At 43.3% G+C, this 57,671-nt stretch carries 55 protein-coding genes and 1 tRNA gene (1 of these 56 cut by a window edge); 30 read left to right on the top strand and 26 right to left on the bottom strand.

The window, feature by feature from the left end; genetic code table 11:
- The 3 genes in view from KIV41_RS12350 to KIV41_RS12340 are tightly spaced (at most 17 nt apart) and all read left to right on the top strand, a layout consistent with a single transcriptional unit that may run on beyond the window.
- A protein-coding gene (locus tag KIV41_RS12350) for a carboxyl transferase domain-containing protein (protein WP_285336567.1) crosses the window boundary here: on the top strand, positions 1–84 show its 3' end. 1,521 nt of this gene lie to the left of the window's left edge; only the last 84 of its 1,605 coding nucleotides appear in the window; the start codon falls outside the window, past its left edge; it ends in the stop codon at positions 82–84.
- A 17-nt stretch (positions 85–101) separates the two neighbouring features.
- Entirely contained in the window at positions 102–947 is an 846-nt protein-coding gene (locus KIV41_RS12345; protein WP_038886884.1) for an enoyl-CoA hydratase-related protein, read from the top strand.
- Positions 944–1,840 (top strand): hydroxymethylglutaryl-CoA lyase, encoded by an 897-nt coding sequence (locus tag KIV41_RS12340; protein WP_285336564.1) that lies wholly within the window; start codon positions 944–946, stop codon positions 1,838–1,840. Before KIV41_RS12345 ends, KIV41_RS12340 begins: the two co-directional genes overlap by 4 nt.
- Here KIV41_RS12340 and KIV41_RS12335 read toward each other — a convergent pair.
- Together KIV41_RS12335 and KIV41_RS12330 are read right to left on the bottom strand one after the other, a co-directional pair.
- Positions 1,837–2,388 carry a DUF2301 domain-containing membrane protein gene (locus KIV41_RS12335; protein WP_045386832.1) on the bottom strand — a complete coding sequence of 184 codons (552 nt, stop codon included), beginning with the start codon at positions 2,386–2,388 and terminating at the stop codon, positions 1,837–1,839. The two genes, KIV41_RS12340 and KIV41_RS12335, sit on opposite strands and share 4 nt — an antisense overlap.
- A 79-nt stretch (positions 2,389–2,467) precedes the next feature.
- Positions 2,468–3,346 (bottom strand): DMT family transporter, encoded by an 879-nt coding sequence (locus KIV41_RS12330; RefSeq protein WP_285336562.1) that lies wholly within the window; start codon positions 3,344–3,346, stop codon positions 2,468–2,470.
- Between the two features lie 343 nt (positions 3,347–3,689).
- Here KIV41_RS12330 and KIV41_RS12325 point away from each other — a divergent pair, with 343 nt between their 5' ends.
- The 5 genes from KIV41_RS12325 (at position 3,690) to KIV41_RS12305 (ending at position 8,821) form a co-directional block, all read left to right on the top strand.
- A complete protein-coding gene (locus KIV41_RS12325) occupies positions 3,690–3,860 on the top strand; it encodes a hypothetical protein (protein WP_285336561.1) in 171 nt (56 codons plus the stop codon).
- Between the two features lie 380 nt (positions 3,861–4,240).
- Positions 4,241–4,630, top strand: coding sequence for a cytochrome c (locus KIV41_RS12320; protein ID WP_285336560.1), 390 nt, complete (start codon positions 4,241–4,243; stop codon positions 4,628–4,630).
- Between the two features lie 15 nt (positions 4,631–4,645).
- Positions 4,646–6,055 carry a cytochrome-c oxidase, cbb3-type subunit I gene (gene ccoN, locus KIV41_RS12315; RefSeq protein WP_252042979.1) on the top strand — a complete coding sequence of 470 codons (1,410 nt, stop codon included), beginning with the start codon at positions 4,646–4,648 and terminating at the stop codon, positions 6,053–6,055.
- A gap of 1 nt (position 6,056) precedes the next feature.
- Positions 6,057–6,668, top strand: coding sequence for a cbb3-type cytochrome c oxidase subunit II (locus tag KIV41_RS12310; RefSeq protein ID WP_010451493.1), 612 nt, complete (start codon positions 6,057–6,059; stop codon positions 6,666–6,668).
- Positions 6,665–8,821 carry a cytochrome c gene (locus KIV41_RS12305; RefSeq protein ID WP_285336557.1) on the top strand — a complete coding sequence of 719 codons (2,157 nt, stop codon included), beginning with the start codon at positions 6,665–6,667 and terminating at the stop codon, positions 8,819–8,821. The genes KIV41_RS12310 and KIV41_RS12305 overlap by 4 nt, the downstream gene beginning before the upstream one ends.
- A gap of 79 nt (positions 8,822–8,900) precedes the next feature.
- On the opposite strand, the gene KIV41_RS12300 is transcribed toward KIV41_RS12305, so the two are convergent.
- Both KIV41_RS12300 and KIV41_RS12295 read right to left on the bottom strand, forming a co-directional pair.
- Complete coding sequence (locus tag KIV41_RS12300; protein WP_010451490.1) at positions 8,901–10,094, bottom strand: acetate/propionate family kinase; 1,194 nt, start codon at positions 10,092–10,094, stop codon at positions 8,901–8,903.
- 360 nt (positions 10,095–10,454) lie between these two features.
- Positions 10,455–12,374, bottom strand: coding sequence for a DEAD/DEAH box helicase (locus tag KIV41_RS12295; protein ID WP_252042981.1), 1,920 nt, complete (start codon positions 12,372–12,374; stop codon positions 10,455–10,457).
- 379 nt (positions 12,375–12,753) lie between these two features.
- Between KIV41_RS12295 and rnb the strand changes: the two genes are divergently transcribed.
- Positions 12,754–14,757: an exoribonuclease II gene (rnb, locus tag KIV41_RS12290; protein ID WP_045386823.1), complete on the top strand. Its 2,004-nt coding sequence runs from the start codon at positions 12,754–12,756 to the stop codon at positions 14,755–14,757.
- Positions 14,758–14,824: 67 nt separating this feature from the next.
- Positions 14,825–15,622, top strand: coding sequence for a helix-turn-helix transcriptional regulator (locus KIV41_RS12285; protein ID WP_252042982.1), 798 nt, complete (start codon positions 14,825–14,827; stop codon positions 15,620–15,622).
- Here KIV41_RS12285 and KIV41_RS12280 read toward each other — a convergent pair whose 3' ends face one another.
- Entirely contained in the window at positions 15,623–15,979 is a 357-nt protein-coding gene (locus tag KIV41_RS12280) for a DUF3024 domain-containing protein (protein ID WP_010451483.1), read from the bottom strand. It lies immediately after the preceding gene.
- A gap of 156 nt (positions 15,980–16,135) precedes the next feature.
- On the opposite strand from KIV41_RS12280, the gene KIV41_RS12275 reads away from it, so the two are divergent.
- Positions 16,136–16,963 carry a phosphate ABC transporter substrate-binding protein gene (locus tag KIV41_RS12275; protein ID WP_010451480.1) on the top strand — a complete coding sequence of 276 codons (828 nt, stop codon included), beginning with the start codon at positions 16,136–16,138 and terminating at the stop codon, positions 16,961–16,963.
- 50 nt (positions 16,964–17,013) lie between these two features.
- Here the strand turns inward: KIV41_RS12275 and KIV41_RS12270 are convergent, their stop codons facing one another.
- Positions 17,014–17,694 (bottom strand): MaoC family dehydratase, encoded by a 681-nt coding sequence (locus KIV41_RS12270; protein ID WP_010451478.1) that lies wholly within the window; start codon positions 17,692–17,694, stop codon positions 17,014–17,016.
- A gap of 329 nt (positions 17,695–18,023) precedes the next feature.
- Here KIV41_RS12270 and KIV41_RS12265 point away from each other — a divergent pair.
- Together KIV41_RS12265 and KIV41_RS12260 are read left to right on the top strand one after the other, a co-directional pair.
- A tRNA-Ser gene (locus KIV41_RS12265) sits at positions 18,024–18,114 on the top strand.
- A 79-nt stretch (positions 18,115–18,193) separates the two neighbouring features.
- Positions 18,194–19,492 carry a tyrosine-type recombinase/integrase gene (locus tag KIV41_RS12260; RefSeq protein WP_285336553.1) on the top strand — a complete coding sequence of 433 codons (1,299 nt, stop codon included), beginning with the start codon at positions 18,194–18,196 and terminating at the stop codon, positions 19,490–19,492.
- 320 nt (positions 19,493–19,812) lie between these two features.
- Here the strand turns inward: KIV41_RS12260 and KIV41_RS12255 are convergent, their stop codons facing one another.
- From KIV41_RS12255 to abiEi, 4 genes are all read right to left on the bottom strand, one after another.
- Entirely contained in the window at positions 19,813–20,580 is a 768-nt protein-coding gene (locus KIV41_RS12255; protein WP_053050670.1) for a hypothetical protein, read from the bottom strand.
- A gap of 2 nt (positions 20,581–20,582) precedes the next feature.
- The gene (locus KIV41_RS12250) at positions 20,583–21,635 is read right to left on the bottom strand and encodes an AAA family ATPase (protein WP_053050669.1); all 1,053 of its coding nucleotides are present in this window, start codon (positions 21,633–21,635) and stop codon (positions 20,583–20,585) included.
- A complete protein-coding gene (locus tag KIV41_RS12245; RefSeq protein WP_053050668.1) occupies positions 21,628–22,743 on the bottom strand; it encodes a DUF262 domain-containing protein in 1,116 nt (371 codons plus the stop codon). The genes KIV41_RS12250 and KIV41_RS12245 overlap by 8 nt, the downstream gene beginning before the upstream one ends.
- An 80-nt stretch (positions 22,744–22,823) precedes the next feature.
- Positions 22,824–23,348: a type IV toxin-antitoxin system AbiEi family antitoxin gene (gene abiEi / locus KIV41_RS12240; RefSeq protein WP_053050667.1), complete on the bottom strand. Its 525-nt coding sequence runs from the start codon at positions 23,346–23,348 to the stop codon at positions 22,824–22,826.
- A 390-nt stretch (positions 23,349–23,738) separates the two neighbouring features.
- On the opposite strand from abiEi, the gene KIV41_RS12235 reads away from it, so the two are divergent.
- The 7 genes from KIV41_RS12235 to KIV41_RS12205 all read left to right on the top strand — a co-directional run bounded on the left by KIV41_RS12235 (position 23,739) and on the right by KIV41_RS12205 (position 29,716).
- Positions 23,739–24,830: a tyrosine-type recombinase/integrase gene (locus KIV41_RS12235; protein ID WP_285336552.1), complete on the top strand. Its 1,092-nt coding sequence runs from the start codon at positions 23,739–23,741 to the stop codon at positions 24,828–24,830.
- Positions 24,831–24,999: 169 nt separating this feature from the next.
- Positions 25,000–26,496, top strand: a complete 1,497-nt coding sequence (locus tag KIV41_RS12230) for a hypothetical protein (protein ID WP_285336550.1) — start codon at positions 25,000–25,002, stop codon at positions 26,494–26,496.
- A gap of 156 nt (positions 26,497–26,652) precedes the next feature.
- Positions 26,653–27,591 carry a hypothetical protein gene (locus KIV41_RS12225; protein WP_285336547.1) on the top strand — a complete coding sequence of 313 codons (939 nt, stop codon included), beginning with the start codon at positions 26,653–26,655 and terminating at the stop codon, positions 27,589–27,591.
- 30 nt (positions 27,592–27,621) lie between these two features.
- Positions 27,622–27,879 carry a helix-turn-helix domain-containing protein gene (locus tag KIV41_RS12220; protein ID WP_285336546.1) on the top strand — a complete coding sequence of 86 codons (258 nt, stop codon included), beginning with the start codon at positions 27,622–27,624 and terminating at the stop codon, positions 27,877–27,879.
- 302 nt (positions 27,880–28,181) lie between these two features.
- Entirely contained in the window at positions 28,182–28,706 is a 525-nt protein-coding gene (locus KIV41_RS12215; RefSeq protein WP_285336544.1) for a hypothetical protein, read from the top strand.
- A 5-nt stretch (positions 28,707–28,711) separates the two neighbouring features.
- Complete coding sequence (locus tag KIV41_RS12210; RefSeq protein WP_285336542.1) at positions 28,712–29,044, top strand: hypothetical protein; 333 nt, start codon at positions 28,712–28,714, stop codon at positions 29,042–29,044.
- A 9-nt stretch (positions 29,045–29,053) separates the two neighbouring features.
- Positions 29,054–29,716: a hypothetical protein gene (locus KIV41_RS12205; protein WP_285336540.1), complete on the top strand. Its 663-nt coding sequence runs from the start codon at positions 29,054–29,056 to the stop codon at positions 29,714–29,716.
- A gap of 595 nt (positions 29,717–30,311) precedes the next feature.
- Here the strand turns inward: KIV41_RS12205 and KIV41_RS12200 are convergent.
- The gene (locus tag KIV41_RS12200) at positions 30,312–30,509 is read right to left on the bottom strand and encodes an MbcA/ParS/Xre antitoxin family protein (RefSeq protein WP_285336538.1); all 198 of its coding nucleotides are present in this window, start codon (positions 30,507–30,509) and stop codon (positions 30,312–30,314) included.
- Positions 30,510–30,842: 333 nt separating this feature from the next.
- The gene (locus KIV41_RS12195; protein ID WP_285336536.1) at positions 30,843–31,340 is read right to left on the bottom strand and encodes a hypothetical protein; all 498 of its coding nucleotides are present in this window, start codon (positions 31,338–31,340) and stop codon (positions 30,843–30,845) included.
- Between the two features lie 997 nt (positions 31,341–32,337).
- Between KIV41_RS12195 and modF the strand changes: the two genes are divergently transcribed.
- Positions 32,338–33,801, top strand: a complete 1,464-nt coding sequence (modF, locus tag KIV41_RS12190; RefSeq protein ID WP_285336534.1) for a molybdate ABC transporter ATP-binding protein ModF — start codon at positions 32,338–32,340, stop codon at positions 33,799–33,801.
- 82 nt (positions 33,802–33,883) lie between these two features.
- Here the strand turns inward: modF and KIV41_RS12185 are convergent, their stop codons facing one another.
- Positions 33,884–35,353, bottom strand: a complete 1,470-nt coding sequence (locus KIV41_RS12185; RefSeq protein WP_285336532.1) for an EAL domain-containing protein — start codon at positions 35,351–35,353, stop codon at positions 33,884–33,886.
- Positions 35,354–35,764: 411 nt separating this feature from the next.
- Between KIV41_RS12185 and KIV41_RS12180 the strand changes: the two genes are divergently transcribed.
- The 3 genes from KIV41_RS12180 (at position 35,765) to KIV41_RS12170 (ending at position 40,629) form a co-directional block, all read left to right on the top strand.
- Entirely contained in the window at positions 35,765–36,499 is a 735-nt protein-coding gene (locus KIV41_RS12180) for an IclR family transcriptional regulator (RefSeq protein ID WP_010451423.1), read from the top strand.
- Positions 36,500–36,505: 6 nt separating this feature from the next.
- Positions 36,506–37,342: an arginase family protein gene (locus tag KIV41_RS12175; protein WP_010451421.1), complete on the top strand. Its 837-nt coding sequence runs from the start codon at positions 36,506–36,508 to the stop codon at positions 37,340–37,342.
- Positions 37,343–37,617: 275 nt separating this feature from the next.
- Positions 37,618–40,629: a DUF6701 domain-containing protein gene (locus KIV41_RS12170; protein WP_285336529.1), complete on the top strand. Its 3,012-nt coding sequence runs from the start codon at positions 37,618–37,620 to the stop codon at positions 40,627–40,629.
- Between the two features lie 63 nt (positions 40,630–40,692).
- Here the strand turns inward: KIV41_RS12170 and KIV41_RS12165 are convergent, their stop codons facing one another.
- The 4 genes from KIV41_RS12165 to pcp form a co-directional block, all read right to left on the bottom strand.
- Positions 40,693–41,985 carry a DEAD/DEAH box helicase gene (locus KIV41_RS12165; protein WP_010451415.1) on the bottom strand — a complete coding sequence of 431 codons (1,293 nt, stop codon included), beginning with the start codon at positions 41,983–41,985 and terminating at the stop codon, positions 40,693–40,695.
- Between the two features lie 113 nt (positions 41,986–42,098).
- Positions 42,099–43,085, bottom strand: a complete 987-nt coding sequence (locus KIV41_RS12160; RefSeq protein WP_038884441.1) for a GTP-binding protein — start codon at positions 43,083–43,085, stop codon at positions 42,099–42,101.
- A 64-nt stretch (positions 43,086–43,149) separates the two neighbouring features.
- Positions 43,150–43,413, bottom strand: coding sequence for a hypothetical protein (locus KIV41_RS12155; RefSeq protein WP_285336527.1), 264 nt, complete (start codon positions 43,411–43,413; stop codon positions 43,150–43,152).
- Between the two features lie 178 nt (positions 43,414–43,591).
- On the bottom strand, positions 43,592–44,230 hold the full coding sequence (gene pcp, locus KIV41_RS12150; RefSeq protein ID WP_010451405.1) for a pyroglutamyl-peptidase I: 639 nt from the start codon (positions 44,228–44,230) through the stop codon (positions 43,592–43,594).
- 259 nt (positions 44,231–44,489) lie between these two features.
- Between pcp and KIV41_RS12145 the strand changes: the two genes are divergently transcribed.
- On the top strand, positions 44,490–44,738 hold the full coding sequence (locus KIV41_RS12145) for a hypothetical protein (protein WP_010451403.1): 249 nt from the start codon (positions 44,490–44,492) through the stop codon (positions 44,736–44,738).
- A 424-nt stretch (positions 44,739–45,162) separates the two neighbouring features.
- Here the strand turns inward: KIV41_RS12145 and KIV41_RS12140 are convergent, their stop codons facing one another.
- The 5 genes from KIV41_RS12140 to KIV41_RS12120 all read right to left on the bottom strand — a co-directional run bounded on the left by KIV41_RS12140 (position 45,163) and on the right by KIV41_RS12120 (position 47,502).
- Positions 45,163–45,924, bottom strand: a complete 762-nt coding sequence (locus KIV41_RS12140; protein ID WP_071234310.1) for a DUF2076 family protein — start codon at positions 45,922–45,924, stop codon at positions 45,163–45,165.
- Between the two features lie 180 nt (positions 45,925–46,104).
- Positions 46,105–46,236: a putative quorum-sensing-regulated virulence factor gene (locus tag KIV41_RS12135; protein WP_373417606.1), complete on the bottom strand. Its 132-nt coding sequence runs from the start codon at positions 46,234–46,236 to the stop codon at positions 46,105–46,107.
- 67 nt (positions 46,237–46,303) lie between these two features.
- Positions 46,304–46,546, bottom strand: a complete 243-nt coding sequence (locus KIV41_RS12130; protein ID WP_285336524.1) for a hypothetical protein — start codon at positions 46,544–46,546, stop codon at positions 46,304–46,306.
- A 38-nt stretch (positions 46,547–46,584) separates the two neighbouring features.
- On the bottom strand, positions 46,585–46,800 hold the full coding sequence (locus KIV41_RS12125; protein ID WP_005433583.1) for a DUF3820 family protein: 216 nt from the start codon (positions 46,798–46,800) through the stop codon (positions 46,585–46,587).
- Positions 46,801–46,803: 3 nt separating this feature from the next.
- A complete protein-coding gene (locus tag KIV41_RS12120) occupies positions 46,804–47,502 on the bottom strand; it encodes a DUF3313 domain-containing protein (RefSeq protein WP_285336523.1) in 699 nt (232 codons plus the stop codon).
- 161 nt (positions 47,503–47,663) lie between these two features.
- On the opposite strand from KIV41_RS12120, the gene KIV41_RS12115 reads away from it, so the two are divergent.
- On the top strand, positions 47,664–47,972 hold the full coding sequence (locus tag KIV41_RS12115) for a cysteine-rich CWC family protein (RefSeq protein ID WP_017188880.1): 309 nt from the start codon (positions 47,664–47,666) through the stop codon (positions 47,970–47,972).
- Positions 47,973–48,031: 59 nt separating this feature from the next.
- Here the strand turns inward: KIV41_RS12115 and KIV41_RS12110 are convergent, their stop codons facing one another.
- Entirely contained in the window at positions 48,032–48,376 is a 345-nt protein-coding gene (locus KIV41_RS12110; RefSeq protein ID WP_285336519.1) for a HopJ type III effector protein, read from the bottom strand.
- A gap of 524 nt (positions 48,377–48,900) precedes the next feature.
- Here KIV41_RS12110 and KIV41_RS12105 point away from each other — a divergent pair.
- On the top strand, positions 48,901–50,670 hold the full coding sequence (locus tag KIV41_RS12105) for a choice-of-anchor I family protein (RefSeq protein WP_285336517.1): 1,770 nt from the start codon (positions 48,901–48,903) through the stop codon (positions 50,668–50,670).
- Between the two features lie 95 nt (positions 50,671–50,765).
- Here the strand turns inward: KIV41_RS12105 and KIV41_RS12100 are convergent, their stop codons facing one another.
- Together KIV41_RS12100 and phhA are read right to left on the bottom strand one after the other, a co-directional pair.
- Positions 50,766–51,104 (bottom strand): 4a-hydroxytetrahydrobiopterin dehydratase, encoded by a 339-nt coding sequence (locus KIV41_RS12100; RefSeq protein ID WP_005433587.1) that lies wholly within the window; start codon positions 51,102–51,104, stop codon positions 50,766–50,768.
- Complete coding sequence (gene phhA / locus KIV41_RS12095; RefSeq protein ID WP_285336514.1) at positions 51,094–51,888, bottom strand: phenylalanine 4-monooxygenase; 795 nt, start codon at positions 51,886–51,888, stop codon at positions 51,094–51,096. The genes KIV41_RS12100 and phhA overlap by 11 nt, the downstream gene beginning before the upstream one ends.
- A 221-nt stretch (positions 51,889–52,109) precedes the next feature.
- Here phhA and KIV41_RS12090 point away from each other — a divergent pair, with 221 nt between their 5' ends.
- On the top strand, positions 52,110–54,080 hold the full coding sequence (locus KIV41_RS12090) for an acetoacetate--CoA ligase (protein ID WP_285336512.1): 1,971 nt from the start codon (positions 52,110–52,112) through the stop codon (positions 54,078–54,080).
- Positions 54,081–54,143: 63 nt separating this feature from the next.
- On the opposite strand, the gene KIV41_RS12085 is transcribed toward KIV41_RS12090, so the two are convergent.
- Positions 54,144–54,842 carry a class I SAM-dependent methyltransferase gene (locus KIV41_RS12085; RefSeq protein WP_285336510.1) on the bottom strand — a complete coding sequence of 233 codons (699 nt, stop codon included), beginning with the start codon at positions 54,840–54,842 and terminating at the stop codon, positions 54,144–54,146.
- A gap of 49 nt (positions 54,843–54,891) precedes the next feature.
- On the opposite strand from KIV41_RS12085, the gene KIV41_RS12080 reads away from it, so the two are divergent.
- The gene (locus KIV41_RS12080) at positions 54,892–55,770 is read left to right on the top strand and encodes a LysR family transcriptional regulator (protein WP_010451387.1); all 879 of its coding nucleotides are present in this window, start codon (positions 54,892–54,894) and stop codon (positions 55,768–55,770) included.
- Positions 55,771–55,945: 175 nt separating this feature from the next.
- Entirely contained in the window at positions 55,946–56,839 is an 894-nt protein-coding gene (locus KIV41_RS12075) for a cation diffusion facilitator family transporter (RefSeq protein WP_010451386.1), read from the top strand.
- The last annotated feature ends 832 nt before the right edge of the window (positions 56,840–57,671 follow it).

The following is a 57,671-nucleotide window of genomic DNA, read 5'->3' as shown; positions in this document are numbered from 1 at the left end:
ACACGTCAGGTGCTAGCTCAAGCGTTAAGAGCATCGCTCAACGCACCAATTCCTGATAGCAACTTTGGCATATTCAGAATGTAGAGAAGAAAGGACGTCACATGCAGGATCATCAACCAAGTATCATCCCCAATACAAAGCGACAAGACGAAGTACTTTGGAACGTCGATGAATTCGGCGTCGCAACGCTTACGCTCAATCGCACAGAGAAGCACAATGCGTTTGATGCCTGCATGATTGATCTGCTGATCCACAGGCTGGACTACCTCGCTTTGCGCACCGACGTTCGCTGCTTGGTTTTACGCAGCAATGGCAAACACTTCTCTTCAGGTGCTGATTTAAACTGGATGAAATCCATGGCAAACAGCACTAGAAAACAAAATCTTGAGGACGCACAGAACCTCGCACGCTTGATGCACACCTTAGATGGCTTCCCTCAACCCACGATTGCGGTTGTGCAAGGTTCTGCCTTTGGTGGCGCATTAGGTTTGATTTGTTGCTGTGATATTGCCATCGCTGCGGACAATGCCAACTTCTGCTTGAGTGAGGTAAAACTGGGGTTGGTACCCGCTACCATCTCTCCTTATGTCATGCGAGCAATGGGCAACCGACAAGCTCGTCGTTACATACTCAGCGCCGAAGTGATTAACGCAGCTAAAGCAGAAAAGTTTGGCATTGTGCATGAGGTTCATAAGCTGGACAACATCGAAACCGTGGTAGAAAGCTTGATTGATTCGTTGCTGCTCAATAGCCCTGATGCAATGCGTAAAGCGAAAGACTTGTGCCATCAGTGTCATCAAAATCCAATTGATGGTCAGCTTATCCAATACACTAGCCAACTGATCGCCGACATCCGCGTATCGCCACATGGACAAGATGGCTTACAAGCCTTTCTGGAAAAACGCACACCCGATTGGGCACTCAAGCCAAATAAGGATAAAGAATGAAATTGCCAAGTAAGGTAAATATTGTTGAAGTTGGCGCGAGAGACGGTTTGCAAAACGAATCACCTGTCTCCACACATGCCAAAATCCGCTTAATCGATTTACTTTCGGATACCGGACTCACCCACATTGAGGCAGGCTCTTTTGTCTCTCCCAAATGGGTGCCACAAATGGCTGATTCGCTGGAGGTAATGAAAAATATTACTCACCGCCACAACGTCATCTATTCAGCGTTAACACCTAATGTGCAAGGTTTTGAGAAGGCGTTAGAAGCCGGTGCTACACAAGTCACTATTTTTACTTCTTCATCTGAAGGATTCTGTCAGTACAACATTAATTGCTCCATTGCTGAGAGTCTCACTCGCTTTGGACCAGTGATTGAATTGGCTGCAAAACATGGTATTCCGGTTCGTGGTTACCTATCTTGCGTTGTTGATTGCCCCTATGATGGGCCAACCAAACCAGAACAAGTCGCTAGAATCGCCAATCTTTTGCAAGAACTGGGCTGCTATGAGGTTTCTCTGGGAGATACCATAGGCACAGGTACGCCCATTCGCATCGCTGAAATGCTTGAAGCAGTGCAAGTAAAAGTCCCAACCGACAAGCTCGCTGTGCATTTCCACGACACATGGGGACAAGCGTTGGCGAATATCTACCAAGCCTTAACGATGGGCATCAATACCATCGATAGTAGTGTGGCAGGGCTTGGGGGCTGCCCTTATGCTCATGGCGCATCAGGCAATGTAGCCACCGAAGATGTGCTCTACCTTTGCCAAGGTTTAGGAATAGAAACAGGCGTGGACTTGGAACTGCTCGCCAAAGCCGGATGGATGATCAGTGAAGAATTAAACCGCCAGCCGACCTCTAAAGTCTCTCTGGCGTTAAAGCAGCGTTAGATCTCGTAATTCGCTTTGATACCAATATCGAAATGCAGCGGCATACGCCATTTAGCAAAAGACAGGAAGCCCATGACCAATCCAGCCAACAACATAGTGATAGCTGCAAGAATTGGAAGGTTAAACCACAATGCAAACGTTGCGACTGCGAGAAATACAGGCACCATCTTTAAGCCTGGCACTTTAAAGCAAAAAGACTCTTTAAGTGCAATGCCCGAAAAGGTCACAAAGATAAAGCCTAGCCCTAACCAAGTGCGCTGAAACTCCAAGTCACTCACCATCAGTACCAAGCCAATCCAAGATGCCCAACTGATAGCAGCACGCACATGTTTGTTATAAACGTGGATATTTGCCGCAGACAGAGCACTTGCAACACAGAGTGCAATTAAAGAGGCTTGGTAAACGAATAGCGAGCTAGTGATAGCCCCAGAAACGATTATCGAAAAACAAAGTAGTGCGACAGCAAACAAGGTGATGCCAAGGCGATAAAGGCAGACACTAAGTTTATCGAGTAAATCGAGCGTTTCTTGATATTCTGTATTTGCCATCAATAAGCGTCCTGCCAGAGGGAAAGTAAGAGAGCCCGTAAGCCAGCAATAACGTTATCACTGGCTTTATAAGTTTAGTTTAAGCGCGTTTGAGAAAACGGAGTTTGCCACCAGTTCGGTAGATGACCAACGAAAATAAGATAAGCGCACAACCAACCAGTTTATTGGAAGTTAGCACTTCACCGTACCAAATCACACTCAAAACTACCGTCCATACCGGCTCAAGGATCATAATCAGTGCTGCATTGCCAGCCTGAACAAACTTCTGTCCCATGGTTTGCATCACATATCGCAAACTGGTTGCCAAGAGCGTGCTCAGAGCAAACCAAATCCAGATAGACGTAGACACTTCAGTTGGCACCGTCTCCACCAAAGATGAAATAAGTAAACCAATCAAGCCTGTCACAAACAGCTGAATACACGTTAGCAACAATACCGGCAATTTCTGCGAGTACTTACTGTTTACGTTGAAGTGTAAAGCCAGCATGAGAGCGGCTCCCAAGAACCAAAGCTGACTAGAAGATTGTTGCCAACCACCAGCCAGCGATAAGCATCCTAGACCAATGATAGCAATGGGCAGAGAGATCCAGAAAATGCGTTGCGGCCTTTGACGAAACATCACCCAAGCAACGATTGGCACAAACAGCATCGATAAACTCATGATGAATGCGCCCTCGCCTAGGGTGTCGCTGATTGAAATAGCATGAATCCAGCACATCAGCGCGCCTCCCAAAAGCACACCAACGCCTGCCGCGGCAAAAATATCTCTCTTATTGGCAGCACGAAGCGGCTTGATACACAGCGGTAACAAGCACAAAGAAGCGATGGTAAATCGCAGCCCAATAAATCCAAATGGTGGAAGACCTTGAATGGTTTCTTTAGAGAAGATCCACCCTAGTGCCGCGATCATCGTAGTTGCGACGAGCACGAATGCAGCTTTGCGTTCAGAGTTAAGCATAATTACTCACAAAAAAGACCCAGCGAAGCAATCGTCAGGGTTCGCACATCATTAATTTTAATGTGTATTAGATAGTTATATTTACATCGCAAATGCTGAACTAAATGTGTACTTAGACTGAGGAGTGCTAACGTTTGCGAAACGCGCACAGTATACAGTGTGACTTAGTTATCATCGAGTAAATTACTATGAAATCCAATCATTGTTTCGTGACTTGATGTCATCAAAATCGGCGCTGAAATCTTAGGCAAAAACTCAAATAGATTAAGGAATAACCTGACTCTAAACTAGGCACGAAATGTTAAAATAACAACGAAGTAAAACAGTCGTCAGGAGGTGCTTTATGAGACATTCAACCGTACTCTTTTTCATTCTGATTGCCCTGCTTATTATTGCGCCTATCGCACTGGGCTCACTGTTTAGTCTTGTTAGCTCCCTTCACTTAAGTTACATCGAAGCCGACCCAATTTCTGTCACGCGCGTCTATGACATGATGGTCTATCGCGGTCGATAGTTTTCTTTCGAAGAGCTCTCATTCTCCAACCGCTCTGGCTAAAGCCAGAGCGGTTTTCAACTTCCTTAATCCTTTTAAAACAGCGCAAAACCCACTCAAATCAAACAAAACTCACCAACTTTCAAACATCAAAAGCTAACCGCCTATTTTCACTTTAGTTGTATTGGTAATGATTTTGTCCATTCCACTTAATTGGTGCGTATTAGTAATTAAATCTACAACTAATTTGTCTCGTACATAGCGATAAAGCCAGTACGCGCTACCCTTTACCGTACAACAATAAAGACGTGCCCGACTATCACCTTACCAATATGAGCAAAGTGCTGGCATAAAACGCCCAAGTTAGTGAAACACGCATTCAATTTACTAGGGAAACAGTGATGAGATTAAAGAACACGCATTTCATGAGCACAGGTATAAAGGCGGCTTTCCTCGCCACGATGTGCTTCTCTCCTTTCACTTTCGCATCTGACGCCAAAGTCGATGAGCAATTTGAGGTTGGTAAAGAGAAAGCGAAAGTATGTATGACATGTCACGGTGCTGACGGCATCTCTACCATCGACGCCTATCCAAACCTACGCGGTCAGAAAAAAAGCTACCTGATCTCTTCTTTGAAAGATTACAAAGCGCGGGAGCGGACCAGTGGTTTGGCGGTACTCATGCAGCAGCAAGCCGACGCCCTGTCTGACCAAGATATAGAAGACATTGCGCACTATTATTCGCAGTTAGGGAACGAGCATTCACCGTCAGATAACGAGCCCCAGCCTTAAACGAGGAGCGTTCTTATGGAACAAACAACTACACAATACAACACTCAAGTTGTGAAGTATTTTGTGTTGGCATCGTTGGTTTGGGCGATTGCGGGGATGATCATCGGTGTCATTCTAGCTGCGCAGTTGTACTGGCCCATTCTGAACTTTGATTCGCAATATTTCCAATTCGGTCGTCTGAGACCTCTACACACATCTGGTGTGATATACGGCTTTGTCGTCAACATTTTAATGGGTACTTCGCTCTACATTGCCCAGCGCACTGGCCGTTGTAATTTGTTCAACCAGAGCTTGTCTTGGATGGTATTCTGGGGATGGCAACTCGTTCTGCTCTTGGCGCTTATTACCCTACCCGCTGGCTACACGACATCAAAAGAATATGCGGAGTTGGAATGGCCAATCGACGTCTTAATCGTCTTGGTATGGGTGCTTTATGCCGTGCTGTTCTTTGGCACGATTGCCAAGCGCAAAGTAGACCATATCTTTGTAGCAAACTGGTTCTTTGCCGCCTTCATTATCGTGATTGCGATGATCTTCGTCGTGAACAATCTCGCAATGCCCGTCTCACTGATGAAATCCTATTCCGTCTTTGCTGGTGCACAAGATGCCATTGTCCAATGGTGGTGGGGTCATAACGCCGTAGGCTTTTTGCTGACTGCGGGTGTGATTGGGATGAACTATTACTTCATTCCTAAAGCCGCTGATCGCCCTATCTACTCTTATCGTTTGTCTGTGATCCATTTTTGGGGCTTAGTTGGCTTTTACACCTGGGCGGGTACGCACCACTTGGTTTACTCGTCGGTACCGGTTTGGGTGCAAAACATCGGCATCATTATGTCACTCATTCTATGGCTTCCGTCTTGGGCAGGTGCTTTCAACAGTGCGATGACACTCCTGCAAAACAAAGAGAAGCTCAAATCTGACTATATTTGCTTGTTCTTCTTTTCGGCCATTCTGTACTACTGCTTAGCCACTTTTGAAGGGCCTCTGCTTGCCATTCGCTGGTTCAATATGCTGGCGCACAACACCGAATGGGTGATCGGGCACGTTCATTCTGGCGCATTAGGCTGGGTGGGCATGTCTGGAATTGCGGTGTTCTACTACTTCATCCCACGTCTGTGCAACAAGACAGAACTGTGGTCGAAGCGACTGATCAAATGGCACTTCTGGCTTGCCCATGCAGGTGTTGCCATTTATGCCATCGCACTTTGGGTGGCCGGTATTGGTGAAGGCTACATGTGGCTCACTCAGAACGAGAATGGTGAGCTGGTATACAGCTTTATCGAAGCCATGAACTTTAAAGCACCATGGTTGTTCTTGCGCTTCTTTGGTGGTGCGCTCTTTGTGCTCGGCTTGTTCCTGATGGCATTCAACTTGTACAAGACCGTACGCTCTCCGTCCGTACTGGTAGCGAAGGAGGCATAAGATGAGCAAAGACTTTACGCATTCAGTGATCATCTTGATCATCACCACTGTTGTTGTGGCTTCCTTCTCTCTTGCAGTTTGGGTGGTGCCTAACATCCTGCGTACTGACGACATCGCCAAAGGCAGTTTAGCGAAGCCGTTAACTGCGTTGGAGCTTGCTGGTCGCGATATCTACATCAGCGAAGGTTGCCATGTGTGCCACACGCAGATGGTTCGCCCGCTAGAACCCGAAATCAAACGTAACGGACGCGCGAACCAAGAGTCCGATGATATTTACGAGTTCCCTAACTTGTGGGGTTCCAAACGTACCGGGCCAGATCTGACCAATCTTGGGCGTAAGTATTCGGACCAATGGCATGTGTTGCATCTTATCGACCCACGCCAAGTCGTTCCGACATCCATCATGCCAGCTTATCCTTGGTTGTTTGAGCAGACTTTGTCTGGCAACGCCATTGGTAACAAGATGGAAACGCTGCGTACGTTGGGCGTGCCCTACACCGACCAAGAGATCTCAGACGCGAGATTACAAATACGCGGTAAAACCAAAGCGGAAGCTCTGATTCGTTATCTTCAAAGCCTTGGTCAAGACACAGCACAGGAGGTGGCACAATGAGCACATTCTGGAACTGGTGGGCAATTGCCGCCACAATTGTCTTCTTCATATTAATGGTATCTGTCATCGTCAAATATTGGCGTAGCAACCATAAAGCAGACCAAGAACACACCATTGCCTCCTTTGATGGCATTGACGAAAAAGACGCACCACCACCCAAGTTACTGTTTGCCAGTTACGCAGTCGCCTTTCTGTTGTCAGCAGGATACCTAGTGTTATATCCGGGTTTAGGCGAATGGAAAGGTTTGGCGAATTACGATCAAAGTGACGATAAACTCAGCGCACCGTCAACGACGCTTGATGAACAATTTAGCCAAGTTACGGACTCGTCGCTCGACGCATTGGCACAAAACGACGATATCGTCCGTACTGGTCGCATGCTGTTCCAAACCCATTGTGCCGCTTGTCATCGAGACAACGCCCAGGGCCAAAAGCACTTCCCTAACCTGATCGATAAGGAATGGATGTATGGTGGCGATGACGATGCTTTGATTCACTCCATCGCCAAAGGTCGTAACGGTGCCATGCCAGGCTGGGTAGAGGTCATGAGGAAAGACGAAGTCGACAAAGTCGCCTATTACCTTGCATCCCTTAATCAGCGCCACAGTGACGTGCCAGAAGTGAAAGTTGAATTAGGTAAGAGTTTGTTCGTCGAATATTGCTCGTCATGTCATGGTGACGGCTCGATAGCAAATCAACAAACGGGGGTGCCTGATCTATCAGACAGTGTCTGGCTACACGGCGGGAGTATCGAGGAGATTCAACACACCATCAATTACGGTTTAAACAACTTAATGCCTGCGTTTGAAAACCAACTTTCTGAGCACGAAATCCTCGCGCTTGGTGCTTACATCCGTAAAGCGGGTGAAGAGCAAGAGCAGAAACTCGCAGCGCTGAATGCTGAGTCGGTTAAACGCGGTGAGTACCTAGCCCATGCCGGGGACTGTGTGGCTTGTCATAGTGCAGAAGGCGGCGAACCTTTTGCCGGCGGTCTGCCATTCGTTACCCCATTTGGCACCATCTACTCCACTAACATCACGCCCCATGCTAGTGCAGGTATCGGTGAGTATGATTATGATGACTTCCGAGATGCGCTTGTGAAAGGGAAAGGTAAACATGGTTACCTGTATCCTGCTATGCCCTACACGTCTTATCAATACCTCACGGAACAAGATATGACGGATTTGTGGGAGTTCATGCAATCTATCCCCGCGGTGGCTCGTCGTAACGATGAAAACCATATGATGTTCCCGTCTAACATCCGTCTTGGTTTGCTTGGTTGGAATATCGTCTTTATGGATACTGACCCAATTGACTACAGCTTGCCGCAAGAACTTGAAGGGCACGTGGAAGATGTTGAGAAGTGGCAGAAAGGCAAATATTGGGTAGCAGGCTTAGGACACTGCTCAGAATGCCACACGCCGCGTAACATTGCTCAAGCCCTAATTCCTGAGCGCATCTTCCAAGGTAACTTGATAGACGGCTGGAATGCGCCTGATATTACCTCAACAGAGTTGTACGTTGGTGGTTGGGATGAAAAGACGTTGACCGACTTCTTACACACTGGCCATTCAGACAAAGGCACCGCGTTTGCCGGGATGGCGGATGTCGTGAAGAACAGCTTGAGTTTAATGACGCGTGAAGACATTGAATCCATGTCCTACTACTTGCTCAGTGGCGATGTGAACAATTTTATTGCCGCCGACGCTGTACCACTAGAGCCTAAAGGATTCGATGACGCCGCCTATCAAGCTCCAATCTACACCGTCTATAAACAGACTTGTGGCGCTTGTCACGGCAACGATGGTAAAGGACGTAACCCAATTGCACCAACATTGCTAAACAATGGCATTATCATGCACAGCGACCCATTCAACACCATTGCTGTAACAGTGCGTGGCTTACAACCCACCTACATCGACCCAGAGCGCAACTTTATGCCGATGGCGAGTTTTGAGGATATCCTCTCTGACGCCAGTTTAGCCGAGCTAATTACCTTTGTACGTAAACACCTCGGAGACCAACAACAAGAGGTTACCGCTGAGGATGTTCGAGAAGTGAGAGAAACACTGGAAGCGGCAGGGTACGCTGGAGGGCTTCATACCACGCCAGACATGTATGACAGGCGTGATAATAACATCAATATTCGGTAATAGCTTGTAGAATCCAACCACAAAAAAAGCCCTTTCCAACCGGAAAGGGCTTTAACTTAGTTCCCAAAATTTTGCCGTTTTACAGCAGTTCTACCGACTGTTGAGCGATTACCCACTCTTCGTTGGTAGGAATAACTAGTGCTTTCGCACCTAGCAACTCAGATGTAGCAACAACACCTGCGTTACCAAATCGAGCATCTTCGTTACCTTTCACATCTTCAACAAAACCTAGCAGTTTTAGGTTCTTCAGGATTTCACTACGGATTGGCATTGAGTTTTCGCCGATGCCGCCTGTGAAGATGATGCCGTCGAATGAATCTAAAGCAGCAAGGTAAGACGCGATGTATTTAGACACACGGTAAGTGAATACTTGGAATGCTAGAGTTGCACCTTCGTGACCCTCTTCCATCGCTTCCAAAATACCGCGAGCATCGCTTGTTAGGCCAGACACGCCTAAGAAGCCAGAAGCTTTGTTCAGTGAGTTGAATACTTTCTCTTGAGACCAACCTTTCTTAAGTAGGTACTCAATGATGCCTGGGTCAAGGTCACCACAACGTGTACCCATCATTAGACCAGACAGTGGCGTGAAGCCCATAGACGTATCAACAGATTCGCCGTTGTTAATTGCACAAACAGAAGCACCGTTACCTAAGTGAACAGAGATGAAGCTAGACTCTTCAACTGGCTTGTTGATCATCTTCGCAGCTTCACGGCTTACGAAGTAGTGGCTCGTACCGTGGAAACCGTAACGACGAATACCGAAGTCTGTGTAAAGTTCTTTCGCGATTGCACCAGTGTAAGCTTTTGCAGGCATTGTTTGGTGGAAAGCAGTATCAAATACAGCAAACTGAGGTAGCTCAGGGAATGCCGCCATTGAAGCACGCATACCAATCGCATGAGCAAGGTTATGTAGAGGAGCTAAATCACTTAGCGCTTCTACGTCTGCAATAACAGACTCATCTAAACGGACTGTTTTAGTAAACTTCTCACCGCCGTGAACCACTCGGTGGCCAACAGCAACAACATCTTCAATTAATTTGTACTCTTTTACTAACTCAACTAACTTTGCTACTGCAAGTTGATGGTGATTCTCATCGCCCTGAATAGCGTACTCAAATTTCTCACCGTTGAATTTCCAGCTCATACGAGCGTCTGAAAGACCAAAGCACTCGCCCAAACCACTCAATACAGCATCGCCAGATTGAGAGTCGATTACCGCAAATTTTAGTGATGAGCTACCAGAGTTGATCACCAGTACAAACGAATTAGACATGAAATAGTTTCCTGTTGTGGAGCAAAGGTTGTAATTGCGCAGTTGCGCTGTGTACTTCTTGTTTGTAAGACCTATTATTCAATAATTTTTTAATCTTTCAACTATCTTTTAGAGTTAGTTGTTCGTTTGCGTGATTTTTGTTGATCTAACGCAATTTTAAAATTTATTTTAGCCGTGAAATATATTGCCTCACTCAACTAAAGTGGAATCAGACACTTAAAAACGTCAATAAATGAAGAATAAAGCAAAAATATTACGAATTTTTTTGAATGGGTGAGATAGATAAGCAGAGACAAAAAAGCCGAGCTAAGTGCTCGGCTTTCAAGTTCAACTATTTTTTAATGCAATAGTATGCAGATATTATGCGTCTTGCGTACGACGGCCACGGCCGTGACCACGTTCACCACGGTGTGCACCACGGTGATCACCACCACGGTTACGATCGAAACGACGTTCGCCACCTTCACGATTACCATCGCGGTTGCCGTCACGGTTACCACGGAAGCCACCTTCGCGACGACCGCCTTCACGACGACCACCTTCACGGTTGCCATCGCGGTTACCACGGTAACCACCGCCATCACGACGACCGCCATCGCGACGACCACCGTCACGGCGACCACCACGAGACTCACGGAAGTCATCGAAGTCACATACTACAGCACCAACATCTTGTTGACGGATACGTAGCTTGCTTAGCTTGTTCGCAGCGTCTGAAGTCATTGCTTTAGGTAGCTGTACGAATGTGTGACCTTGCGCTAGCTTGATCGCACCGATAGAACCTTTACCTAGACCTAGTTCGTTTGCTAGAGCGCCAACGATGTCTTTAACTTGAACACCTTGCTCGCGACCAACTTGAAGTTGGTAAGTATCCCAGTCTTGGTTGTTGAAGTTACGACCGCCATCACGACGCTCTTTACGACGTTGCTTGTCACGTTCAATCGCTTCTACCATTGGGTCTTCGCCAATGTAGAATAGAGGACGTTTACCTTGCTGACGCTTAAGAAGCATTGCTGCAAGCATCGCAGGTTCAATTTCTAGAGACGTTTGTAGCTTCTCAACAAGCTCAGCGAACTTGTCTAGTGCTTTGTGCTCTTTTTCAGCTTCCAGTTCAGCCGCTAGCTTGCTTAGACGAGCTTCTGCAACTTGGTCACGTAGAGGAAGTTGGATTTCTTCCATAGATGACTTAGTTACACGCTCGATAGTACGAAGCATACGGATTTGGTTAGTACGAACTAGAAGGATCGCTTTACCTTTACGTCCTGCACGGCCAGTACGACCGATGCGGTGGATGTAAGACTCAACATCGAATGGGATGTCGTAGTTAAATACGTGAGTAATACGTGGAACGTCTAGGCCACGAGCAACAACGTCAGTTGCAACTAGGATGTCGATAACACCTTGTTTGATGTGATCAACAGTACGCTCACGTAGAGACTGAGGAATATCACCGTGCAGTGCTGCAGCTTTAAAGCCACGTGCAGATAGCCAATCAGCTAGACGCTCAGTGTCTTGACGAGTACGTACGAATACGATTGACGCGTCAGTTTCTTCAGTTTCAAGAAGACGAGACATAGCTTCATCTTTCTCTACACCCTTCACTACCCAGAACTGTTGTTGAACTTTGTCTACAGTGTGGTTTTTACCAGCAACGTCAACAGTTACAGGATCACGTAGGAAGCGCTCAACAATGTTTTTCAGCATTGGTGGCATAGTTGCAGAGAATAGAACGCGTTGAGCTGATTCAGGAGCGTGCTCCATGATCGCAGTTACGTCGTCCACGAAACCCATGTTTAGCATTTCGTCCGCTTCATCAAGTACGAAAGTATTAACTTCGTCTAGATGTAGACGTTCACGGTTGATAAGGTCTTGAACACGGCCAGGAGTACCAACAACAACGTGTGCACCGTTTTTAAGAGCACGCATTTGATCTACGATAGATGCACCACCGTAGATTTCTAGAACTTTAAGACCCTTGATGTTTTTACCAAGGTTCTTCATTTCAGCCGCAACCTGAATCGCTAGCTCACGAGTTGGAGCAAGAACGATTGCTTGTGGTTTACGTTGGTTTAGATCTAGTTTGTTTAGAAGAGGCAGAGAGAATGCTGCCGTTTTACCTGTACCCGTCTGTGCTTTACCCAGCGCGTCAGCACCTTCCAATAGGTGTGGGATTGCCGCAGCCTGAATTGGAGTTGGTGACACGAAACCCATTCCGTCTAGAGCAGAAAGGATAGAATCATTCAGAGATAAATCGCTGAATTGAATAACAGAATCTTGCATTGGGATCCTACTTAATTAAACAAAAAAACAGTCCCATATGCTCTTCCAATTCGATACTGATTCATCCAGTTACTAAATCCATTCAGAAAGGGAATTAGTACAGTACACAACCGCGATAAGCCATTAGGGACGACTAAGGGAGGCGGATTATTCCTTAAATGCATAAAAAAAGCCAGAAAAAATTGAATTACATCACAATTTATTCTCACTAATGGTATTATTCGCGTAAATTTCCACCTATCCCCTATTTTTAAGGGCTGTCGATGATGAATATTCAACAAAACAGTCAATAAACAGGGGCGAATTTGCGCGCTTTCAGTAGTAATAATAGCGCGCAATGATTATAGTGTGCCCAACTCCATTGGTAAGTTAAAAAAAGATGTTTCAAGATAACCCACTATTAGCTCAGCTTAAGCAGCAAATCCAAGAAAATCTGCCTAAAAAAGAAGGCTCAGTCAAAGCAACTGATAAAGGCTTTGGCTTCCTGGAAGTGGATAGCAAAACCAGCTTCTTCATCCCACCAGCGTACATGAAGAAGTGCATGCACGGCGACAAAGTGGTTGCCATCATCCGCACGGAAAACGAACGTGAAGTTGCAGAACCACAAGAGCTGCTAGAACAAGCCGTAACTCGCTTTATTGGCCGAGTAAAAATGTTCAAAGGCAAGCTAAACGTTGCACCTGATCACCCACAGCTTAAAAAGCTCTCTCTTAAAGCGAAGTTAAAGAAAGGTCTAAAGCCTGACGAATTCGCAGAAGGTGACTGGGTTGTCGCACATCTTATTCGCCACCCTCTTAAAGGCGATAACACTTTCTTCGTAGAAATTTCTGAGAAGATTACTGATTCAAACGACAAGATTGCTCCTTGGTGGGTAACGCTTGCTCAAAACGATCTACCAAACTCTGAGCCAGCAGGCATCGAAAACTGGGAACTGAAAGACGACGCAGATCTAGAACGCGTCGACATGACTCACGTTCCTTTCGTAACTATCGATGGTGAATCAACCAAAGATATGGACGATGCACTGTACGCGAAAAAAACAGAATCTGGTGATTTCGAACTGACTATCGCAATCGCGGATCCAACCGCGTACATCACACCTGAAGATGATATGGATAAAGTCGCCCGTGAGCGTGGCTACACCATCTACCTTCCAGGTCGCAACATCCCAATGCTGCCTCGTGATCTAGCGGACAACTTATGTTCTCTAATCGAAGGTGAAATCCGCCCTGCTATCTGCTGTACAGTTACAGTAAGCAAAGATGGCGTAATTGGTGATGACATCAACTTCTTCGCTGCAAACATCAAATCTCACGCTCGTCTTGCATACGACCACGTCTCTGATTGGTTAGAAAACGGCAGCTCAGACAAATGGCAGCCATCAGAAGAGATCGCAACTATCGTTCGTGACCTGTATGACTTCTCACTTGCTCGTGCAGATTGGCGTGAAAAGAACGCAGTTGTATTCCCAGATCGTCCAGACTACCGCTTCGAACTAAGCGAAGACAACGACGTTGTAGCAATCCACGCTGACATGCGTCGCAGTGCAAACCGCCTAGTTGAAGAGTCTATGATCACCGCAAACATCTGTGCTGGCCGTACACTTCGTGACAAGTTTGAAACGGGCGTCTTCAACACGCACGCAGGTTTGAAAGCAGAAAAGATCGAAGACGTCGTTCAAATGGTAAACCCTGAAGGCACGCTTGAGTTCACAGCGGAATCTATCGCCACATTAGAAGGTTTTGCTGCGCTACGCCGCTGGTTGGGTGTTCAAGAAAGCTCGTACCTAGATAATCGCATTCGTAAATTCCAAACTTACAGCGAAGTGGGTAACCAACCACTGCCTCACTACGCAATGGGATTGGACATCTACGCGACTTGGACATCACCAATTCGTAAGTACGGCGATATGATCAACCATCGCATGCTAAAAGCCGTGATTCTAAACAAAGAACCGATCCAAACACCAGATGATGAAGTTGGCGAAGAGCTAGCATTGCATCGTAAGCATCATAAAATCGCTGAACGAAATGTCTCTGATTGGCTATACGCACGTACTCTTGCAGACGAGCCAAACAAGCAAACGTGTTTCACAGGTGAGATTTTTGACATTAATCGTGCGGGAGCACGTGTCCGACTTCTCGAAAATGGCGCAGCAGCCTTTATTCCTGGTAGCTTGATTCTTGATAATAAAGAAAGAATTGAGTGCAATGGCGACAACGGTACTGTTTCGATCGATAAAGAAGTGGTATACAAACTGGGTGATACATTAGAAGTTATTCTAACTGATGTGAATCAAGAGAATCGCAGTTTGGTCGCTAAACCAACACAAGTATTTGCTGACGCTCCGGCAACTGATGCCAAAGAGACAGTAAGCGAATAACAGCTGTTCGTTAAAAAAGGCGCTCAAATGAGCGCCTTTTTTGTTTTTGTAAAAGACATAAGAGCCTATGCCGAATATACAGATACTACGTTTTAATCATTTTACTGCTAGAAAAAGTGAACGATACACAACTCCGCATAATGGCTTGTACATTGTTGAAGAGGGTTCACTGCTCGTCCACCAGCCCGATGGGCAAGAAATGGAATGGAAAGCTGGGGACTTCGCTCTTTATAACTCAGAAGACTTACTTACTGCTGAGTCACAAGCTGGTGAGAATGGCTTTCAAGCAACCGCCCTAGTCTTTGATAGCGAATTGTTGTCTAGCCTTCACCAACTTGAAGGAGCGGCCTCAACAGCCTCTACAAGGCAGTTCTACCCGTTTGATTCAAATCAGTACGGCGACATCGCGGTAGCAAAAGACCTATTAGTGAGCTTAGTTTCTAAACAGAAGAATGAATTAGCTCAATGCCACCTAGCGTTGGCGTTAATTGCAATGATGGCCGAGGTTCAACCTAACCTTCTTAGTATTATTAACAACGCAGGTCATCTGAGTGATTCACAAAAAATCATCGACTATATTGAGAAAAACATCGAGAAAGATATCACACTTGAGATAGTGTCCGCTGAATTAGGCATGTCTATCGCGACATTGAAGCGACGCTTAGCAGCTGATGACATGTCTTTCTCACATATACTAAAGGTAAAGCGTATTAACTATGCTGCTACTCAGCTAAGAGTATCGCAAAAATCAATCACGCAAATTGCGTTCGATTCTGGTTTCAAAAGTGCGGCTCATTTTAGTACAGCGTTCAAATCTGTGTACAACATGACACCGAAAGATTTCCGAAACCAAATCACTCGATAATTATTGCCAAAAACATGCTTGAGGATCGGACTCTAACTCCGCAATAAGATCCTCAAGCTCTTTACAGCGTGGCAAGCTTGAATAAGGCACCCACTCGCTACCTTCTTTTTCCCCTTCGCTAGGAACAAAAAACAGCCATGTTTGCGTGTCTTCATGAAAGAGTATCCGCGCAATGGAAGATGTGTATTCACTATGCTGAGAATCAAGCAAGTAGTGCGCATGGTATAGCTCTACACCATTATCAATTGGCTCATACAAACTTTTTCCTAACTCAACAGGTAAGCTAGCATTTCGCTTAGAACAAAATGTTTGAATCGCTTTATTAAGTCGACTCATAGCCAATCGAGAAACGGACATAAAGATACTCCTAGAACCTAACATCAGTATAGGTTGAACCTACCAACTAAGAGCAGTGTAAACCAGAACTATTTGGCAATCGTATTTCCCGTTCACAAAAGTGTAACCTGAACGAAATATCATATGCGCTGCTGTATACTATTTTTGGAGTTCAATATGTTACGTTTAACTATGGCAAGTATTTTAGCCATGGCTCTGTCTGCTCCTTTGGCAATCGCGAAGGAAATCAATATCTCTGGCTCAACGTCTGTTGCCCGTGTTATGGATGTCATTGCAGAGGAATACAATAAAGTCCACCCAGATAACTACATAGCTGTACAGGGCATTGGCTCTACCGCCGGGATCACTATGGTAAATAAAGGTGTAGTTGAAATAGGCATGAGTTCGCGATACCTCACCCAAAGAGAAAAAGGAGAAGACTTAAACGTCATTCCCATCGCCTATGATGGATTAGCCGTTGTTGTTAACCGTACCAACTCTTTAGATAACCTTTCAGAACAGCAACTTTTTGATATCTACAAAGGAAAAATAAATAACTGGCAACAAGTGGGCGGCAATGATCAGCCGATCGCTGTGGTAACACGTGAAGCCTCTTCAGGTTCTCGTTATAGCTTCGAAAGCTTACTTGGCCTAACTAAAGTCGTGAACGACCGTCTTGTCTCAGATATCAGCCCAAACAACTTAGTGGTCAACAGCAATAGCATGGTAAAAACCATCGTGAACCACAACCCCCATGCCATTGGTTTTATCTCAGTAGGCTCTGTCGATCAGTCGGTAAAAGCTATTCAGTTTGAAGGAACTACACCGTCAGCAAAAAATATCGCAAGTCATAAGTACAAGTTGGCGCGCCCTTTCTTAATCTTGTACAAAGTTGATGGATTAGATAAAGCAGGAAAAGAGTTCGTTTCATTCTTAAAGTCTGAAACAGGACAAAAAGCCATTGCCGATTATGGCTACACACCGGTTAAGAGTTTCAGCCAGTAAAAACAAAAAAAGAGAGCTAATTTTAGCTCTCTTTTTTATCAATTCTTTGCTTAGAAGTGCAATTGAATTACGGATACAACAACCGCACCTGGGCGACGTATCCCTTCAATTTCTACTTTTATCTCACGCTCAATCTCAAGACCTTTCTTAATTGGAGTGATCTTCGTTAGTTTGCTTGATGCGCGTACGTTATTGCCTGCTTTGACTGGATATGGAAAACGAACTTGATTCAAACCAAGGTTCACAACCAGTTTCGCTGTTGGAAACATTGGCTTTTCTGGGTCAACAGAATCAGTCAACTTAGGCAGCAACGCTAGCGTTAGAAATCCGTGAGCGATCGTTGTCTTAAATGGGGACTCGGTCGCGGCACGCTCTGGATCAGTATGAATCCATTGCATGTCTTCTGTTACCGAACCAAATTGGTTAATACGCTCTTGAGATACGTGAACCCAATCACCAACATGGATCACTTCGCCAATTTTTTCGCTAAGCTCGTCGAATAGAACTTGGGCTTCTGGCTTAAGTACGATCGGTTCAGGTTGAGGGATAACTTCCTCATTTACTGCTGGTTGCTGATGATCGCGCACTTTGGAAAAGAGAAAACTGTTTTGTGCCCTACCTAAGAAGTCACTCCAATAATCGCGCAGCGTTGGAGACATCCAATTCATAAACTCTGATTGATGAGCAGAAATCGCACCAACTTTGTCTTTAAATAGATTCGTGACCTTCATAAATACCCTTAGAGAAACTCAGCACAACTGGCTATACCAGTTAATTTTGAATTAGTTCACATTCTGTTGCAAATACTTTCGGGCGAACACATGTATACTCAAAGCCTACTTATCCTTTAATTTCATAAACTTATCAATAAAACACTATTTTATTATACAAGTCATCATTAAAGTCATTGCTCTACTATCTAGCGATTTCCGCTCTCTTTCTTTCACCTTTCATGCGCAACAGCACAGTAACCACTGATTACAAAACAGGCAAACAGTTCATTTGCCGCTAATCAATGCTTTACAAGTTCTATGCCACAACATATTATGTGCCCCGCAACGGAGAGATGGCTGAGTGGTTGAAAGCACCGGTCTTGAAAACCGGCATACGTTAATAGCGTATCTAGGGTTCAAATCCCTATCTCTCCGCCACATTCAAGCCCCTGATTTATCAGGGGCTTTTCGCGTTTTTGGCACTGCATTAAGTCACCACTTAGGATTGACTGAGACAATGTACCTTTTTCGTGCCCCAAACTCGACCTACTACACTCGCATCTGTTTGCCTAAATCCCTCAGAGATAATGGCTTTCCTTTTGACCTGAAAATTTCGCTACTTACTAAGCGACGTGATGAAGCTGTAGAACGTAATTTCATCCTCGTTCCTCCACTAAAAAAGCTTATAGATGAAGCTTTCCAGGAAAATGATGCTGTTTCTTTTCGCCTAAAGGTAGATGAAGTCGTCAATCATGTACGAGATGGATTTCCATTGCGTGATACGGTGCGTCTACCTATTCGGCAAGTGCGAACGGCAAGTTCGCTTTCCTATCCTACGGCTGTGAACGCTGTTGAACCATTAGCTATAAAACCCAAGATCATCATCGCGCCTAAAAATGCGCTAGAAGAATTTATAGCTTCTAAGCAACATGCCAAGGTGCGTCCACTTACAATCGAGCAATTAAATCAACGTACTGCTCATTTCCTGAATCCTTTGGCAATTGATTGTGTATCCAAAATAACAAGTGCCGATGCTGTACGTTTTCGTGATCGTTTGTATAAAGAAGGACGAAGCTACAAAACCAATAAAGATTACCTAGCATCCTGCCGTCAGTTCTTCAAATGGTGTAAGCAAATGAATTACATCTTGGAAAATCCATTTCAAGAAATTGCTGTTCAAGAACAAATGAAGAAGAGAACTCAAGATGAAGAACGTGAACGTTGGTCAATTAAGGACTTAACCAAGCTCTTTAAGTCTTCTGAATATCAGTCAAAACCAGAAGAGTTCAAGTGGGTCACTAACATCATGCTTTACCATGGCTTAAGGCCTGCTGAAGCTTGTCAGTTACGAGTAGCTGATGTTAGGACGAAAGATGGTTATCAGTGCTTTGTAGTGTCTGAGGATGGTGAAAATCAACATGTGAAGACAGCGAGCAGTGTTCGGTATGTACCTATCCATAGCAATCTAATTGATAGTGGTTTTCTTGACTACGTGGCTAAGCGTAAATCAGCGCGATGTATTCAGCTTTTTAGCTATAAACCTGACGGTAAGTGGGAAGACTGGTCAAAACGCTATTGTCAGCAGTTCGGACGCTTACAAACAGAAATCGGTATGCCAGCCAAAGCTCGCCCTACCGCTTATAGCTTTAGACATACATTCATTGATGAGTTGAAACAGGCTGGTGTTGAAGAATCGATGGTTGCACAGCTAGTCGGTCATACTCATTCAAGTATGACATTTGGGCGCTATGGCAAAAAATATCCTGTTCGGACATTGGCATCAGTGATAGAAAATGTACGTTTTCATAAACTATAAGTTAATAATACTGCAAGCAAAACATTGCGGACAGACTTTGGTTGACTAAATTTTCATAATGGAACTATATTGTTGGTCATCAATTTGTCGTTTTTTGATGAGGTCACATTAATTATAGTCGCGATTAAAGTTACCCCACGAATTTAGAGCATAAGAGCAATACTAAATAGGTAGAGAAGGTGATGGGTGTCCCTATTGTTCGTGAAAATTATATTTAAGTATTTCCATCACTTATTGCAGTATAGATTTTCTTTTGGGTTTGTAATCATTTGAATAACAGCGAAAAAGGTAAGCATTTTTATATACTTACCTTAACATGCTTAAATCTCTCTAAAAATACAGGTTATCTCTTTTTCTGGCTTCCAAAGGTAAATGAAACCACTAGATAGCATAACCTCAATCTTTTGATTTGGTTTTTCTATTATCAAGTAACGGTCATGGTTTTGAGTAGAGTAACATGCGCCATTGTATTGAGTTACATTCCAACTAGTTTGTTTAGCTCTAACTAAAGGTTTGTGTTTTTTAACGGATTTACTCTTACTAACAAACTCAATAACAAGGTCTTTCTTAGGGAGGATCTCATCAAAAAATTTTTCAGTAGTAATGCCACCGTCCCCCCACGCCTGAGCGAAAAAATAGTTATCACAAATGGTAATTTTGGTAGCGTCTGTGCATAGAGATTCTAAGTGATTCGTTATTTCATCTCTAGGCTCACCTTTCAGGCATGTTTTTGAGTAATTAAGTTCAATATTTCTTTCGTTAATATTCAAATAAGGGTAGGAGTTTCTATTATCATCAGCTGTTAAGACAAGATGATATCTTGACATTTTACCCAACTCTTCAATTGTTTTAGTTTGAATACCGCCACTTAAGAAAGCTGAAAGTAACGCGGGAGATATAATTTGCCCTTCATCACCCTCTAGTCCTTTAAGTGCTTGATGACACCTAAAAGCCTGACAAGAAGATTGCACAAAAGGCAACTTCAAATGCGAAAGTAGGTTACAAACGAGGGAATGGTCAGTAGTCTTACCATTTTTAAAACGAAAGTATTCAATGAATAGTTCATCATCAAGCGCAACTTTACCCAAAACTAACCTCCAATTTCAATTAGTTCGTTAAGCGTGCTATCAAAGAAACCACTAGGAAAACTTGTTTTATTTCCGTTTTGTTCGATGTAGTGACCATTACTGTTTAGTTTTAGCGAAATAAATGATGAATCTACATCTTTTTTATAATGGATAATTACATTATCACTTCCAATGTTTTTCTTATAAATTTGATGGCGCGTTTTATTTATCAGATGTTCACAGTGTGTTTCCACTATAATTTGAACACCATTATTTGCTACAAAAACAAACAAGCTACTAAGTAATGATTGTGCTTTAGGGTGCAAATGTATCTCAGGGTTTTCGATTACTACAACATCACCTTTCTTAGCAATCAAGCATAATATAATCACCTTAGCAACATAGCTCATACCTGCGCCTAAATTTAGAGGTGAAACTTCTCCAAGCTTAGCATCGTTAAAAGTGACCTTCACTTGTGAAGACGATTGGGGTTCGGTCGTCAACTCTGTTTTTGTTTCTGTAATGAAGCTTAGCCACTGACTTACTTGATAACTTAGAGTCTTTGATTCTCTATATTTACAGAACTCATCCATCAAAGGGGTGTCTTTAAGTTTATTAAAATAACCTAATATGTACTGACCAGAAGAGCCAATCTTGTTAGTAGAGCTAATTAGGGCTAGCTCTTCTGGTCCTTGCCTATTTGCACTCAAGTACAACAACTCTGGTTCTTTACTTTCACCTAGTACATCAAAGGACAAATCAATGCCTCCCAAAGATTCAAGCCCTTCACTAGTTATTTTGATATCACTAACTTTCTCATTCTTAGATAATGAAATAGAGATTTCCTTTGCGTTAATATATTTATTACGAACGGAGGTGTAATCTTCTAAATATTGAGTTATAGGATCCAATGCATATTTATTGGCGTTATTGGAGTGCTTGACTGCCAATAAAATTGCTTGTATTACAGTTGATTTGCCCGAAGAGTTTAACCCTGTAATGATCGTGTAAGGTTTTAGATTAATAGACTCTTCATTTATACTTTTAAAGCCTTTTATATTGATATTACTAAGCAAGTTTTATATCCTCAATTATCTTTCGCGCGACTTCAATCCGATGCCAAAGTGTGATTGTTTGGTTGTAATCACCATAATAATCTCTGTTTGATGCAATGTTAGCCTTATAAACATTTAAAATATTTAAAATTGCATCTCTATGAGAGTTGATTTTTTCCAATAGTTCAGGAGAGGTAAAAACAAAAGAGAAAACCTCAAAGATCGAAATTAAAATGGTATTTTTATATTCTTCATGTATGAAAGCTTTTTCACCTAATACGATATGGATATCACGAAATACTTTTTTAGTTTGATATCTTAAGTAGTTTATGAAATCCTGATTGCATCCATTTAAATATTTCATTGTTAATGAAAGCAGCTCATTCACATCGTAAATGTCATTGGGTATATTCATATAGCCATTGGCGCATAAATAAAATGTCAAATGTCTCAGCGCCATATACTCTCTACGCATTCGGTGAGAGTCAGTCATTCCAAAAAACGCGAATTCAGGTTCACTCGCTATATTTATAAGTAACTCACTAGCATAACCTTGATGTAGGGCATGACGCATTTCTTGTTGATTTAGCTGCGTTCCGCCTCTGTTAATACGGTCAAATATATAGAATTTTACAACTTCAGGTGTAGGAGGTTGAACTATATATGTCTGGATCTGACAGTCTTCTATTTTTGCTTGGAAAATAGGCGGGAGATCATGAAAGCCGAAGCCATTGTACTGAGAAAGCATTCTCAAGCCAGATAGGCGAAATTCACTTTCGACAAAGCTACGCATAGCCGTTAGGCGCTGTTTTCCATCAATTACTTGTCTTTGTCCAAACTCGTTTTCAAACAAGTACAACATTGGGATAGGAATCCCCATTAGTATTGATTCTATCAGCTCAGACTTTTGCAATAGAGTCCAAGCGTTAAAGCGTTGGAAATCAGGTGAGATATCCACTCTTCTTCTTTGAATCTGTCTAATAAACTCGAACACGCTATATTGCTCTTTCGCAATACGTATCGTTGAAGTGGGTGACATAGTATAAGAAGAGTCGCAACTCTCGATGGCATCTGCAATTTCTAACTCATCAATACTATCTTGGCCTGACATCGATTCGAATCTAGACATCTTTCACCTATATACGTGGTACAAACTTCGAAATTATCTCACACTTCTCACCTTTCGTCATGCGTTGTACGATTAACAAGTCATTGAACATTCGACAAATGAACATTCCTGCAAACACGTTTAAGATCTCTTACCGCTGCTTGCTTTGAAGCCATTCTAAGTGGCCTACCAACAGAATGAATATTGTCTAGGATGTCCGTTACTGAGCGCTTCGTATGAGTAAACTCAATCACGCCATAACTGGTTTTGTACTCACCTTTACGACCCGTCGTCATGATGGTTAGCCGATCAATTGGAATTTGCGAAATGATGCCGTACTCGGACAAAGCAGACTCTAAGCTGATGTAGTTGTATTCACCGCGTCGTAGCGTTTTAGCAATCAACTCTAGGGTTTGTTCGCTTTTTCGCTTATTAGAAAAGGAATATACATAAACACCACGAGCGGCGCGCTCTAATATTCCATTCTTTACTAGGCGTTTAAGACTTTCATTGAATGCTCTCTCTGCGTCTTCATGGAACACTTTTCTTAGGTCACGATACTGATAGACATACCGTCCCTTTACATCCCACTCATGTAATCTTTTGATTGCTTCGCTCTGTTTCATTCCAAGTCATCATTAATATCTTATATAGTTAGTATAACTGTCCACTAAAGTAATTCAGCACTCTCTCTGTAAAGTTTTGGCTTTCCGTCATTTTTCTGATTTCACGGCAGTTTTCACTGTACGCAAGTGTGATCAAGATTCCAAAACGTAAAACTCTCAAAAATTCTTTTTTCCGTTCAGATTACCCACCAATGAGCCAAAAAATCTAAAATGAACTCGGTTGATAAATTAGGGGAAATTTCATTCGTTTTTTGTTCTGTTATACATAACTCACGATTACTAGTCATGATTTATATGTTAATTTTCATCAACTTAGGTGTTTGACGTGTTTTCATCTTCATCGTAATTTCCATTCGAAACGCAGCATTTGGGCTGCGAAATGAGTGAATTATGAAAATAAAAACAATCAATGATTATCTAGATTCTTACCTAACTGAAAGGCGATTCAGTGTTTCTCCTTCAACACAGCGCTCTGAAGCAAGTAAGGCGAGCAACATCAGAAAAGCAATCGGCAAACGTGCGATCGACTCTGTACTGCATAGCGATCTACGTGAACTTATCTTCAAGTGGCACAAACGTTTTTCGAATAAAACAATCAATGGGCACTTAACCATTTTACGTGCAGTTTTCGATCGAGCTATGTTGGATGGTTTCATTGAGCGCAATCCGATGTCAGGTATTGAAAATCTAAAGAACGCAAAAAAAGAACCCAACCCTTTCACCAAAACTGAAGTAGCACTCATGTATGAGTGTAATAATGTTTGTGAGCAAGGTAAGAATGCTACCCTATTAAATTTGCTTACAGGGCTACGTATTGGTGAGTTAATCGCTTTGTCTTGGGACGATGTAGATTGGCAGCGCAATGTACTTTACGTTCGTCGCGCACGAGTATTGAATGACTATAAATCTACAAAGACTCCAGACTCTGTACGTGCGGTTGATTTGAATCCGTTAGCTATCGATATTCTGAAAAGACAGTTACCTTATACTGGTAAACGTCGTCGCAAGACGGTTGATGTTTTACAGAGAGACAATAAGACCGTCCTTAAAGAATCGATAGCATTCATTTTTATCAACAGCAAAACACGTCAACCCTTTCTCAATGCCAAGCAGTTTGGCAAAACCTTTTTCAACCCATTTTTAGAAACTGCTGGTATTAAGCATCGGGGCGTAGGACAACTTCGGCATACATTCGCTTCACAGTGTTTAACTGCTGGTATTAGCAAAGAGTGGATTTCAAGCCAGATGGGACACACTGGCACGAACATGATCGACATGCATTATGGAAAGTGGCTTCGTGAAGATGCACCAGATTGTGCCTTGCTTGCTTCTCAGCATCTGCAAGATGCATTTGGAATGCCTGAGGTTAAGCGCACTGTTTCTCTACCAGCGGTGCCTGATGCGGCTTCCAATATGCTCGGTAAGCTCACTAAAAAGCCGCAACTAATGCAGTTGATACAAGCGATGCTGGAGGATGCATGATGGGTATCTTCTCGCTTGAAAACAACTCAAGAGTCGTGCATTTGGTTAATGTGACGACAACGCAACCCGCTGCGCTTGCGTCACACTTTTTGTTCCAAAAAGATGCACGCAAGCTGCGGGCAAGAGGAGTACCTCTTGACTCCCTAACTAGCTCCCTATGGGAGCTAGCATGAAATCGATTCGATTCTTCCATCGCCGATACAATTTCACTTCCAATCAGAAAGACCGCTCGCGTTGTGAGCGGTCTCTGGTGCATTCTCTACGTATCGCAACAGAGGCAAATACGGCTAAGCCATTTGAATGGGATGAGAATTTATCAGACTCAAATTTGATATGGCTAAATGGTGAAACCTTACTATTAAACTCGCTTAGTGATGAACACAAAGAACAGCTACTTTTTACCACCGCACCCACTCCATTAGTCCGTGACCATACCAAGCTACAAACCCGTCATCGGCAGTACCGTAAGAAAATGAAAACAGCGATCACCGCTGAATACAAAAATGTTAATGATGCTGCGGCGAAGTTTCTAGAACAGATCCTTGATTCATCAGGTCATGTCTCCTATAGCAAAATCGATCTATTCAAAACGATGGAAATGTCGCGGAAAAACCAACGAGTCAAAATGTTGGAGACTTATCTTGATGCACATAACCAGACACAAAGTCGACCTAATCTTAATTGTACATTTATCCAAGAGGGAATCTTTAAGATCCCTCATCAGTGGAAAGTGACCAATGAGCAAGTTTCGCTGCATGAGTATGTAGACTTTACCGTTAAGTTTTTAACTCAACACTTTCCTGACTATCCGATCAAAATGGTGATTGGACATGATGACGAGCGCGATGCCGAAGAGAACACTGGAGCGCACACCCATTACTTCTTATCTGCTAAGAATACGATCACTAGTGAATTTGACTTATTAAGAAGCCAGAAGATCGTCGTTAATCAATACATAGAAAACCTTGGTTTGAAAGATAAAGCTCTTCCTGTCGACGCAGACTTGTCTGTAGAGCAACGCAAATTCTTTGGTGAGATGTTTCAGAAAATGGTGTTTGACTATGCTAACCAGAATCTTTTTAAACAAAAGGGGTTGATTGCTGAATTAGCACCTGAGACAGAACGTCGCTCAAAGCAACGACAAAAAATGAACCAAGAAGCTAAACTGCCCAAATCTCAGCGAGAGTTCAATTTTCATAATCTCATGATTAAAAAGCAGCAAGAAAAATTGGTTGAGTTAGAGCACCAAGTAACATGCTCGGAGCACAAGTTAGAAGAGAACACCTTAAAGCTTAACATCATGCTAGGTGAGTTAATGATGTTGGAAGATAAGCAACGTGAAGCCGAAAAGGAACATGTCGTTTTATCTAATCAGGTGCAGGAATTGCGCGCTGAAAAACAAACGCTCTTGATGACGCTTCGCACATTCAACGATGAATTGCTCTCTAAACTAGCCGCATTCTGTAACAATTTCTTTATGTCCGTACATACGAGCGACCTAGGGTATCAAGATAAAGCAAGACGTTTTCTTGAACAGACCATCAATATCCTTTGGGATCTTCCTGAGCCACTGAGAATAAAGGCTAAAGCGTTAGTTAGCCACTTATCGCTTCAAAGCAGAGATGGTCGTCATGAGCGCTCTCAGCAGAATACAAACGAGCGTTAATGTCGCGCCATATACTCTGTAGCGTATAAAACCAGAATATACGCTACAGGGTATATGAGTCGCGTTTATTTGTTTGTTCATAAGGCTTGTTCGGAACAAACCTTATGAACAAACAAATCCCTATACTTAAATCATAAAAACAATAACGGTGAAAAAATGGCGAGACCAAAATCCTACACGAATGACGATGTTATCAGAGCCGCAAATCAGTTGATTGAACAGGGTGTTGAACCTGTAGGTTGGAGACTGCGAGAACTCATTGGACGTGGGCGACGTGAAACTTTAGATAGAGATCTAAGACAATTGATTGAACAAGGTCAAATAACGATAAAGGAAAAATCTTGTATTGAATCTCAACAGCCAGCCATACAAGCTGAACCCACGGTAATATTACCGTTGCCTGTTGAGATACAAGAAGCGCTTAAACTTATTGAAGGCCAACTGTCATCCTCACTTGTTAACCTAGTGACTCAACTCAATGTGTTAACAGATACCCACTATGAGCATCTAACTCGTACTCGGCTACTTGAATCAAAAGCGCTGGTAGATGAAGCGCTTGGCAAAAAGCAATGCACTGAGGAAAAACTCCTTGTTGCAGAGGAGCGTGTCAGACTTCAGGTTGAATTAAACGAGCAATTAGAACAAGACTGTACTGCGTTGGAGGAACAACTAGCCCTAGCAAGACTCCACGGTCATGAACATCTTGCTGCGTTAGAATCAATGACGAACGAGAATGCTTCTTTACTGAGCGACCTAGAAACCTATCAACAAAATGAATCACTGCAAAACGAACAGATACAGGCTCTTACTAGACAAAACACGGTGCTTGAAACGCAGTTAGATAACTGTCGAATTGAAGCAGTAAGGCAAAGCGAGGCAAACGCCCTGCTACAGGCTGACTTAGACCACGTGAGGCAGCAACTCACTATCTTATCGACAAAATATGAAAGTGCTGTTCAGGCAGAAAGCAAATCACTGGCGCAACTAAATACACTAGCAGCGCAGTTAACAGAATCACAAACGTTGGCTGCCGTTCTGTCTGAAAGAGTTAGTCATTTAGAAAAGCCGTTGAAACAAGATGAGGTTGTAGCTTAACCTCTAAGTATCACTTTGAGGGAAATATGTATGCTAGCTAATTATCCAAGGGCGTTAGCCAATTGTATGCGAGAGGCACGCGAGACTTTAGGTTTAACTCAGAAGCAAGCATCAGAGCTGAGTGGTTTGAGACAGGCTACAATCTCAAAAATAGAGAATAACCCAACTAACTGTTCAATCAACTCTGTATTGCTCTTGGCTCAAGCTTATCGGCTGGAGTTACATCTTCTGCCCATGCTTAATATGGAGGAGTATTACAACCATGATGTTGTTAAGAGTGAGTGGTAGTAAACCATGCTAGATTCATTACAACCGCGAGCAAATCACACTGTCGGTCTGAATGATTCGCAACTCGTGGGCTGACATTTGTAACGGGTGAACAATGTCACAATCAAACCTAAATCATTGTGCTATAACACTAATATAGACTTAGAACTGGAAATGGTAAGCGTTGATAAACCTTCCCAAATGCATTTAATAAATGCCATTATCGATAAAATGCGATGTCATATATTACCTAAATCTTAGCTTTGATATGATGTGTATTTATTGATTTAACTTAATATTAAAACATGACTAAAGAAAATATCATGGACATACATTCCGTAAAAAATGTTACTCAATTAAAAAAAATAGGAACTCTTTCGGAAGTAGTTGAATATATCAATGAAATTATGGAGCCGTTTTCTGTTCCAGATAACATTGATTCATTTGAATTACTGCTTCCTTTCTTAAATAAAGCAAAGCTAGTAACTAACCCAGAAATTAATTACCTATCATTCTATGAGATGTTTGCATCTAGGCGAGCGCAGGTGTTGTATTGTCTGATCGGCCCATCAATATCCAGCACTCTGGATAGGCTTGAATTCTTAAACTTTCCTGAAAAATTCCACGAAGAACCTGAAGTTCATAGTAAAGACATAAACAGATGGTTTAACAAGTTAAAGCTGGACATTGAAAGCCAAAGAAGAACAGATGACTTAACGCATAAAGCCACACTAAAGTTAGACGATATCAAAAAAGAGCTTGAAGATTTATTAGGCATCGAGATTGTTGATACTGAAGATGAGGTAATTTCCAATCCCATTTTAACTCAGCAAACTCATAGCGGATAATTATAATGTTTTTTGACACTATTCCTAACCCGCCTTACTACATGGGTTTAAAAGGGGAAAGAATAAAACAAGCTATAGCTAGGACTAAGAAAACCTCTACAGGTAGGTTTATCATAAACTATCGAGATATAGGTACTATACTTTCAGCTAAAGACCCAGCTACTGTCGCTTTTTTAAAGAAGTTAACAGATTCTGATAAGCTTGTTATAAATGGTGAACGCTACGTCATGGTTAGTGCTGTATTAGAAAAGCTACTGCATGATCAAACACTAGGATTCGACGTTAAGAAAACTCAACAATTTGAATACGCAATAAAATGTTTAAGGTCTCTTGTCTAGTAGAAAAATATGACAAAAATAATAACAGTAAGCAAAATAAATAAAGATGAAATTATCTTACCCGAGCCTGATAATGAAAAAGATAAAGAAACTCAAAATAATATCATTGCAGGGACAAGTATCGTAAGAGATGGTGATAACCCTTTACAATTGGCTTATAGTCCCAATGCTGTGTTTAATATAGCTTTCCGTAGTAATGCTGATTCTTATGATAATAAGCAAGCGGCAAAAGATGCGAGAAAATCCATATTAAGTATTGATGATAAATACAAAGTTGAGGGAAACATAGTTGCCCCTGCTGTTGCTAAACTAGCCTTTGAAAAGATAGAAACAGAAGAAGATCCAGAACGTCGTAACGAAATAGCATTTGGGATTGATACATTACTTGCTCTACAAAACCAACCTTTTATCAAAGATGAAGTCCAGTACATCGCTCAATTAAGGCTTGATAGAATGCCTAATGAAAAAAGGAAATTTAAAAAAAATGAACAAAAAAAAGGTGTGGTTGGTGACCATGTTCACCATGTAATTCCTGTAAGTGAAGATCCATCAAAATGTGATGACCCAAATAATTTCGAACTAAAAACTGAGCAAGATCATGTTGACCATCATAATCAAGAACAACAAGACGCAAAGAATTTTCTTGAAGGAAATATCACTGAGTTAGATTGATCCTTATATCAGGCAACTAACGCTTATTATGTGGAATTTTTCCGCATGGATCACCTTATTCTCGTAGTACATAACTCTTGTATTGATGAGAGTTTTTTTATAAAAACAAAATACAAAAATTACTTAGGGTTTTTATTTGCCTCTATATGCAATGAATCATAACGTTAATTGTGGTCACGCTAAATTAAAGGACCATAAGCATAGTTTCCAGAATGTGAACTTCGAAAATTGTTTAAAGTTTTCGCATAACTCCTGCGTACGATTTCCAATCTATTCACACCCAAAATGAACATTGTCCGCCTTATTAAATCAGATAGTTTTAATAGGGAAAACGCGCGCGCCTAAATTTTGTAGTGCATTTGGTCTAAGTAATTTTGGGGTATTTCGTGTTTGAAATTGCCGACTGAAATTGTGTGATACCTTATGGCTTTGTAGCGCCATAAGGTCAGTGAAGGTATCCATAGACTCAAGCCGCTGTTTGCCTGTTTATACAACTATACTAATTTTAAATAAAATCAATAATATAAGCACAAAATCTATCAAGCACAAACTATATTGGTTGGTGGTCAATGGGATTGGTGAGAGAGAGTGCGTACTAAGAGAAATCTCCTGTTTCAATCCTTGTTATCATCTCGAGGACTTTTGCTCTCCCTTCAGCTTTCTTTAATGCGTCTAGCGGGCTTATTCCACCTAGTGGCTTTTTGCTATTGTTTAGCCACTCGTAGCATAACGCTTCATCATTAAAAATCGCCATTAAGCGCAACTTAATTTCAGCATCTAACTGTTCATTCATTTTCGTTGTCTCCAATAAGATAACATCACCATGTTATTCGACATATATGTAGAACTCGATTGCTTGCATGTGTATGGCTAAATCAATTTGATAGATTATAGATATATTACAGACAATCATTTTCATATCTTCGATGTCTCTATATTCCCTATGGTAAGTTTAGTGACTTTCTGAATTTTGAGCTTTAAACCAATACCTAAACACAGTTTTTGGCATTTCGTGTTTGAATTTATCGACTGTGATAGTTCTGATACTTGCTCGTTCTATATCGTTATAAGGTCATGGAAAATAGATAGAACCATACCTTTGTTTCAATCCTCAAGGTAAAACTCATTAAGATAAATCTTGCTCATATTTTTGATTGACTAACTCAAAAGCATCCGAGATCAATTCGTCGAAAAATGAATTTTCAGGTATCTCTGTAGTCGTACAGTTCTCTAAGCGCCGCTCTAGCATTGAAGATATTAGGCGCTCAATATTTTTATCACTAATGGGATATACGTTTTTATACGTATCAATAAGCTTAGCACCTATTAGTTTAACTATATGTTCTATAATATCTTTTTCATATTTGCGCAGTATTTTAAAGAATGGAACTTTCTGGTAACTTCCATTGGAAAGATAATAAGACATGTTGGTTTCATCACAAACACTGTTTTCATTTGATATATCTTTGCAATATGCGTAACCATCAATGAAAATAACACGGATCGTTTTCTCAGATGACAAAGTCGCTTCCCAAACACACTGAGAATCAGTTTCATTGACGGTATAGCCTAGAACTTGAAGTAATTGCTTAAGTGGATGAATTGAATGTTTGTGTTCGTTCATAAAAACCTCTAACTAATTAGATAAATAAAGTCATCGCCTGAGCGAACTCAGACACCATCGTGTTCATAATTTATTTATTAATTAATTAAGGCTTTCAGCTATACACAAAGTAGCCACTTTGTTGCTAAAGCTTGTTAAGAACGCTGACGTGCTCCCGAATGAGTTCACTGAATCAGCTAATGTAACTAGTTTTACAATGGCAATAAGTTAATGTCAATGCGTTTTTTTGACTTTTTTCAACGGGTTAGTTAATTTATTTAAGATATTTACTCCTGAACGGTACTGAAGAGCCTCACTGGCGCATATCTGGTTCGATAACCTTGATCCAAAGCAGCTTGACTATCAAGTTTCCAATCAGCATTTTCAATTGGACAAAGATCTCTCTATGCTGTAGTTTTAACTCATTGATATAAATCAGCTTAATGCAGGTTTATGAGCTCGGGATGGTGTTCAAATCCCTATCTCTCCCCCACATTTAGAAAGCCTGTTGAGAAATCAACGGGCTTTCGTCGTTTTAGCATTTGGAAAATTAAGGGATTTCTAATTCCCTAGTCGTGTGCGACCCCAGCACTCCGTCACATTCCAGTAAAAAGCCCGCTAAGAGATTAGTGGGCTTTTTCGTATTTCAGCGGTTTAAAGGGATTAACCCAAATCCCTCCTTGAATGCAAGCCCAGCCTAGGCGTCCCCGAACTCCCCCACATTTAGAAAGCCCGTTGAGAAATCAATGGGCTTTCGTCGTTTTAGCGTTTGGAAAATTACGGGATTGCTAAATACCTAGTCGTGTGCGACCCCAGCACTCCGCGACATACTTCGATAAAGCCCACCAAGAAATTAATTTCAGCACTGAGATGCAACTGTTGCACTTCTCTACTTTACTGACCAACCCCGCGCTTCTCAGTATCGTTAGTAAAATCGTCATTTAAGCCCTTTCTATACTTAGGCTAGAGTTGGTATAACTGGAGTCCGCATAATAATAAATCATGGAAGACAAATACTATGCCGATTCAATTTCATCAGCTTACTGCAAAGGAAAATACCTCCACCCTCTCTATCGACAATTGGCACATTGAAGCAGGACAATCTTGGGGCATTTTCAGCTCTGAGGGCGATATTGGATCTATGCTTGGTGACTTACTGTGCGGAGAAATTACGCCTGAGTCAGGTGAACTGAACGTCGAAGGTTGGCAGATTGCTCAAGTATCTCTTTCTGAACAACAACGCTTGCTAGAGTTGGAGATCGAAAGAGATGACACCGATTTTCTCGATCGTATTGACCAAGGCAGCTCAGTATATAACTTGATCTTTGACGTCTGCCAAGATGACACCTTCGCGCAAACAGTAATTGAAGAGCTCGACTTATCACATTTAGCCGAAAGCGGGGTTAGAGTGCTTTCTACTGGTGAAACGAGACGTGTAATGCTGGCCCGTGCGCTCGCGGCAAAACCAGATCTAGTGTTGTTAGATAACCCGTTTACAGGATTAGATGTAGAGCACCGTGCTTCATTGGCAAAGTATCTTCAAACGCTCTCTCAATCGGTTCAAATCCTAATTACCTTCTCTCGTGAATCCGACATGCCCGACTGGATAGATCAAGTGGCACTGTTCAATGGTGGCAAACTTGATAGCACAATGGACAAGCAAAGCTGGGATCAGCACCCCATCATCGCGCAGATTAAGTCCCAGTCAGAGAAACAAAGCGAAGAGATGATGGCATTAATTCGTCAGCATCAACATACAACCCATTTTGATAATCCAATTTTTGAACTTAAGAGTGGCAAAGTGGAATACACCGACAAGACCATTTTCACTGACTTAAATTGGCGCATTGATAAAGGCCAACACTGGCAAGTGAAAGGGCCGAATGGATGCGGTAAAAGCACCTTGTTAGGGTTGATATTTGGCGATCACCCCCAGTGTTACAGTAATGATATCCATATATTCGGTAAGAAACGCGGCAGTGGGGAAAGCATCTGGGAAATAAAGCAACATATCGGTATGGTGTCCTCCGCCCTGCACCTTCAATATCGAGTTAACTGCAGCGCGTTAGAAGTCATTTTATCGGGATTCTATGATTCAATTGGTCTTTACTCACAACCGACTAAGAATCAGATCAATATTGCGAAGGATTGGCTGACAATTCTACACATGAGCCAATATCAAAAGACCTCTTTTAAACAACTGGAATATGGTCAGCAGCGCTTGCTTCTTATCGCTCGCGCTATTGTTAAACAGCCTACATTGCTAATTTTGGACGAACCTTATCAAGGCTTAGATTACTTGGGGCGAATGTTAGTAAAAAACACTCTAGAGTTGATAGCGAAGGAGAAGTTAAGTCAGCTTTTATATGTTTCACATTACCAAGAAGATGGTATAGAAAGCATTCAAAACTACTTAGAGTTTAGGTTTGATAACGAAGCAAGCTGTTACAAAGGTTATCTCTTCAAATCTGGAGCAGAATAGAAGTCGTAACTTTAACCAACAAGAGTTGCGTATTCTTAAGCTATCTTCCGGCCCTAAGAATACGCCTCTCAAATATACAACCCTACTGATAATTAAGTAATAGTTGCTTAAATGGCACAGGCTTTGAGTAAAAGTAACCTTGATGGAAATCTACTCCTAGATCAATAAGATGCTTCACTTGCGCTTCAGTTTCCACTCCCTCCGCAATGAGCTTTATCTCAAGCTCATTGGCGAATCGGACAATGGCATTCAAAACCGGAGCGTTAACACTCTCAATACCGATTGTATCGACAAAACACTTGTCTATTTTTAAGTAATCCACTCTCATGTGTTGCAGAGCTGCCAGAGAAGTTTGCCCCGTACCAAAGTCATCAATAAGTACTTCTATGCCATACACCCGCAGCGCTGAAATGTACTTCTGCGTATTTTCATCGATAAGCTGGCGCTCGGTAATCTCAATCCCCAAAAAGACATTATTTTGTTTTAGTTTCTTGTGGATGCGCTCTATCTTATGGATAACATGCGCGTCTGAGAGATAATCAGGTGGTACATTGACGCCTAAATGAAAAGGCTTTGAGTAATGACTATCAGAAAAGTCTTTGAGTGCTTTATCCAGAACATAATCGGTGATGTCATTCGCCAGCCCGTTTTGTTCCGCAGCTACAATGAATTTATCTGGAGAGACAAAACCACGGCTCTTGTGCTTCCAACGTAGAAGCGCTTCGCACCCCTTTAATTCACCTGTTATTGCATCAATTTGTGGCTGATAATACAGCGCCAGCTCTTTCCTTTTTATGGCCTTTTTCAAATCTACGAGCAAGCTTCTCTGAGGATCGACAAACTTTGTCACGATATAAATCGTTAAGTAGAAAATCAGTAGGAGGGGGATCGCTGAAATAAAATAAGACAGCTCTTTTTGCTCAATATAGACATTACTGGCTTCGAGTAAGGCTTCATAATCAAAGATTTTAGAATGAGCGATGGCGATGGGATTATCACCTTGCTTGAGCGAACCAAGCGGAGCAACACCTTCTCCCACATACAGTGCCGAGCGCTTAAGACGAAGATCATTTTTATAACCAATAGTCGCACCAAAATAGTCCCTATCCACAATGGTGATAGCGCGATACTCTGGATTTTCGGTGCTCTGTGTGGTCAGTGTTAGGACTTGCTCTGGGTAACCGTGTATACGCGCGAAAGACAGTGTATCAGTGCCATATTGCTTTAAATAACTGTCCAAAGGTTTGGATATCGAACCTAACTTAGAAGAACAGATAATGTTGTCACCGTGAACAATCAGCATTTCATCAATGTTTCTTTCAAACATTAGGTTTTGCTGTAACGCTTCACACCTTGTCGGGTCTATTAATGCCGTTTTATTTTCAGTTTCGATATGGAACAGTATTTGGTCGGCAACTTGTATGTTTCTCTCTAAAATATTATCTAGGTTTTTTTGAATATTCTGTTGAGCGAGAAAAAACACCTGCGCCAAGATTAAAGGGACAGGAATAAAGAATATGCTGATTTTTTTTAGCGTTGCTTTGCTTAGCATTCGTTATCGCTCCAATTCAACGTCGACACCCCTGCTCTTTGGTCGGTAGGATTGCTCAATGCATTTCATTCCTAAATGAGTATGAGCACAACCTAACATTACTGCAAATATAACAACAATTTAGGTAAGACTCTTAATGGGCCTCAAAGTCTACACTAAGGAAGCGTCGATAGTTCAACGCGACAATAAAATTAGCAGACAATTAACCACACACGAGCAAGCCCCTTTAGATGACACCCTACTAATCCAAAACTACTTCTTGGTTCTTGCATAGAAGCACGCTTGCTCATAACCAGAAATCAGATGGCACTTTTCTCACCAAATGAGAATAATGGTTTATAAATATTTTCCTTTTCTCGACAGTTAAGAATTATAGTTGAGACATCCCCTTTATCACGTTACAACGCACCTATGACGACAAACAAAGCCAACGCTAATCAGGTAAACGAAAAAGCCCTTCAATTATTGATGCAAGTTGCTGTTAGCCCATTCCCGGTTTCTGCAAAAACGCTTAGCGAACAAATGAATGTGCCTTTAAGTAGCTTATATCGCCATTTGAAGTTGCTAAAAGAGTGGAACCTGATCGAAGAAAGCGTCCATGACAAGACCTTTGTAGTCGGCCCCGCTGCACTGCTTTTAATGCACAGCTACGAAACCGCGCAGCATGGCTTAGACATGGTAGAAAGCATTCTGTCTCGTCTCGTCCAACAGACGGGAGAAATGGCAGCTTACATGGTGCCTTCTGGTTATCGCGCGCTTTGTGTCCGACAGAAAGAAAGTATGCAGGCGCTTCGTTGCAGTTACGTCCAGGGTCAAAGTCAACCATTGCTGCGGGGCGCCTCATCTAAAGTGATGCTGGCTTATATGCCCCAGGCACGATGCGAAAAAATCCTTCGCCATTTTGGTGAGGATCATCGTATGGACGAATGGGAACAAGAGTTAAGCACCATTAGGAAAAATGGCTACGCAGTTAGTACTTCTGAGATAGACCCAGGTGTATCTGGTATTAGTGCGCCAGTGATGAAAGGCAGCAAGTTAATTGGTGCTGTATCTGTCATGGCTCCAGCACACCGAGTCGAAAAGGATAAGCAGCGTATCATTTTACATGTGTTGCAGGCAGCGAGGGCGTTGCCGCCAGAAAGGTAATTCACCATGTTAAGCTTTTTCAAACGTTACGCATTTCATAGAGCATCAAAACCCGTTCACCACCACCCTTTTTCTTTTATGACGGTATGTGAACATTTAACCCCCATGACTGCTGCAACGTATGATCTAGCTAATCAAAGCTTGGACAATGCCAGTGACTGGCTTTACCAACAGCATGACCAAGGTTCCGCTGCTAACCTTGGTCACTTTGATCATCCCCAAATTGATAGTGGTGATTTCCAAGAAGCATTGAGTTTGTCTTTATCCCGACACTCAGTTCCTGTGATTTTGACTAACTGCTCCGAAGTAATACTCTCCATTCTACCCGTAGTTGTTCATGAACGAGATGAAATCGGCATCATCAGTATCGGCCATAAGATGAATCTGAATCAAACTCTTGAACCAAGGCTGGGGTCCGCATTTCATTTTGCTCTTACTCGATACAATAACGTTCGACTTTTTTTCGCCGGCGTAAGTGAATCAGGGGCTGCTTCAACAATGTGGGAATACGCTGAAGATCAGGGGTGCGATTGGATAACCGACCGAGAGTTCGTATTTAGACACCGTAACCATCTAAAACAACAAGCTTCAAACTATCTTGACCATTGCGATCAAGTCATTCTGAGCGTTGACCTAAGTTCTCTCATTCCGAAAAATGGCCTAGAAGGTACATGCCTAGACCTCCAGATGGCATTACGCACGATAAGACACAGCCTGGTCAGTGGAAAAGTACGTGCAATTCAGTTGGTCGGTGATAAAGACCGACTCATATACTCGAAACAAACCAAAGCTATTTTGGAAGAGCTTTACCAAATGGCCCCTCTGATTGACCATGCTGCCTAGTGATATTTGGAGCTGGACTATGCTCTAGCTCCATACATCAGGCAAATTCATATTTCCTAACAATATTTCATACTTATATGCGACTGATATCATCATTTGCTCTTGAACTAACATCACACTTAAGTTGTAATCTAGCGCATAATAGCTTGGTATAACGTACCAAAAAATAATGACACACATATTTTTATAGAGTGAATCTACCCTAAGTAACTTAGGGAGACGCTCCTTTCCACCTTTGCTTGATGCCATTGAGTTCCACGGAAATAGGATACTTAATGATGCGTTTTGTTAGCATTTTTGGTGCGGCACTACTTTTTCCCTTTGCCGGCCAAGCAACGACTGTTGATGTCACAAATCTAGAACAGCTCAATGAAATTTGTCTAGGTCAGAACTTTCAAGAAATAGTACAACCTGATGGCAGTGTTGTATTTCATTGCCCATCTAAGATTGAATTGCCTCATGGATACAAAGTGGTATCAACGCATAATAGAGAGGTCTCACTTACTGCCCATTCAGGTATAGTTCTGAAAGGAAGTAACGCAATTGGCTCTGCTTTGAACCCAATCTCACTACGTTCTTATGCTGTTGAATTATCAGTCAATAACAACACAGCTACTGGTGTTGATTATCAAAATAACCATACAACAATTTATGGTAACCTCACCTCAGATCATCCTATGACGCTAGAAAATGTCCTTGTTAAAGGGGATGTCACTCTAAACGGCTCTACACTTGCGGTTACTGGTCAGTACAACACTGTAATAGGTAATATAACGACACTAAGTACTTCGACTCTAACGAACACCAATATATGTGGAGATATCAAGTCAAGTGGACATCTGTTTGAAATCAACACTAGCGCACCACTGGGTGACCACTATATTGTCGGTGATATTTCCGCGCTGCATTCATTGAACATTAAAGACATCAGTGTATTTGGAAAAATCCGTTCTGAAGGTCTCACAGGGTATTTAGAAGGCGCATTTTACGATACAGAGTTAGCAATTGAGACTTTTCAGCCATTAGTATTGCCGAATAACACCGAGGTATGTGGTGATATTAAGAGTTATGGGGATAAGCCAAGTAACATTCAGCTTTATTGTGGTATTGACCAATCAAACTGCGACTATTCTGCTTTGGCCTGCCCTATCACATCAGTAGATATTCCTGTATGTGATATGCTACCACCTCAGGAGGACGACTATGAGCTTACCATCTCTCCTGAAGATGATTTAGCATTAATGTGTGGTGATGAACCGCCCACCTTTACTATTAATACCAAAAACAATGCCATTGGAGAAAGCCTACAGGTTCAACTGTCGATTGCCGATTCTGATTTCTTCGAAGTGATAATGATCTCCGGAGCTTCACAAGACTCAACTAACCCTTGGCTGTTTACATCCAATGATTCTGGCGAGCTAGTCGTTCAAATTAAAGTCAAAACAAACCAAATTGAAAATGTCGATTTTGATAAGACTTACAGCGTCACAGCAGAATTAGTGACAGATCGCACGCAATCTAAACTCGCAGAGTTTAAGTTTAAGCCATTTATATTTGAAGCATATTCTCTCGACCCAGGAATTCCTGTTGGGGAAATTCAAGTTGTTGCAGGCAAGCCCGAGACAATCAATACACGCATTCTCGCCTGTACAGAAGAAGGAGAGGCAGTCGAAGCCTCAAATTATTCTGCAATCCCAACTATCACCCCATCTGTCGTTTCACCGACAAATGGCTCGCTGGGTGATCTTAACTACCAGCCAGAGTTCAAACACGGTGTATCCAATGCTAGCCTAATTACTTATGAATCAGGTTCGTTTAATATCCAATTAACCGATACATTCGACTGTACTGGATTCGCCAAATGCCCTGAAAGCGGTCACAGTGAAGTAACCGGTCAGTTCCTCGTTCAGTCAAGGCCTTGGACCTTTGCTATCTGCCCAAACGGCGAGAACGCAGCTTTACCCTCGGGCACCTCAAGTGATGGCGCAGGGTTTGTCGCGGCAAGTGAGCTATTTTCTCTGTTTACTAAGCCTATTGTTTGGCAGTCTGGAGGCTCCTTAAGTGATCCTATCAACACTACTGCGTACTGTAGTGATAGCATCCGCGTAACCTCAAACTTCATGAATTACGGTTCCCCTTCTGCCAGCATCAAGTTATCGAGTGAACAACATACTCCGACTCAGAACGCAGCTAATCAGACAGTTCTATTAGAAGGGCTAATGGGGTTAAGTAAGCTTAATCACCAAAACACTGGGCTTGGTTATGTATTTGACCAGTTATACTGGAATGAGGTCGGCAGCTTGACCATAAAGGTTGATGTTGCGAACAGTGGTATTAACCAAGGCTATCGACACGTAGGTCGATTCTATCCAAAGCATTTCAAAGTCATTAACCAGAACTGGGAGTACCCATCTGGTCAATCTTTTGTTTATATGAACCAGCCACTTACGAGTGTTAGCTATACCGTTGTAGCATTAAACGCGAACAAGTCTGACGTGGCAAACTATGCCTATTTTGCACCTAAGAAACAACAAAACTTCACCTTGGGAGAGCTTAGCAACTATACCAATAGGTTTGTGCCACCTAGCCCTACTCAGGTGCAATGGAGTGACTTAGCAAGCAGAAGTATCGGTACGTTTCTTATCAAATCATCTGCGTCGAAATACGACTGTTCAAACAGTGCCTGCTGGGAAAAGGACGACATTGGAGGAAGTTACCCCGATGGGCCATTCAACACAGGAAGTCATGCAACACTCAGTAAAATTGGCCTAACCTACTTAAGCAAAGTAGATAAATTCGAGTTTTTCGACGACTCGCATATCCTGACAACCCAACCGGACGTTCGATTTGGTCGCTTAAAATTTAGAGATGTTGGTGGGCCTCAAGGTCAACAGATCAAAGTGCCTTTAGACGTAGAATATTGGGAGAATGGTCGCTTCACCACGAACTTCAGTGACAGCCAGACGGGCTTTGATAGCACACATAGTCGCTCTGATATCTTGTGGTCTGATGGCACAACATCGACCGCTTCACTTTCTGGTGATGGGAGCCTTGTAGTAGGCCGCACGCTACAAGTTCTTGCATCGCAAACAACGCCATCCCGCGAACAAGTTAAGTTCCATCTAGATCTTGCCAACGGTGCAAATAATTTGCCTTGGCTGCGTTATAACTGGGATAACGCTAGCAATGGTGAAGAAGATCCCCCGGTTATTGTCACTTTCGGGGTAAACAGAGGTAACGACCGAGTGATTTACCGTGGAGAGCCAAACCTAATTGGCGTAAATTAGTATTCTTGTGCCAATTGTTATAAAAACGCCCTTTGAGTAAGGGGCGTTTTTAATTTTGTTCGATTAGTTAGAAGAACGACGCGCTTTTAAACGCTTAACCATCGCTAAGCGACGCTCCGCAGAGCCTTGGTCTGTTGCCGATTGGTTCGGGTTATTACGACGACCTTGACGGTTCTTGAACGCAGGCTTTGAGTTTAGCTTCTCGATGTAAGATTCACGCTGCTTTGGTTCGTAACCCGCTAACTCGATACGACGAATGTGTTGTTGAATTAGGTTTTCAACCTGCACCACAGTTAGCTCTTCCTCGCGGTTAACAAATGATACGGCGTGACCTTGTTTACCCGCACGACCTGTACGACCAATACGGTGAACGTAATCTTCTGCTAGGAATGGCATGTCATAGTTCACCACGTGTGGTAGATCTTCAATATCCAGACCACGAGCCGCTACATCTGTTGCAACCATTACGCGAGCTTTACCCGTTTTGAACTCTTCTAACGCGCGACGACGTGCGCTTTGTGCACGGTCACCGTGACACACAACGGCTTTGATGCCATCTAGCTTAAGCTCTTTTACAACATCGTTCGCGGTCTCTTTGTAGTTCACAAACACCAATACTTGCTTCCAGTTCTTACGACCAATCAGCTCAGAAAGAAGCTCAGTCTTGCGCTCTTGATCCACTGGGTAAAGTACGTGTGCGATAGTTTGTGCCGTTGTGTTTGCACGCTCTACTTCAATACGCTTTGGCTTGCGAAGGATATCTTTCGCTAATAGATTCAACTGGCTCGATGTTGTTGCTGAGAACATCATGATTTGTGGGTCTGTATCCACATCCATCATGATTTTACGTACAGCATGGATAAAGCCCATATCAAGAATACGGTCCGCTTCATCAAACACAAGAAACTCGATGTTTGCTACGGATACGTTGCCTTGCTCGATGTGCTCTTCTAGACGACCAGGCGTCGCAACAAGAATATCCACGCCACCTTCTAGCGCTGTCACTTGAGAAGACATCTTACGGCCACCAAAGATTGCGGCAACCGATAGGTCTGTGTACTTAGTGTATGCTTTGATATTGTCCGCGATTTGCTCTGCTAGCTCACGAGTAGGAGCCATGATCAGTGCACGTGCAGTTTTGCGAGATGCGCTGCGACCGGATTCTAACAACTGTTGAATCATAGGCAGAGAAAACGCGGCTGTTTTACCTGTACCCGTTTGCGCAGTTGCAAAGATATCATGACCTTTACGAGCCATTGGAATCGCCTTCTGTTGAATTGGCGTTAACTTCTCATAACCGCATTCTGCCAGTGCTTTTACCACTTCTGGCGCAAAACCTTGAGATGAAAATGACATTGAGCGTATTCCTTAAACAAATCACTAAATAGCTATAAAAATTTTAGCGGTGCACTATACCCGAATTCCAGTGATTTATCTCACTTTTTTACTAAGCACCAACCTATGCGTTATTAATCAGCAATTCCGCAGAGTTTTAGCAGGATCGCTTCTAACTGATCCCAAGGCATCAATTGCGAGTCAATGACCTCTAGACGTGATTCGAAACCCTCTAGACTCATTTGGTTAACGGATACAACGCCATTTGCTACATTAAACGCGTAACAACCTTGATCTGTGTTCATCACCGCTTTCACACGTTCAGCCGTTAGTTCAGATAGCATTGAGAACAGTTGGTCGAAATTGAACGTGTATTCTGCGCCAAACAACCAACCACAACTAAAGTACCCCTGCCCTTTGTTCTCTTTACGGATAAAGGCTTCACCAGGAGGCAATTGGAATTGTGGCTCTTGATGTGCATGGTCATGGTGATGAGCTTCAATGTGGGAAGATGCACTACCGTGCACGCGTTCGATGTCCAACACTTCAATCGGTAAGTCACCATCGTGAATCAGCTTACTGAACACTTTTGAAGGCGTTTGGTCGGTTACCCAATTGTTGAATACGTCAATGTCATGACTGGTACACAGATCGACCTTGCTACCGATGACCACATCTGCGCTATCTAATTGATCAACAAAGTTCTTATTTGATAGGTACTTTTCGTCACTTAAATTACGCGGATCCACAAGCGCGATAGTTGCTTTAAGGTCAACGTATGGCAAGTATTGCTCAGAAGTCAGTGTGGCTATGACTTGCTTGGGGTGGCCTAACCCCGTTGGCTCAATAAGAAGGCGATCTGGATTTTGACGCAGCAAAGCCGTGATACCAACAGACATAGGGACACCTGCCGTACAGCACATGCAGCCGCCCGGTACTTCTTTGATCAGCGCTCCTTGGTCGGTCATCATCGCGCCATCGATACCTATCTCACCAAACTCATTCACTAACACAGCCCAGTTTTCGTTTTCTGGTTTGTTTTTCAGTAAGTTCAGAATGGTCGTGGTTTTACCGACGCCAAGAAATCCCGTCAGTATGTTAGTAGGTACTCGATGTGACATGCTTTTCTCCGACAAGCTTGTGCTTTAAATGCTTTGCCAAAGTATACGGAGAATGTAACTTGCTTCAACGCTTTTTATCGCGGGAATCTAAGCCTTTATGTAATGCTTTCGCCTTTGTTCGCTGCGAGCGTTCGTAATAGCCAAACGTATCTGCATTTCCCACACCAGAAAGATGCATGCTGGTATGAATGACGCAAGTAAAAAACGCGCCAATAGCGATAAGGATAGGAAGCAGTCCAAGGGTGTTTTCGAATTTTAGGGCAGCAATAGCCAAAACGAAAACAACCGCAGAGGAAAGCGCAATGATCTTACTTCTATTGCTTTTCATGAAAGTTCGCCTTTTTTATTGAATGGGACACCAACCAGAATGAGAGTCAACTCCTCTACTTGATGAATTAATGCTACTCCTTTCATAACGAACATAATTTGAGCGACTTAACAGATACAAAAACACCGAGCATGTCTTCGCTCGGTGTTTGCTTAAATACTCAAGTTAACTCTGTTTGTTAGCAGATTTGGCCAGCAGTGACGGCAATATCAGCTTCATTATCAATAGCGGCTTGAGCCAATAGCTTGAGCCCCTCAACAATAACGCCTAGTGACATGGTAGGCTGATTTCCTGACGCATCTTGCTCAGGTAAAAGTGGGATATGAACAAACCCATGACGAATGGATTTATCACGTAAGTAATGCTGAACACCATAAAAGAGGTGATTACAGACAAATGTCCCTGCGGTATTCGAAACTTGGCATGGGATGTTTGCGTGTTGAAGAGCACTAGTCATCGCTTTAATCGGCAATGTAGTAAAATACGCATCTGGACCACTAGAAACAATGGGCTGATCGATTGGTTGATGACCACCATTATCGGGAATACGAAAATCATCGATATTAATCGCTACACGTTCTGGCGTAATCGCTGCGCGTCCTGCCGCTTGCCCTACTGTAATCACAATATCTGGTTGGTGTTGCTCAATAGCACTAATCACAGTATCGATGGATTCGTAACGCGTTACAGGCACTTGGCAAACAACAATTTCCCCACCATTGAGTTTTTTCCCGTCGAGTCGTTTTACCGACTCCAAAGCGGGATTGATGGATTCACCACCAAACGGTTCGAAACCTGTAATTAGTACTTTCTTCATTGGGCTGTTCCCTTTAATGGTAAAACTCTGAGATTAGTACTCGAATTTACAACAACTTAGCATCACAAAGCCAAGTTTTATTATGTTGCAGATATGACCAGCCCAAGATCACGACGCCCAATTGCCGACAAATATGAGATACGCTCCTCTTTACCCCGCGACCTCGGCTATTACAATCAAATCGTTGCTTGGTTTCTCACTACAACTTAGGTAGAGTACGCGCCAATAGAGTATCTACAATTCGAAGAGATTGAAGACAATGAATATTGATAATCACGTTATCGAAACATTGGAAGAGCTAGAAGCTTTCCTACACCTAGTTGAAAGTGGTGCGCTAGGCCTTGAAGGCGTCGCAGGCGTAGCACTAGCGACAAACAACACAGATGGCCGCCCATTTGTAGCGGTACTAGATGACAAGCATCAACTAGTTCTTGGCCGTTGGGTTTCTCAACATGTTTACGAACACGGTAAAGACATCGTTCGTCACGGCCCTCAACGTCGACATTAATCCAGAACTTCAATTGACAGAAAACTCGCTTACATAGCGAGTTTTTTTGTGCCTTTCGTCAGAACACTTCGCCGATTCCTACGAAGTCCGATTGCTTCCTAAGCTATTGTTCAAAAATAAAAAATAAGCTTGTCGGCATGATGTAGAGTCGTGACATTTCGCTGACAAAACAGCGTTAGAAATTCCTAAAATTTATTCCGGAGACGATTCAACTATTCGTTTCCAGACACCATCAAAGAACAGAGTTCCTAGCTGTTCTTTTTGCCTCGCCTAGTCCGCTTGACAGCCTTGGACTAAGCGGGGCTTTTTTACGTATATGGGTATACAAGACTAGATACAAAAAACCGCTGACTAAGCAGCGATTATTTGAGTATTTGGTTACTATTAATTAGTGGTTTAACGACGCTGTCTCAGCTTTCATGATTCAGAACAAGCTATCATCATCACCAAAGTCGATCTCATCGCCACCAAAAAAGCTACTCCCCCCACCAAAGCTATCAGCATCATTATTTGTGAGCGTATCATCATTAAACGCGTTACCATCATCAAGACCTGACGATTGAAAAGCCGAATTATCATCAAAACCTGAATTTTGGCTCCAACCTCCACCTGTGTAATCCTGCGTATAACCATCGGTGCCATCCAGAAAGCCCCCACTGTTATCTGCTGTATCAGTTGGTTGACTAGAGGTATTCTGTGAGGGATCTATTTGGGAGTCTGCGCTTTCTTCAGGCTGCTCAATGATGGTGTTGTTGGTAACATCTTCCACCATCGGTGAACTATGCTCACCGCCAAATAAAAGATGACTTAATGCACTTCCCGCAACCATCCCAGTGGCAACACCGGCAGCTGTTTGCATGAAGCCGCCAAAGGCACTAGGACGGTAAGCAGGCTGAGGTGGCAACGGTGGTGTGCTGGCCCTGCCAAACATACGGTTCAGGCTACCTCTGTTAGATTCTTGTTTATAAAAATCTGCATTGCGTTGCAAATACTCGTTACGTTCTTTTAGATCTTTGAGTGCAACTTCTTGCGCCAGAGCGACTTGTGTAAGACGATAAACAATGTCGGATTGAGATGCGATCTGCTCTTGGATTAGCTGAGCGGCTGCGGCATCTTTTGCGTTGCTTTGATTAACACGCATTTTATCAGCCAATTTTTGAATAAGTTCTTGTTCTTGTGGGGTCATAAATATCCTCGCATAGCGACGAGAAATAAAATTACAGATCCGCACAATACGCCGATTACCTGATGCCGATAGCAAGACAAACTTATATTGCAAATTTCCACTATCGTGTGTAGGTCTGTCAGCAAACAAATTGGCTTGCTTCGACTCTCTAATAAGTTAGAGGGATGGTGGTTTCTGTCTCTAATATCGTAGGAAAGGGGCGTACTTAAACGGCTTCATAACCGAATCTAACCCCTTCATTTTTAGGGCCAAGCAGTGTTGTAAAACGTGTCCAAAGTCCACATTGGGGAAACCTTTATTGTGGTAACTCACGAATGGACAAAATGGTGACAGCAGGAGCTAACTAATTGATGTAAAAAGCCCCAGCCCCATTCACTTACTACTTAGGCTGGTGACCAGTCTTCTTTGCAAACTTTTGCATCGCCTCAGCAAACGTTGTTGTGCCGCCTTTGGCTTGAACCTGAATCACCTTGTACCCCATCTTTTCCAACGCTCGGCGTTCTGCCAAAACAGCTTTGTCGTTTTGTTGGCTACCTTGCGCAGGCTGATGGAGGTAACACCCTTCTAGCTGGCCATCTTCAACCAGTTGGTGGTGTTTCAGTGCATTGATATCAAAATTCATGTTCATTCTTTTATTTAATGGGGAGTTGCTGTAGCAGGTTACATGCGCTTTAAAGGCTTAACAACACTGTCTAAGCCTTCAATTTTTAGCGCGAGGCAGAGCTTTAGCAGTTCGCCTAACTCCCCTTCTGGAAAACCTTTTTTATCGAACCAGAGTAGGTATTCTTCTGGAAGATCAATAAGTACACGCCCAGCGTATTTCCCAAACGGCATTTGCATTCGAGCGAGTTTGATAAGGTTTTCTTTTTCTAACATATACTACGGGGTCTGCTGGGATACATCTTGGCTAAGAGTAACACCCAAGCGATCGACCCACCAGTTAATTGCATCTTTGGCGTCGTCTAAAGAATCAATCATGGTAGAGAAGTCTTTGTTCCCTGCTTGGCGATCAATTGCAGCAAACAGCGGTGTATCACTTTCTGAGTCACTCACAAGTAACTCCACTGTCGCGGAACCTACATTGGTGTGCTCACCTGTCGTGATTTTTGATATGGTAGAAATCCCCAAGCCAACTGGCAGAATGCTTGAGGTGACAGCAAGGACGGGATTTGGTGTTTCCACATTACTAACGGCAATACTCAAACGAAGTGTTTTTCCACCGGGTTGGTCGACAATCTTTTTGACGGGTGAGATGCGCGCTTTTAGCTGTTCGACCATGTATGTCGTCAATTCATTGATTTCTTCATCATCGAGCTCAGATTCTTGAACCACGACCATCACTCGATCAATCACTACGCTGTCGTATTCATCCATTTTCTCTTTCAAACGAGTAGCATCGCGCAAGCCTACTCTCGCCCAAACGAGATCGACCCCACCCTCTGGACCTGGACGAAAATCTTCATAACTGGTGAATTTCGTCGCACTGACGACAGGGCCACCAGCGCATCCGCTCAAGACAAAAACCAGAGATACAACTACCGTTGTCTTAAACAAGCGCTCAACCAATAACTTAAACATACCAACTCCTCAAACTTTGAATATACAGTTTATCATCCCATATAAAATTGACCAGTATTTATTCACCTAATGGGTATTTTGCTGAATCAAGGATTGAGCTTCCCGCTACACAATTTCATGTTAAAGTACGCCGCTTACTGGAAAGCATAACGAGAAAACTAATGAAGTCACCTTGCCGCGCAGCCTGTAAAAATAACGGCGGAATCTGTTCTGGCTGTCACCGAACTATGGAAGAAATCGTGCAGTGGAAAGATAAGTCTGATGCTCAACGAGACGCGATCATCGAGCAATTGGTTGGAAATGATTCAACCCATTCATGCCCTGAGTGTGGCACGAACGCGCACTGCGATATTGCTGCGGGGAAAGAGACGTGCTGGTGCTTTGATATTGAGACTAGAGACCTACCCAAGCCAGAAGCGGGACAGCTTTGTTTGTGTCGTAAATGTTTGGAGAAAAAGCCAGTCGCCTAACCTATCGAACTAGGACATAACGGACTGGCTATCATTGAAATGAAGGTAAGTTCTGCGAACTATTTCTGCGCTAACGCTTGGGATTCAAACTTCACGCCATCCCAGCCTGTCACCATAAAGTTACGAATGTTTTGATGGTCGTTGTTCTCTGGGTGCGCCAATACATCTTCACGGTAGAAACGACCAAAACACGCCAACGTTGCCTCTTTGCTTAGGTTATTCAGTTGACCAAAAGCGAAGATCTTGCATGAACCGTTGTTCTCACCTGCATTATTCTGGGTTTCACCATTCACAAAGGCCGCTGGCGTAAACTCGTAGTTCGCTTCAATTGCTGCCATTACCGTTTCAAATTCTACTGTCTCTGGTGATGCCGATAGCGCATCCAAAAATTGTTTTAGTTCCATTATTTCTAGTTCCTAGTGTCTTTTCATCTTAAGTGTTCGACATACGTTCAGATTAAAACTGACACATTTGTTTCATCAAAAGCCAATATAAGGGTCATAAATCATACATATATTCAGAGCCTTATTTAGGGGTTGTTGACCTTTCGAGCTGATTTTTGCAGCGAATTGTTGGACATTTATACAAGGCAGAGACTTTGCTATGTAGCTAGCCTACATGAGAAGTCGATAACGCGGTAGAAATGACCAACAAACGCTGCCCGGAGGGTTCGGGCTAGGCGCCCCCGCAAAATCGTTTCATGCTTTGTTAAGGAGTATTTGCTTAGAACGACTAGGCGACACACTCCTTGCCTCGCCTAAAACGATTTTGACTAGGCGTCCCCATCCGAACAAAATTTAACCGCGAAAGATCAACAGCCCCTCATAACACTTCAATCAATGCGCTATTCTTCACTGTGTTGGTGAATGAATAGATATCTAATTTAGGTGCATTGAGCAACATTGTATCTGCTTAATAAGGAAATATCATGACCACCCCATTTAAGGCAATAGGCGTATTGGCATTATCTTCACTTGCCATCGCATGTTCATCTCAACCTGACGATTCTCTCTCTGCGTTTGCAGCCCAATGTAAAGCATCGGTAGCACCTATTACTGGGGAGACATCCATCCAAGGTTTGACCTTTATGGGAACGTCTATCGCTGACGCACCATTCGATACATCGGCAGCAGAAATCGTTCAATATGATGCGTGTACTGACAAGCTTTACGTGATCAACGCTCAAGCAAAGCGTGTCGATGTGCTTTCTATGGATGACAACGGCGCACCAACGCAAACTGCATTCATCGATCTCAGCAGCGCAGGCGAAGCGGCAGGCGTTGAAATTGGCGCGGCAAACAGCGTTGCAGTCTTTAATGGTTTAGTCGCTGTAGCGATTGAAAACAGTAATAAACAGGCGAATGGCATTGTTGGCTTGTACCGCTCGGATGATTTGTCGCTTATCACCACCTTCCCTACTGGTGCATTGCCAGACATGGTTGGCTTCTCAAAAGATGGCAGATACATTGCGACAGCAAACGAAGGTGAGCCAAATGGTGACTACAGTGTCGATCCAGAGGGCAGCATCACATTGATCGATTTGAGCCAAGGCGTAAACCAAGCAGAAGTCACGCAGATTGGTTTCAATGAGTTTAATGGTGCACGTAAGTCTGAGTTGCCTGCTGACGTTCGAATCTCAGGTCCAAATGCCACGGTGGCGCAGGATCTAGAGCCGGAATACCTCACTTTTGCAGACAACGGCAAAATCTACGTTGCACTGCAAGAGAACAATGCAATGGCAATCATAAACCCAGAAAGCAAATCGGTAGAGAAGATTGTGGGTCTGGGCGAGAAATCTTGGTCGGACTCAAAACTGGATGCTTCGAACAAAGACAAAATCATTGGCAACTTTAAGAGCTACCCTCAACTGGTTGGTCTGTACATGCCAGATACCCTCGACAGTTACTCGGTAGATGGTAAAACTTACATCCTCTCTGCCAACGAAGGTGACGGTCGTGAGTATGGCTTCAAAACAACACAAGCTCTATGTGACCAAGCGGGCTTCAAGTGGGATGAAGACGATTACCTCGGTACAGATGAATATACTTCTGAGCAAGGCACCTGTTTAAGCCATGTTGATGAGGTGCGCGGTAAGAAGCTGAAAGTCGCAGCAGATCACCCGCTGGCAGAGGCGCTAAAAGATAACAAGCAACTCGCGCGTCTAAAAGTGATTAAGCCTGAACAAACGCTTTCTGCGCAAGACAATGTTCAAGCGTATGGTGCCCGTTCATTCTCTATTTGGGATGAAAACGGTGAGTTGGTTTTCGATAGTGGTGACGATTTCGCGACCATCGCATTAATGAATGAAGGTAAGAACTTCAACAGCACCAACGATAGCAATGACAGTGGCGATGACCGCAGTGACGACAAAGGCATTGAGCCAGAGGCAATTGAAGTAGCACAAATCAATGGTCGCCATTACGCGTTCATCGGCTTGGAGCGTCAAGGCGGTATCATGATTTATGACATCACAGACCCGAAGCAAGCGCAGTTCCTGCATTACGTAAACCGTCGTGATTACAGCCAACCCGTTTGTACAGAAGTGGAAGATGGCGAATGCGCGAACGACACTTACAATCCGAAAGCAGGTGATTTGGCGCCAGAGTCAATCAACTACTTTGCTCGTAACGGGCAACACTTTATCGCAGTGGGTAATGAAGTGTCAGGTACGACATCTGTGTTTCGAATTGAGCTTTAATACCCACTCTTCAAGAGAACAAAATTAAAAGTAAAGCGCCCGAACTTAAGTCCGGGCGCTTTTTGTTTATAACAAGTGAACATAGTCACTCAGCTCTATTCTTCAATAGCCAATGCGTCGCACTTCGAAGCACAGATAAAGTCGTTCTTATGCAGACCTTTAATAGAATGGCTCCACCAAGTGATGGTCACTTTGCCCCACTCCAGCAAGATAGATGGGTGATGGAATTCATCTTCTGCAAGCTCGGCAATCTTGTTGCTAAACGCCCACGCTTGTTTGAAGTTTTTAAACTTGTAGACCTTCTCAAGTTGAGGAATCTCATCTCTCTCAATGATCTGCCAATCAGACAATTGCAGCAGCAGAGACTGTTGTTCCTCTTTACTAAGTGCAATGGCATCGATACTACAAGCTTCGCATTTTTGTTCATTCAACATGAGCAGGTTCCTTTGGTTCAAAAAGTGGTGGAAGCAATCCGGCTTCAATCGCTAGATCGGCTTGTTTCAATAAATTCAGTTGGCTAATTTGGAAAAGCTGGGACAAGTCTTCAATCACGTAGTATTTCGGCTGCATGATATCGATGCGGTAAGGGGTTCTTAGCACAGTTTGAAGATCGAATTCGCCTCTAATCGCGATGTCGCTTTCCAATGAATAGATGGTTTCTCCCGGAGATGAAAGGATACCGCCACCGTAGATTTTGGTTTGATTACCTTCTCGGACCAAGCCGAACTCGACTGTAAACCAATATAGACGCGCAAGGTACCCTCGCTGCTTCGGTGTCGCAGCTTGTCCAAGCTGTCCGTAGTGCTCGGTAAAAGCGGCAAAATCAGGATTGGTGAGCATGGCGCAATGACCAAAAATCTCATGGAAGAAATCCGGCTCTTGTAGGTAATCAAACTCTTCTCGCGTTCTCAAAAACGTCGCGACTGGGAAGCGTTTGTTGCCAAGCAGATTGAAGAAACGATCAAAGTCGATCAACGCTGGCACTGGCTCCACTTGCCAGCCGGTGGTTTCCATCAAAACACGATTGATTTCGGGCAGTTGTGGCACGCGGTCCTGAGGTAAATCAAGCAGCTTAAGTCCATGCAGATACGCGTCGCATGCACGGTCTTGAATCACGTTCATTTGTCTGGTTACCAAGTCGCGCCAAATGGCATCCTCTTCATGGCTCCATTCTACCCTTCCATCCTGATCGACGGGTTTTGAATGATACTGAGTCATTGCACATCTCCGTTAACAAATCCTTTACATTAAGCCTATCTACACTCTTTTCACCTTCCAATCCCCTGACCATTTTTCAATCAAAATTTAGGTGTAACATTTTCTTTACATCAACACTTAACACCCTGATATAACTGGAAAGCTATATTAACCCGTTGGTTTGACTTTGTTGAAGGTTCACTTCAGACTGAAAACGTTAAAACTTTGTTATAGAGGGAGCTATGCGCGAGAGCAACAGAGTCTGGCAGCCGACGGAAGATCGAATCGAGCAAGCCAATATCACGCAGTTTATCGAACACATTAATCGACAGGGTTTCGAGCTCAAAAACTACTCGGATTTGCACCAATGGTCTTTGGAGCACAACGAGCATTTTTGGAAAGAGGTTTGGCAGTTTTGTGACTTGATTGGAACGCAAGGAAATACAATCAAAACGCAAGGTGAGAGCCGCTGGCAATCGCCTATGTCAAACCGTGATACCGTGTGGTTCCCTCAAGCACAAGTTAACTATGCAGAGAATCTACTCAGCTTGGCAGAGAAACAAGCCGATGAGCTGGCAATTTGGTTCGAAAATGAACGCGGTGATAAACAGACCTACACATGGAAAGAGCTGTGTGATGAGGTCTCGAGCGTTCAGCAATGGTTAGTAGAGTGCGGCATCAAGCAAGGTGATGTGGTTGCAGGCTATTTACCGCATATGCCACAAACCGTTACTGCAATGCTAGCCACCACCAGCTTAGGCGCGACTTGGACGTCTACCTCCCCTGATTTTGGCGTGGAAAGCGTTATTGAGCGCTTCGGACAAGTGAAGCCAAAAGTCCTGTTCACCTGCGATGGTTATACCTTCAATGACAAAACCTTCGATATGTCGGAGAAGAACCATCATATCGCGGATCACCTTGATGGACTCAAACAAGTGTGTCAGATCGGTTACCTCAAACCTCATTCGCTTGAATGTGACGTTTGTACTCACGATTGGCAAAACGTCATAAATCAATACTCCCCTGCTCCGCTTCATTACACTCGCGTTGAATTCAATAGCCCGTTGTTCGTGCTTTATTCCTCCGGCACGACAGGCAAGCCTAAGTGCATTGTCCATTCGGTTGGCGGCACGATTATCAATCACCTAAAAGAGCACCAACTTCATTCAGATATTCAGCCTAAAGATCGTGTTTTTTACTACACAACTTGTGGCTGGATGATGTGGAACTGGCACGTGTCTGCCCTTGCAAGCGGCGCATGTTTGGTGATCTTTGATGGTAGCCCGGTTCATCCAACGCCTGATGTTTTGTGGGATTTAGCACAGCGAGCCGAGGTGTGTCTCTTTGGCACTGCCGCCAAGTATCTAGAAGCGATAGAAAAAGCCGGACTGTCACCCATCAAAGATTACTCACTCCCTAATTTAAGAACACTCTGCGCTACTGGATCTGTGCTTTACCCAGAACAGTTTGATTACGTGTATCAACACATCAAGCAAGACCTCCATTTGGCTTCCATCTCAGGCGGCACAGACATCTGTGGTTGCTTTGTATTAGGCAACCCTATCTCGCCTGTTTATCGTGGTGAGTGCCAGTACGCTGGCTTGGGCATTGATGTTCAAGTGTTCGACTCACAGGGTCAAAGCGTGAATGAACAGCGCGGTGAGTTAGTCTGCACCAATTCCATGCCTAACTTCCCTGTCGGCTTTTGGGACGATTCAGGCGAGCGTTACCACAATGCCTATTGGGACAAGTTCGATAATATCTGGCACCACGGTGATGATGTAGAACGAAGCGCCAAAGGTGGGCTCATTTTCTATGGTCGCAGCGATGCATTGTTGAACCCTGGCGGTGTGCGCATCGGTACTGCGGAAATTTATCAGCAAGTGAATGCTCTTGAAGGCATCGTAGATTCTATCGCTGTAGGTAAAGAGGTCGATCGAAACGAACAAATTTGGCTATTTGTGCAGACCGCTTCTGGTGTCACTTTAGATGACGGATTAGTTGCCGAAATTAAATCACGACTCAAAACGTCCTGCTCGCCAAGGCATGTACCAAGCCGAGTATTCTCCATCAGTGACATTCCTAAAACACGTTCAGGTAAACTGGTGGAACTTGCCGTCAAACAAGTCATTAATGGTAAGGAAGTCGAGAACTTAGGTGCGATTTCGAACCCAGAAGTCCTGGAAGAAATTCGACAACTCACGTTTGTCTAGCAAATCAAAGTAAACAAAAAAGCGAGCTAAATAGCTCGCTTTTCTTATGTTCTTTGTCGGGGATTAACGGCGACCTACACCCATTAATACTGACATTGTGTGGCCGTCTGATGTAATTTCGAAGACCTTCTTCGTTTCTACCTCAGTAAAGCCTGCTTTGATAAGAGCGCTCTCTGACTTCGCTAGCGTGAAACCTTCTTTTGCTGAATCCGCGATCCAGTCAAAATGCACGAAGTGACCACCAGCGTTTAGCAACGAGTGAGCAATCTCAAGAGACGTTTCGTAGTCATCGATAAATGCCAGCACTGAAGAAGCAACGACTAAGTCAAACTGACCACGGAATGCTGGGTGCTGAGCGACTAAACCACGAGTCAATGCATCAACAATTGGCTCTACATTATCTAGCTCTTTCTTATCAAGCTCTTCAATCATGGCTTCCGATGCATCTAGCGCCACGATCTCTTTTGCGGATGGTGACAACAGTTGGCTTAACTGTCCTGTCCCACATCCAAAATCCAATACTTTAATGCCATCAAGCTGAGTAAGCTGTTGTAACTGTGCAAACACCGACTGAGCAAATTGTTCTGTTGCTGGGTTAGATTCCCAATTCTTTGCTAAGCCGTCCCAATCTTGTGCCATCGTGGCCTCCATGTTCACTTCTTGTAACCCCCATAGATTACCGCAAAAACGCCAAAACACCATAGACTTATCTGGCGAATCCGTGTTTTTTTCGATAATCTTTCTAAGCGTTAGTTCGCGCATTCATCTACGTTATCGATTATTATCATTTTAGTTTAGGTCTTTTTTAATCATGAACTTAACTCAAGTCGAAGCTTTTTGTACCATCGCCGAATATGGCTCCGTATCGGAGGCCGCGCGTCAACTCGACTGCAACCGTACTAAGCTCAGTATGGCGATAAAAGCCTTAGAGAAAGACCTAGACGTTGAACTGTTCAACCGAACTGGCAACCAACTCAACCTATCTGAAGCCGGTAAAGCTATCTATAAAGATTGTGAGAGCTTGCTCGTTACCGCACAACGCATCAAGAAAACTTGTGCCCAAGTCTCAGATGGTTTCAACGCTGAAGTTTGGGTTGCCCGAGATGACTCCCTACCTGATGACTTGTGGCAAGAGCTATCTCATACGCTTAATAACCGCTTCCCTTCAACGACATTCAACTTGATTCTAGCGTCCAGTGGTGACTTAGCCAACTTAGTGAGTACCCAACAAGTCGACTTTGCGTTTGGAGTCGATTATGAACGCGTTGATGACCCACATATCGTTTATAACCCGCTGGGTAAAATTCGCATGATGTCGGTGTGCAGCTTCGATCACCGTTTAAGCAAAATGCGTCGTGTAACCGATGAAGACCTACGTAACCAAATGCAAGCTCTGATGGTGTATTTGAACGAGAAAGACAACCCTGAGCTGCAACCCTTTTCTACTCGATATATTGGTTTTTCAAGTTTTGACTATATGCTCAACACCATTTTGGAAGAAGACGCATGGGGCGTTTTACCCGAGCCGTTGATCCGACATTACTTGCGACATCAGAAGCTTGCGGTGATCAAACATACGTATGGTTTGAAGCAAGAAGACTACTGTATGTTTGTTCCAAATGGCCAAACAGAACACCCAGCAATGAGTTGGCTGGCTGATAAATTAAGCGAGTATTTATTCGACTTCTAAACGTTTCACAGTGAGCGTCAATATTATTGACAGCACAAAATCAACCTAAGTCATTGAAAAACAAGAATCAACCATCAGTAGCACACTTTATCGTTTAAATGTCACACAGTTTCTATTTGCTTAAATTCACTCAGAAGAGAAGAATATAAAGGTGTAAAAATTATAGGCATCTTTTATGTGTGACAGGACAAGCAAAAACGAAAACCGTATCTTAATCTTCTCAGCCCTTTTAGCTTCTGGGTTTGCAGTAGGAGGAATGGTACTTGGCTTGCTTGTTGGGTCGATCGTCATTGTATTTGACGGTGTATATTCTCTCGTCAGCCTGCTGTTAACTTTATTGTCACTGGCAGCTTCGTACTACATCAGCAAGCCATCAAAATCTATTTTTCCTTTTGGCAAAGCGATACTAGAACCAATCGTTATCGCGATTAAAGCAGCTGTAATTTTAGTCGTGGTCGCCTTCTCATTGTTTTCAGCAGTAGCGGCCTTAACATCTGGCGGTCGCGAGGTTGACGCTTCAATTGCCACTATCTTCGGTGCAATCAACGTAATTGGTTGTGGCTATGCATGGTGGTTTATGGCGAAGAAAAGCCGTCGCTTCTCTTCAGGTCTGATCGAAGCTGAGAAAAAACAATGGCAAATGGATACACTTCTAAGTGTTGCTGTCACCGTCGGTTTCATCGCTGCGTGGTTAGTATCTCTAACGCCATATGCACATTACGCGGTCTATGCAGACCCAATGATGATGGTATTGATGGGCTTCTATTTCCTTAAAGTACCATTTGATATGCTGGTTGGCGCATTACGTGAACTGCTAATGATGGCACCAAGCAAAGAGCTTTGTCATAGTGTTGGGAACGACGTACTTGAAATTGAAAAAGTCACAGATCACCAATTGAAACTGGCTGGTGTGACAAAGGTAGGTCAAGAGTTACGAGTGAATGTAGACGTTCACATTGATGACGATACTCTAGAGCTGGATACGCTAGAGCACACTCGTAAGCAGCTTACTAAGCGACTATCGAAGCACAGATTCAAGCTTCAATTGCAGTTAAATGTTGCTTGCTAAAACGCCACAGAAAAACATTCGAACTCAAAATAAAAGCTCCCACTTTCGGGAGCTTTTTGTTTATTCGGTTGGTGCACTCGCAACCCCCTCCAACTCCCCCTTTTATTGGCTTGAGTTGCACCGCATTTGAACACAGCGTTCAAGGGGGAGAGCTGTTCTTTGCTAACTTAAGATCCCCGTTATTCTGCAAGTCTTTTGAATGCTAACGGTAAGTATTGGATTGTTCTCGGATGCAGGACCAGTCCCTCCCCTTTAACTCGGAGCGTTGAGAGCATAGATGCCTAATACAAGGGGAGGTTAGGAGGGATTGGTACATTGAACAGGGACTTTGACTTGCACATTCGCCCCCACTCCAACTCCCCTTTTTATTGACTTGAGTTGCACCGCATTTGAATACAGCGTTCAAGGGGGAGAGCTATTCTTTGCTAACTTCAGCTCACCGTTCTTCTACTGATCCGGCGAATGCTAACAATGAGCACTGAATTATTCTCAAATGCAGGACCAGTCCCTCCCCTTTGGCTCAGAGTGTTGAGAGCTTAGATGCCTAATACAAGGGGAGGTTAGGAGGGGTTGGTACATTGAACTGTGGCTTGTGCACTTGCAACCCCCTCCAACTCCCCCTTTTCTTAACTAGCGTTGCTTCGCATTTGAATACGGCGTTCAAGGGGGAGAGCTATTCTTTGCTGACTTCAGCTCACCGTTCTTCTACTGATCCGGCGAATGCTAACAATGAGCACTGAATTATTCTCAAATGCAGGGCCCGTCCCTCCCCTTTAACTCGGAGTGTTGAGAGCTTGGATGCCTAATACAAGGGGAGGTTAGGAGGGGTTGG

The organism is Vibrio sp. D401a, assembly GCF_030248515.1.
GTDB classification, from domain to species: domain Bacteria; phylum Pseudomonadota; class Gammaproteobacteria; order Enterobacterales; family Vibrionaceae; genus Vibrio; species Vibrio rotiferianus.
Note: the sequence above shows the minus strand (reverse complement) of the source record. Positions and strands in the feature narration are given on the sequence as shown.

What these genes read in the sequence shown, in the direction of transcription:
- KIV41_RS12330 (WP_285336562.1), bottom strand. Translation starts at nt 3,346, where the DNA reads ATGCTTAACTCTGAACGCAAAGCTGCATTCGTGCTCGTCGCAACTACG.
- KIV41_RS12275 (WP_010451480.1), top strand. Translation starts at nt 16,136, where the DNA reads ATGTTACGTTTAACTATGGCAAGTATTTTAGCCATGGCTCTGTCTGCT.
- KIV41_RS12155 (WP_285336527.1), bottom strand. Translation starts at nt 43,413, where the DNA reads ATGAAAAGCAATAGAAGTAAGATCATTGCGCTTTCCTCTGCGGTTGTT.
- KIV41_RS12170 (WP_285336529.1), top strand. Translation starts at nt 37,618, where the DNA reads ATGATGCGTTTTGTTAGCATTTTTGGTGCGGCACTACTTTTTCCCTTT.
- KIV41_RS12200 (WP_285336538.1), bottom strand. Translation starts at nt 30,509, where the DNA reads ATGAATGAACAGTTAGATGCTGAAATTAAGTTGCGCTTAATGGCGATT.
- KIV41_RS12270 (WP_010451478.1), bottom strand. Translation starts at nt 17,694, where the DNA reads ATGAAGGTCACGAATCTATTTAAAGACAAAGTTGGTGCGATTTCTGCT.
- KIV41_RS12340 (WP_285336564.1), top strand. Translation starts at nt 944, where the DNA reads ATGAAATTGCCAAGTAAGGTAAATATTGTTGAAGTTGGCGCGAGAGAC.
- KIV41_RS12215 (WP_285336544.1), top strand. Translation starts at nt 28,182, where the DNA reads ATGGACATACATTCCGTAAAAAATGTTACTCAATTAAAAAAAATAGGA.
- KIV41_RS12210 (WP_285336542.1), top strand. Translation starts at nt 28,712, where the DNA reads ATGTTTTTTGACACTATTCCTAACCCGCCTTACTACATGGGTTTAAAA.
- KIV41_RS12075 (WP_010451386.1), top strand. Translation starts at nt 55,946, where the DNA reads ATGTGTGACAGGACAAGCAAAAACGAAAACCGTATCTTAATCTTCTCA.
- KIV41_RS12235 (WP_285336552.1), top strand. Translation starts at nt 23,739, where the DNA reads ATGAAAATAAAAACAATCAATGATTATCTAGATTCTTACCTAACTGAA.
- KIV41_RS12175 (WP_010451421.1), top strand. Translation starts at nt 36,506, where the DNA reads ATGTTAAGCTTTTTCAAACGTTACGCATTTCATAGAGCATCAAAACCC.
- KIV41_RS12110 (WP_285336519.1), bottom strand. Translation starts at nt 48,376, where the DNA reads ATGGAACTAAAACAATTTTTGGATGCGCTATCGGCATCACCAGAGACA.
- KIV41_RS12120 (WP_285336523.1), bottom strand. Translation starts at nt 47,502, where the DNA reads ATGTTTAAGTTATTGGTTGAGCGCTTGTTTAAGACAACGGTAGTTGTA.
- KIV41_RS12160 (WP_038884441.1), bottom strand. Translation starts at nt 43,085, where the DNA reads ATGTCACATCGAGTACCTACTAACATACTGACGGGATTTCTTGGCGTC.
- KIV41_RS12345 (WP_038886884.1), top strand. Translation starts at nt 102, where the DNA reads ATGCAGGATCATCAACCAAGTATCATCCCCAATACAAAGCGACAAGAC.
- KIV41_RS12130 (WP_285336524.1), bottom strand. Translation starts at nt 46,546, where the DNA reads ATGAATTTTGATATCAATGCACTGAAACACCACCAACTGGTTGAAGAT.
- KIV41_RS12225 (WP_285336547.1), top strand. Translation starts at nt 26,653, where the DNA reads ATGGCGAGACCAAAATCCTACACGAATGACGATGTTATCAGAGCCGCA.
- abiEi (WP_053050667.1), bottom strand. Translation starts at nt 23,348, where the DNA reads ATGAAACAGAGCGAAGCAATCAAAAGATTACATGAGTGGGATGTAAAG.
- KIV41_RS12145 (WP_010451403.1), top strand. Translation starts at nt 44,490, where the DNA reads ATGAATATTGATAATCACGTTATCGAAACATTGGAAGAGCTAGAAGCT.
- rnb (WP_045386823.1), top strand. Translation starts at nt 12,754, where the DNA reads ATGTTTCAAGATAACCCACTATTAGCTCAGCTTAAGCAGCAAATCCAA.
- KIV41_RS12285 (WP_252042982.1), top strand. Translation starts at nt 14,825, where the DNA reads ATGCCGAATATACAGATACTACGTTTTAATCATTTTACTGCTAGAAAA.
- KIV41_RS12280 (WP_010451483.1), bottom strand. Translation starts at nt 15,979, where the DNA reads ATGTCCGTTTCTCGATTGGCTATGAGTCGACTTAATAAAGCGATTCAA.
- KIV41_RS12245 (WP_053050668.1), bottom strand. Translation starts at nt 22,743, where the DNA reads ATGTCTAGATTCGAATCGATGTCAGGCCAAGATAGTATTGATGAGTTA.
- KIV41_RS12115 (WP_017188880.1), top strand. Translation starts at nt 47,664, where the DNA reads ATGAAGTCACCTTGCCGCGCAGCCTGTAAAAATAACGGCGGAATCTGT.
- KIV41_RS12125 (WP_005433583.1), bottom strand. Translation starts at nt 46,800, where the DNA reads ATGTTAGAAAAAGAAAACCTTATCAAACTCGCTCGAATGCAAATGCCG.
- KIV41_RS12220 (WP_285336546.1), top strand. Translation starts at nt 27,622, where the DNA reads ATGCTAGCTAATTATCCAAGGGCGTTAGCCAATTGTATGCGAGAGGCA.
- KIV41_RS12140 (WP_071234310.1), bottom strand. Translation starts at nt 45,924, where the DNA reads ATGACCCCACAAGAACAAGAACTTATTCAAAAATTGGCTGATAAAATG.
- modF (WP_285336534.1), top strand. Translation starts at nt 32,338, where the DNA reads ATGCCGATTCAATTTCATCAGCTTACTGCAAAGGAAAATACCTCCACC.
- KIV41_RS12180 (WP_010451423.1), top strand. Translation starts at nt 35,765, where the DNA reads ATGACGACAAACAAAGCCAACGCTAATCAGGTAAACGAAAAAGCCCTT.
- KIV41_RS12195 (WP_285336536.1), bottom strand. Translation starts at nt 31,340, where the DNA reads ATGAACGAACACAAACATTCAATTCATCCACTTAAGCAATTACTTCAA.
- KIV41_RS12085 (WP_285336510.1), bottom strand. Translation starts at nt 54,842, where the DNA reads ATGCGCGAACTAACGCTTAGAAAGATTATCGAAAAAAACACGGATTCG.
- phhA (WP_285336514.1), bottom strand. Translation starts at nt 51,888, where the DNA reads ATGACTCAGTATCATTCAAAACCCGTCGATCAGGATGGAAGGGTAGAA.
- KIV41_RS12295 (WP_252042981.1), bottom strand. Translation starts at nt 12,374, where the DNA reads ATGCAAGATTCTGTTATTCAATTCAGCGATTTATCTCTGAATGATTCT.
- KIV41_RS12100 (WP_005433587.1), bottom strand. Translation starts at nt 51,104, where the DNA reads ATGTTGAATGAACAAAAATGCGAAGCTTGTAGTATCGATGCCATTGCA.
- KIV41_RS12310 (WP_010451493.1), top strand. Translation starts at nt 6,057, where the DNA reads ATGAGCAAAGACTTTACGCATTCAGTGATCATCTTGATCATCACCACT.
- KIV41_RS12300 (WP_010451490.1), bottom strand. Translation starts at nt 10,094, where the DNA reads ATGTCTAATTCGTTTGTACTGGTGATCAACTCTGGTAGCTCATCACTA.
- KIV41_RS12230 (WP_285336550.1), top strand. Translation starts at nt 25,000, where the DNA reads ATGAAATCGATTCGATTCTTCCATCGCCGATACAATTTCACTTCCAAT.
- KIV41_RS12105 (WP_285336517.1), top strand. Translation starts at nt 48,901, where the DNA reads ATGACCACCCCATTTAAGGCAATAGGCGTATTGGCATTATCTTCACTT.
- KIV41_RS12335 (WP_045386832.1), bottom strand. Translation starts at nt 2,388, where the DNA reads ATGGCAAATACAGAATATCAAGAAACGCTCGATTTACTCGATAAACTT.
- KIV41_RS12185 (WP_285336532.1), bottom strand. Translation starts at nt 35,353, where the DNA reads ATGCTAAGCAAAGCAACGCTAAAAAAAATCAGCATATTCTTTATTCCT.
- ccoN (WP_252042979.1), top strand. Translation starts at nt 4,646, where the DNA reads ATGGAACAAACAACTACACAATACAACACTCAAGTTGTGAAGTATTTT.
- KIV41_RS12325 (WP_285336561.1), top strand. Translation starts at nt 3,690, where the DNA reads ATGAGACATTCAACCGTACTCTTTTTCATTCTGATTGCCCTGCTTATT.
- KIV41_RS12165 (WP_010451415.1), bottom strand. Translation starts at nt 41,985, where the DNA reads ATGTCATTTTCATCTCAAGGTTTTGCGCCAGAAGTGGTAAAAGCACTG.
- KIV41_RS12090 (WP_285336512.1), top strand. Translation starts at nt 52,110, where the DNA reads ATGCGCGAGAGCAACAGAGTCTGGCAGCCGACGGAAGATCGAATCGAG.
- KIV41_RS12080 (WP_010451387.1), top strand. Translation starts at nt 54,892, where the DNA reads ATGAACTTAACTCAAGTCGAAGCTTTTTGTACCATCGCCGAATATGGC.
- pcp (WP_010451405.1), bottom strand. Translation starts at nt 44,230, where the DNA reads ATGAAGAAAGTACTAATTACAGGTTTCGAACCGTTTGGTGGTGAATCC.
- KIV41_RS12305 (WP_285336557.1), top strand. Translation starts at nt 6,665, where the DNA reads ATGAGCACATTCTGGAACTGGTGGGCAATTGCCGCCACAATTGTCTTC.
- KIV41_RS12260 (WP_285336553.1), top strand. Translation starts at nt 18,194, where the DNA reads ATGTACCTTTTTCGTGCCCCAAACTCGACCTACTACACTCGCATCTGT.
- KIV41_RS12320 (WP_285336560.1), top strand. Translation starts at nt 4,241, where the DNA reads ATGAGATTAAAGAACACGCATTTCATGAGCACAGGTATAAAGGCGGCT.
- KIV41_RS12205 (WP_285336540.1), top strand. Translation starts at nt 29,054, where the DNA reads ATGACAAAAATAATAACAGTAAGCAAAATAAATAAAGATGAAATTATC.